This is a genomic window from Streptococcus rupicaprae, assembly GCF_040545225.1.
GTDB lineage: Bacteria > Bacillota > Bacilli > Lactobacillales > Streptococcaceae > Streptococcus > Streptococcus rupicaprae.
In genome coordinates, this window is sequence record NZ_JBEPLO010000022.1 from 1 (window position 1) to 43,380 (window position 43,380).

The following is a 43,380-nucleotide window of genomic DNA, read 5'->3' on the forward strand; positions in this document are numbered from 1 at the left end:
TATGTCCTGTTCTTGTGTTTTCGTCGACTACAAGTATAACATAGAGGTGTTTTTTTCATGCACTTTAAGTGGCTAACTTCATTTTAGAACTTTCAATTCTATCAAATATAGTCATTTCTCTTAAAAATATTCATTCACAGCCTGATAACATAAATTTCTTTATCTAATGCCTTTCGTGCTTCTAAAATCAGTTCTTCGACTGTCCACTGGACGCGCCACGCTTATCGGCTTCTCTCAAGAAAGTTACTCATTTTCCAGAGACTAACTGAACTATCTTTCTGTCTCTTTCGTAATTTTTCTAGACCATTTTTCTATGGCGAATTGGTTCTTCGATTGATTGATGACAAAATCTGCCTCCTGAAGGAGCGGCTCCAGATAGGTTTCATATTGCTGACGGCGGGCTTGGTGGGTATTGGTCACAAAAGCCACCACTCGACCACGGTGAGCCACATCTCGCTCCAGGCGTCTAGCCAACTCTGTCTCTGAATCGGTGTAACAGGCAATGGACAGGTCAAAAAGCGATTTGTCCAGAAAGGCCGCTGACATCCCTTCGACAATCAAAAGCGGTTTTGTCCCAGGCAAGACCTTTTGAGGTGCCCAAGGCAAGCAGTCAATGGTCAGCACATCCATCCCTTTTTGCAGGGCTTGGATATCTCTTTTCAGACTAGCCAATTCATGTGTGACTGGCAGAGAAGCAGTCACTTTCTGGTCAGGAAAAAGGGCGGGCCTCACTTGCTGGCGGAGCTGGCCATCAATGATGTAGGCATCCGTCTCAATCAGGTTGACCAGTTTAGGGTCAAGCATGGCAAGCAAGTCCTGCGCTAGCCTGCTCTTGCCAGAAGCCCCATGTCCAAAGATTCGGATGGTATGAGATTGACCGTCGGTTAAGTAGCTGGTCAGTTGGTTTAAAAATCGGTCTTTCATAAGTCCTCCGTTCTGAGTTGGTAGCGAGCTGCCTGCAAGCTTTTCTCCAGATGGTCAATCTCTTCCAAGGCGACCAACTGGCCACCTAACTGTTCAATCAATCCTCGACTAGCTATGTTAGCCTGATCAGTTACTAGAAGAACAGAAGCCATCCCTTTTTCACGGTAACGGTCTTTAGCGAAGGTTAGAAACCTCCTTCCCAGCCCCTGTCTACGGTAGGCTGGCGCAACAATGTAACCGACATGGCCTAGCTTCTGACAATCTGGGTGGTCTATTTCCCAAAAACAGATAAGAAACCCAACTATATGACCATCTAAAAAGGCGAAGTAGCGTGTATAAGTTGACCAGCTTTGTCCTTCTTGTTTCTGTTCAGATTGGTGATTATCAGTGACGAATTTTGGGAAATCCTCCACATGCCACCACTCAACATAGGGATTAACCTTCTTATCTTCTAACATAGCCTTTTCAAATGCCCTGTAGGCCACTTCATCCGCTAAGGTCAGTTTTCGAAAAACAATCATGGCATCGCCTCCTTTTTTTCATTATATCATACAACAAAAACGAGGTTGCCCCCGTCTTTAGAAATTCCGTCCATTCTTGCCATAACCATAACGCTCCATAAAGTCCTGACGGAACTCAAGCAGATTGTCGTCCATGATAGCCTGGCGGACTTTTTTCATGAGGTTGACCAGGAAGTAAAGGTTGTGGTAACTGGTCAGACGAATGCCGAAAGTCTCGTCAGCCTTGAGCAGGTGACGAAGATAAGCACGAGTGTAGTTCTTACAAGTGTAGCAATCACAGTTGTGGTCAAGTGGCGTAAAGTCTTCTGCGAACTGGGCGTTTTTGACCACCAAGCGACCTTCTGAGGTCATGCAGGTCCCGTTACGGGCGATACGGGTCGGTAAAACACAGTCAAACATATCGACCCCACGAATCACCGCATCAATCAGGCTGTCAGGTGCCCCAACCCCCATCAGGTAACGGGGCTTGTTGTCCGGCAGCATTGGTACGGTGAAGTCCAAAACGGCATTCATCTCCTCGTGGGTCTCGCCTACAGCCAGACCACCGATGGAGTAGCCTGGGAAGTCCATGCTGACTAGATCTTGCGCCGATTGACGACGGAGGTCTTCAAAACCAGCCCCCTGGACAATTCCAAAGAGACCTTGATCATGCGGACGACGGTGGGCCTTTAGTCCACGCTCAGCCCAACGGCTGGTCCGCTCGATGGATTTTTTGACATAGTCATAAGGCTGGTAGAACTGCGGACACTCATCAAAACTCATCATGATATCTGAGCCCAGATTGTTCTGGATGGAGATGGCCTTCTCAGGGGAGAGAAACATCTTAGAGCCATTGAGGTGGTTTTTAAAGGTCACTCCCTCTTCAGTGATGTTGCGGCTATCAGCCAGCGAATAAACCTGGAAACCGCCGCTATCAGTCAAAATGGCTTGGTCCCAGTTCATGAATTTGTGCAAGCCTCCCGCACGGGCAATCAGCTCATCACCAGGCCGCAACCAGAGGTGGTAGGTATTGGATAAGATGATGCCTGAGCCCATTTCCTTGAGCTCCTCAGGAGACTGGGTCTTGACGGTGGCCTGGGTGCCGACTGGCATAAACATAGGGGTTGGGAAGGTCCCGTGGGGGGTGATAATCTCTCCCAGACGGGCACCGGTGTGTTTCTCCGTCTTAATCAGACGGTATTTGATTGGATGATCTGTCATCGCTTCCTCCTCCTAGGAAAAACAGTCCTAGTTGATTTGATACAGACTTGATTATACCATATTTCTAGTCCATAAGGTTTTCCTAGTAGGATTTTTTTGTTATAATAAGCAATAATGAAAGAGAGGTTTTATGGAAAATTATGATATCCGAGCTGAAGCTCGACGCTTACTGGCTAGCTTAAAGGGGAAATACGCCCTATTTAGCTTACCGATTCTCATCTTCATCTTTCAGTTCATGACACGGTTTATACAAGAAATCCGAGAGCTCAACCAAACTGGACTGACTGATCAAGAGGCAGCCAGCCTCCTTGCAGGTAGTGTCTTTTTATTGACCATTAGTATTCTGGGAAGTTTTATCCAGGTCAGCGTCAGTTGGACGATGTTACAAACTTATCGTAAGCAGTCAACTGAGGTCAATTTTAAGGATTCCTTCCTTGCCTTTAAAGAAGGGCTTTTTGGCAAGACCTTTGCTGTCTTGTTTATGAAATGGCTCTTCCTCTTCTTATGGAGCATTCCGTCTTACCTTGCCTTTCTGCTCATTATAGAAATCTTAGCTCAGTTGATCGTTTTGATCTTTTTTAATGGGGTGGCTATCCCTGCTCCATTCTTTATTTTGGTAATCCTCCTTGGAATTCTCTGTTTTTTACCTCTTATTGCCAAAAACTTTAGCTACTCTATGGCACATTTTACGCTTTGGGATCAGATTGAATACGATCATTATAGCGGCGCTACTAACGCAATCACACAGAGCCGAAAGTTGATGAAGGGCTATAAAAAGAAGCTATTCTGGTTAGAATTTAGTTTTGTTGGATGGTGGATTTTAGTTGGAGTGACTTTCGGCCTAGCAGCCATCTATGTTATTCCCTACATCACAACCGCTCGAGCGATTTTTTACCAAAAACTCAAAGAAAATAGCACTCAAACTGTTACTGAAACAGATGGTGTGCCGTTTTCCAACCCATTTTAGAAGCTAACCAGCTCCCATTTCGGGGCTGGTTTTTAGCATCATCTAAGCAAAATAAAACTATCTTCACAGGAAGGCTAAACACACTGCTGACTTCGTCCTCCTTGAATCCTTATGAAAGCAAAAAAGTCCCAAAAGGAATCAAATTCCACAGGGACAGTATTATTATAGTCAATTATAGTTGAAAAACTAGAGGACTGATTAAGCTTTTTGAGAAAATACTATCATTTTTCAAAAAAATGTCACCTGCCTCATCGCCCTTATTAAGGCTTAATCCTGTGTAACATCCGTGGGAATGGAATAGATTCGCGAATGTGCTTGCTGCCAGCAACGAAGGTCACCATGCGCTCAATCCCGATACCAAAGCCACCATGTGGGACTGAACCGTATTTCCGCAAATCAAGGTAGAACTCGTACTCTGACTTGTCCATACCCAGCTCATCCATCTTGGCCACAAGCGCCTCGTAGTCATCCTCACGCATGGACCCACCGATGATTTCCCCGTAACCCTCTGGTGCCAAGAGATCCGCACAGAGCACGCGCTCTGGGTTGCCTGGCACCGGCTTCATGTAAAAGGCCTTGAAGCTGGCTGGGTAATTAACGATAAAGGTCGGTACACCAAAGTAGTTGGAAATCCACGTTTCATGCGGTGAACCGAAGTCATCACCGTGCTGCATTGGCTCGTAATCCGCATCTTCGTCGTTTTGGTGCTCTTGGAGCAGGGTCACAGCATCGTCATAAGAGACACGCTTGAATGGCTGAGCGATGTACTGCTTAAGTAAATCCACATCACGCTCCAGAGTTTCCAAAGCTTGCGGGGCACGGTCGATAACACCTTGGATCAGTGCCTTAACGTAGGCCTCTTGTAAATCCAAAGATTCCTCGTGGGTCACAAAGGAATACTCAGCGTCCATCATCCAGAACTCGGTCAAGTGACGGCGGGTTTTTGATTTTTCCGCACGGAAAACAGGGCCAAAGTCGAAGACACGTCCAAGAGCCATGGCACCCGCCTCTAAGTAGAGCTGACCAGATTGGCTCAAATAAGCTGGTTGACCGAAGTAGTCTGTCTCAAAGAGCTCAGTCGAGTCCTCAGCAGCATTGCCAGACAGGATTGGACTATCAAACTTGATAAAGCCATTTTGATCAAAGAATTCATAGGTCGCATAGATAATGGCGTTACGGACCTGCTGAATAGCCACCTGCTTACGGGAACGAAGCCAAAGATGACGGTTGTCCATAAGGAAGTCTGTCCCGTGCTCTTTTGGTGTGATCGGGTAGTCTTGGGATTCGCCAATGACTTCAATATCAGTGATATCTAGCTCATAACCAAACTTGGAACGCTCGTCTTCCTTGACAATACCCGTCACATAGACGGACGTTTCTTGGCTGAGGCGTTTAACGGTATCAAACTTAGCTGTTCCTTCTTCTTCGCCAAATGTTTCAATGAAGTTTGGCTTGAAGGCTACCGCTTGGAAAAAGGCCGTTCCATCACGGAGTTGGAGGAAGGCTAACTTTCCTTTTCCTGATTTGTTGGCCACCCAGGCACCGATGGTGACTTCTTGGCCCAGATGTTGGGGAACTTGGTTGATGGTAATGAGGTTTCTTGACATAATTTCTCTTTTCTTCTTATTTTTTGTTTTGACAGTTCTCTTAGGTGGTAGGGACGTTGAAAACTAAATCTTTGAACCTCTAGGAACGCTTTGGGTCAACTCCCTTGCCATAAAGTTTCCAAGACACTCATCAGACTGGATTTTCCATACTTACTTCTGAGCCACAGTTCCAGAAGTGCCGGCTAAACCACAGCGAAAACTGTCTTTCGGGGGTTGGTGTGCTCGCAATTTTTAGATTGTAGCTAGATAGTCCTGACTGAAGACAATTTGACAAGACTTAGCTGGTTCTTCTTAGTTTTTTCTATACTATGACTCAATGGCTCTGAAGAGGTCACCACGGCAGAAAAATTCATTGATAGCTCACTTTTCGCTCGCTGATTTTTTCCTGCAAAGTATATCAATATTGTCACAGGTAGAGTCACAGCGAGAAGTGTCGTTTTAGTGGTTCACTTCATTTAGCTTCGCTTTTCCTGCAAACTATTTCAAATCTTACCACAGATGACATCTTAACTTAATGATACGCCCCAAAAAGCTTTAAATGTTTGTGCCAGCAGATAGTACTCAACTATTTTTTTGAACTACCGCTTACTCTTCCATATAGGCTTTCAGTCGTGTCACTACTTCCTTCAAGGTATCAATATCAGTGGCGTAACTGAGGCGGATATTTTTAGAGGCTCCAAAGCCATCTCCTGTCACTACCGCTACACCCGTTTCTTCTAGGATAGCATCGGTAAAGGCTGTGACATCTGTAAAACCTTTTAATTTCATCGCTTCAGACACATCTGGGAAGAGGTAGAAAGCACCTTGAGGCTTGATAACTTTAAAGCCAGGAACTTCTGCTAACAGTGGGTAAATTGTATTGAGCCTCTCCTCAAAGGCCTGGCGCATCTCTTCTACTGAATCTTGATCCCCTGTCAGAGCCTCTATTGCAGCGTATTGGGCTGCAGTTGTTAAGTTGGATGTCGTCTGACTGATGATTTTAGCCATAGCAGAGATAATCTCAGCATCACCCGTTGCCCAACCGACCCGCCAACCTGTCATCGCATAGGTCTTAGACACACCATTGACCACGATGGTCTGCTGACGAATGGCGTCTGACAAGCTAGAAATCGGAATAAATTGATTGCCATTATAAACTAAACGACCATAGATATCGTCAGCAAGGATTACAATATTGTGCTCTACGGCCCAATTTCCAATGGCCTCTAGCTCTTCTTTCTCATAGATCATCCCAGTCGGGTTGGAGGGAGAATTGAGCAAAATCACTTTAGTCTCAGGAGTCCTCGCAGCCTCTAACTGCTCCACGGTCGCCTTAAACTGATTAGCCTCTGTCGTCTCAACGAAGACAGGCTTACCTTCTGCTAACTTGACTTGGTCCGCATAAGACACCCAATAAGGTGTTGGGATAATGACTTCATCACCAGGATTTAAAACAGACATGAAGAAGGCATAGAGCAAAAACTTAGCACCTGTCCCCGCAACAATCTCATTAGCAGGCACAGGGTAGCCATAATAAGTCTCCATATAGCTACTAATAGCTTCTTTCAAAGCAGGCATACCGCTAGCAACCGTGTAAAAACTGGCCGCTCCATTTTGAATGGATTCAATCGCCTTCTCCTGAATATGCTTAGGCGTTACAAAATCTGGCTCCCCCAAGCTGAGACTGAGAATATCGCGCCCCTGAGCGGCTAAAGCCTTAGCCTTTGCTGCTGCTTTTAAGGTCACGCTTTCCTCCATATTTAACACACGTTGTGATAGTTTCATAAGCCCTCCTCAGAGACCAAGTCCCCTTCTTCAAACCCAATATAGTAATAGCCCCCATCCGCATAAACTTCCCAAACAGGAACTTGATTGAAGAGCCCAAAAGTTGTTTTTTGAATCGATTGCGCACCAGAATTCCTTGCTATCTCCTCTGCCTCAGAGGCCTTGATCCCTTCTGTGGCTTGATAAACTAGAATATCTCTTCCATCCTGTGGGACAAGAACCAACAAGGACTCCCCTGTCTGCCCCTTAGCCTCCAAGCTATAGTAGCTCTCTTGATGATGAAAAATGGCAAAGTGATTAATCTCTGAAAGGTCCATGTGCTGCTTGACAAGCGCCTCAACCTCTCTCCTTGCAGATCGATAGGGATAAAGCGCGTGGTAGAAAATCGTAAGCCCTGAGATTACCAGAACCACAAGCACTATTGTCAATCCCAAAATAACTTGTTTCCCAGTCGATAATCGTCTTTTCACAGAAGCCTCTTTCTGATATAATCTGTTGCTTATTATACACTAAAATTCAAAAACTTGCCAGCTTTGAAGTAAAAATATTACCTCCTAAAGCCCTTTATTGTCGCTTAATTGAAGATTCAGGTAGTAAACTTGCTTATTTCCTTCTGCTCTGTTAAAATTGACCTATGAAAAGTATAGATATTCAAGAAATTATTGACCATAATCGCTCTGCCTTAAATTGCCTGATTGCACTCAGACGGACCATGCACACCATCAATCAGCTGGAATTCCCCCTCATTCGAGAAAACAAGCTGACACTGGCCCAGTTTGGTGTCTTAGAAATCTTGTATAACAAAGGCGAGATGCGTATCCAAGACCTGATTGACAAGATGCTAACCACTTCTGGCAATATGACTGTCGTCATCAAAAATTTAGAACGAGACGGCTTGATCATTCGCCAGTGCGATCCCCAAGACAAACGGTCTTACCTGATTGATTTAACCGACGCAGGGAGGCAATTTATCGAGGGAATCCTGCCAGAACACTACCAAAATCTCGGTCAGATTTTCACCGTCTTGGAAGACTCTGAAAAAGAGCAACTGGTTGCCCTTCTGAAAAAATTTAAAGTTCTGAGCTAAATTATTGCTAATTAGTGACAAAAAGATTATACTAGATTTATTCCATGAGCTAAAGCTCATTATTTAAAAGGAGAAATCTTATGTCTAACATCTTATTTATCGTCGGTTCCCTTCGTCAAGGTTCCTTCAACCACCAGTTGGCCCAACTTGCTGAGAAGGCCCTTGAAGGTAAGGCAAATGTGAGCTACTTGGAGTATGCTGATGTGCCTGTCTTTAACCAAGATTTGGAATTGCCTGTCCTAGCTTCTGTTGACAAGGCTCGTCAAGCCGTGCAAGACGCAGATGCTATCTGGATTTTCTCACCAGTTTACAACTTCTCAATCCCTGGACCAGTTAAAAACTTGCTCGATTGGTTGAGCCGTGCCATCGATTTGACCGATCCTACAGGCCCTTCTGCCCTCAATGGCAAAGCTGTAACTGTTTCTTCTGTTGCTAACGGCGGCCATGATCAGGTCTTTGATATCTACCGTAACCTCTTGCCATTTATCCGCACCACTGCTGTAGAACCATTCACAGGTACCCGTGTTAACGACACTGCTTGGGCAGATGGCCAATTGGTCCTAGATGCTGACAAATTGGCAGAACTTCAAGCTCAAGCAGATGCCCTGCTTGCTGCTATTAACTAGGTAATCATTTTATAAAATATCCCCTACAGAACGGCAAGGTCTGTGGGGGGTTATTTTATGCATAAACTATTTTAAGCTTCAAGATTCATTGATGTCTGGAAGCAGCGCTGGTCCGTAGAACCCCTTAAAGGAGAAAGCGACTGCCTCGCTCTCCAATTACCAAGGTATTCATCACTGGACCACACCAATTGAGCTATTAAGTCAAGCCAAATCCCAGTCACTCATCCTTGTACTCAGCCATGATAAAGGGATCTTCCAAAGCACGAATCAGTTTAAAGCTGAACTCAGAAACTACAGAGTCCTGGTAACTGTAGTTTACTTCTTCTACTTTTACCTTATAGACAGCAGTTGCTTCTTGCCCACTTGGAACCGGGAAATCGTAACGCGCCTTAAACCCTTTAACACCTGATCGAAACTGCAACCCCTCAATTTCATAGCTACTGCCACCATGGCTAGCATAGCTCAATGTTTGTTCGGCTGTTCCACGGCGATTATCATAATGAGCTAGAGGCTGTGAGGTCAAGAAAGTTTCTTGACGCGATAACTCCTGAGCTTTCTCTTGTAAATCTGATAGCTTGATACCAGAGAAAGGATTTAACATGCGATCTCTTGTTTCTTGACTGTTAAAGACATAGAGGACATTGCTGTCACGGTCATAAATACCAGTCTCATGGTAGCTGACATAAGGAGCAGTAAACATCAAACTCACAGCTAGCAAAACAAGTAAAAGAAGCCCAAATCCACTAATCAATAATTGACTTTTTTTCATCTGATGCTCTCCTTCTTCAAATCTTCTTGCTAAATTTAGTATAGCACACTTTGTATCCGTTTTCAACGAAATGTATAAAACTCTCTTAGCCTCATGATGAGAAAACGAAAATAAGGTCTGCTGTTTTCATGCCCATATGTGTCATCTTGTGAACTAGCCTTTTAAGGGACTTTATGGTAAACTGGAACTATTGACAAAGAGATTTTAGATAAGGAGTTTATCATGACTTACCCAAATTTATTGGAGCGTTTTTTGACCTATGTTAAGGTCAATACACGTTCTGACGAGACCTCGACTACTACCCCATCGACCCAATCACAGGTTGACTTTGCCAAGAATGTCTTATTACCTGAAATGGAGCGTATTGGGCTTGAAAACGTCCATTACCTCTCCAATGGCTTCTGTGTGGGGACCCTGCCTGCCAACGATCCTGGTTTAACGCGCAAAATCGGTTTTATCGCTCATATGGACACGGCTGACTTCAATGCGGAAAATGTCAATCCTCAAGTCATCACCGACTACGACGGCTCTGCTATTGCCCTAGGAAGTTCTGGCTATGAGCTTAACACCAAGGATTTTCCTCAACTTAAGAATTATATGGAACAAACCTTGATTACAACCGACGGGACAACCCTTCTAGGAGCCGATGACAAGTCTGGCATCGCTGAAATCATGACTGCCGTGGAATTTCTGGTTGCCAACCCTGACATCAAGCACTGTGAAATCCGTGTTGGATTTGGCCCAGATGAGGAAATCGGAATCGGTGCAGACAAGTTCGATGTGGCGGATTTTGATGTTGACTTTGCCTATACGGTTGATGGTGGTCCCTTGGGGGAATTGCAGTACGATACCTTCAGCGCTGCTGCTGCCCAACTTGAATTTATTGGGCGAAATGTCCACCCTGGTACCGCGAAAGGTAGCATGGTCAATGCCCTTCAGCTCGCCATGGATTTCCACCAGCAGTTGCCTGAAAAAGACCGGCCTGAATTGACCGAAGGTTACGAGGGCTTCTACCATCTGATGAAATTAGAAGGTACGGTTGATCAGGCATTTGCCAACTACATTATCCGAGATTTCGAGGATGAGGATTTCCAGGCCCGTAAGGCTTACATGCAGTCTATCGCAGATAAGATGAACGCCAGTCTGGACACAGACCGTATCATCCTTAAGATGCACGACCAGTACTATAACATGAAGAAAATCATCGAAAAAGACATGACCCCAATCACCATCGCTAAAACGGTCATGGAAAACCTAGGCATCACTCCTCTGATTGAGCCCGTTCGGGGCGGCACAGATGGCTCTAAGATTTCCTTTATGGGGATTCCTACTCCCAATCTCTTCGCTGGTGGCGAAAACATGCACGGACGTTTTGAGTTTGTCAGCCTAGAAACTATGGAAAAAGCGGTTGATGTCATCATCGGCATTGTCAGTCACAAAGACTAAGCCAAAAGTTCAGAGAAATCCAAACATGCCTATCAAAGCCTTAGAAGCATGCGCTCAAAAGCCTTGCCTCTAGGGCTTTTTTGATTATCTTCTAATCCATAAATTGTACTACAAATCACAACCCTACCGACTAGCCCCATTAGACTACCTCATTTATCCATAGCAAAAAAACACGGTTAGAAGTCTGTTAACCAGAAATCTTTCCGTGTTTTTTTATGATAATGTTCCTTGCTTATGAGTTTCAAGCCTTGCAGCAAGCAACTGACCGTATTCTCACGTTATTCTGTTCGCCGTTCAAGGCTTATTTTTCAAGAAGATCTTCGACCTTATGGTCGTCAAAGGCTTCTTCTTTTGGCAGGATAAGGTTGAGCAAAATCCCTGCAATGGCTGAGAGTGCTGTTCCTGATAGGGTCACTGCACTTATTTCCAATACAGCACCACCCAGACCAAGCACCAGCATTGAACTAGCGATAATTAGATTGCGTACTTGACGGAAATCAACTCGTTTTTCAATCATAACCTTGAGACCATTGCTAGCAATTACACCGTAGAGCAAAATGGCCATACCGCCCAACACAGCTGTTGGAATCGTTGAAATCAGGGCTGTAAATTTCCCTAAGAAGCTTAGTCCGATAGCAATCACAGCTGCATTTCGAATGATAGAAACCGAAGCAATCCGCGTCATCCCGATGACACCAGTGTTTTCTCCATAAGTCGTATTAGCAGGACCTCCGATAAAAGCAGAGACTGCTGTCGCAACACCATCCCCAATCAAGGTCCGATGCAATCCTGGTGTTTTCAAGAACGGACGGCCACAGATTTCGCTCAAGACCGTATGGTCACCGATATGCTCTGCAATGGTCACAACTGCTACTGGCAAAATGGCCCAGGTCTCAGGACCGAAGTAAAGGTCATAAGTTTTGAAGAGACCACCCGTTTCAAATGGCAGGTAGAAGCCTGGTAATTCCAGCCATTTAGCATCAAGAACAGGCTGAAAATCAACTAAACCGAAGAAGATAGCAACAATGTAACCGCCGATAATCCCAAATAAGAAGGGAATAATTTTCAGGAAACCTTTGGCCTTGGTATTGATAAAAGCTGTAATTAGGAAAGTGACGATAGCAACTGCGATATTTTTGATATCACCATCTGCAACAAAGCCAGCATTGGTTACAGCAGATCCTGCAAGACCTAAACCGATGACCATAATCATCGGACCGATAACAATCGGTGGCAAGAGACGATCAATCCAGGCGGTTCCTAAAACCTTGACTAAAGCCGCTACAAGGACATAAATCAATCCGACGAGTACCACCCCAGTCTGGGCTGCCTTGATATCACCGCCCATCTGCTCAATAGCAAAGGCCATGGCAGAGATGTAGGCAAAGGATGATCCAAGGTAAACAGGTACCTTAAACTGTGTCGCCCCCATATAAATCAAGGTCCCGATCCCTGAAGCAAAAAGGGCAACCGATACGGGCATTCCCAAAATCAAGGGCACTAAGATAGTGGCACCGAACATGGCAAAAACGTGTTGCACACTGAGCAACAATCCTTTTGCGAGCGGTGGATTTTGATCCACATCCAACAATAAATTCACGCGTGAAGCACTCGACTCCATAATTCCTCTTTTCCGGGCAGACAAAAGGCCCTTATTATTCGCAATAGGGCCTAGTAGTTTTCCGGTTCTACGTGCCTTTGCAACCTCTCTGGATCGCATTAAAAGCCCTTCGCTAAAAATAGTTTACCACATTTTTTCAGAAAATGCTAGTTATCCTGACCATTTTTTCATTTAACCATTCAAAGCTAGTCTGTTGTTTCTAATTCTTCAAACAATGGAGCTAATTTTTCGTTAGATTCAGAAGTTGAAACTTGAGCTAAAGCGCCCACCATCTCATCAGTGAGTTGAATCGAACCATCCTTAGCAACATCCAACGCCAGATAAAGATCACTCAAACTCCCCCAGGTCATTCCCGAAAGACGGGCTGCACCTTCTTCACCCCCAACTGCTTTGGTATAGTAAAGAAATTTCGCTATTAGCCATTCTTCCGTAGTCCGATCCTCTTCCATTAAAAGATCTTCCAGTGGTTCAAAAAAATCTTGATAATCGTCACGATAAGTCGCAAAAACAATATACTGGAAGGTATCCACAGTAGGGACAGACAAGTGCAGATAGACTTTTTGAGCCTTCCGATCATAATTGGCGAAGTTAATCTCATAAGCCGCTGATTGCTGCAGAGTATTGACTGTCACTTTTAGAGCTTTCGGTCCCCACTCGTTTGCCTTATATTCCTTATTTTGAAAAGACAGCTTTGCATCTTCTTTAAGTCCAAAAGATTCCATCAGATAGGTGTATTGATTTTGATAGATCTCATCTTCTGACTTAACACCGTAAGCTTTCCGAGTCGCCTGCATGCTATTATTATTAATATAGAATTCGTCTACAATATCAAGCGCATTTAAGATTTCCTTTCGGTCCTCATTGTCTTCCCTAAAGGATTGCAGAGCATCATAGGCAGCCTTGCGCTCATCATCAGGCATAGTAACTTCTTCTTCCGAATATTCTCCGTCAACTAGACTCTGCTGATGAAACTTTTGGACATAAGCCTCGACATTTTCTTGAACAGGAACCTCTGGCACATTAGATTCCTTGACTTTAGTTTGGGAACAAGAAGTCAAAACTAAAACTGAGAGGGTAAGGAGAACACTCTTTTTCATACTAATTCCTTCCTTTTATAGCAAGTATAGCCAAGAGATAAAAAGACTATTTCTTTGCTTGATTGTAAAATGCTTCCAAGGCCTCCTGCCAAGATGGAATTACAAAACCTGTGGCTTTGGCCTTGGCCAGGCTCATAGTGGAGTTAAGCGGACGCTTGGCCTTGGCTGGGAATTGGTCTGAAGATACAGGATTGACCGTGACATTCTTGTCTTTTAAGATTTCCTTGGCAAACTCATACCAGGAAATCCCTTTTTCAGAGTCATTGGACAAGTGATAGTAGCCAAACTCTTGCTTGGTTTCGACCAAGTGCACCATAAATTCAGCTAGAGTGCGGGTCCAGGTTGGACGTCCAAATTGATCGTTGACAACGCCCAGAGTATCACGGGTTTCCGCTAGGTTTTGCATAGTAAACACAAAGTTTTTCCCATAGTTTCCAAAAACCCACGCTGTCCGGACTGTATAATACTTATCCGCATATTTTTCTACCGCTTCTTCACCCAAACGCTTGGTGCGGCCATATTCTGTTTGTGGGTTGGCTGGTTCATCGACTTCCAACTCCAAGCCCACTGGCTTTTGCCCCTCAAAAACGTAGTCTGTCGAGATATAAACCAAGGTTGCACCGTATTTGGCTGCTGCCTTAGCAACATTCTCCGTTCCTGTCACATTGATGGCGTAGTTGAGTTCCTTGCCTTCATCTTCTGCCGCATCTACCGCTGTGTAGGCTGCACAATGGTACACAACCGTTGGCTTCACTTCTGCAAAAAATGCTTCTACCTTACCCGCATCTGTAATGTCCATCTCTGCCACATCTGCCGCAACATATTCTACCCCACGCTCATCCAAAAGATAGCGTAGCTCTGTTCCGAGTTGCCCGTTGGCACCTGTAATTAAAATCATAAGGACTCCTTTGTTCGTTCATTAACCCCATTATACCAAAAAAACAGCCTGATGGCTGTTTTCAATCTTATTTAATCACTTCTTGCGTTTGAGCGTACTTGGCTTCAACCGCTTCTTTTTCTGCTTTCCACCAGTCTTGGTTATCCGTGTACCATTTGATGGTCTCTTCGATACCGGCTTCAAAGTTGGTAAATTCTGGCGTCCAACCCAGCTCATCACGGAGCTTACTGGCGTCAATGGCGTAGCGAAGGTCGTGACCAGCACGGTCCGTCACATGGTCGTAGGCATCTTTAGGCTGCCCCATCTTCTCAAGAATCAGCTCCAGAACTTCCTTGTTGTTCTTCTCACCATCAGCACCAATCAGGTAGGTTTCCCCCATACGGCCTTTGGTCAAGATAGCCCAGACGCCTGTTGAATGATCATTAGTGTGGATCCAGTCACGGACATTCTTGCCTTCCCCGTAGAGTTTTGGCTTGATACCTGCCAAGATATTGGTAATCTGGCGTGGGATGAACTTCTCGATGTGCTGGTAAGGACCGTAGTTATTTGAACAGTTGGAAATGGTCGCCTTCACACCGAAAGAGCGTACCCAGGCCTTCACAATCAAATCAGAGGCTGCCTTGGTTGACGAATAAGGCGATGATGGGTTGTAGTTGGTATCAGCTGTGAATTTCTCGCCTGGCCCCTCACCGTGTCCTGGCAAATCTTCGCGCAATGGCAGATCACCATACACTTCATCCGTTGACACATGGTGGAAACGGATGTCGTACTTACGGGCTGCTTCTAAGAGCGTATAGGTTCCGATAAAGTTGGTGTGGATAAAGGGTGATGGATCGTTGAGCGAGTTGTCGTTGTGGCTTTCCGCCGCATAGTGGACGATAGCGTCCGCTTGGGAAGCCAACTTATCCACTAACTCAGCGTCAGCGATATCGCCAACTACCAACTCCACACGGTCGCCGAGAATGGCTTCCAAGTTGGCACGGTTACCCGCGTAGGTCAGCTTGTCAAGAACGGTCACACGGACCTCTGGATGATTGTTGTAAACGTAGTGCACAAAGTTTGAGCCGATGAAACCAGCTCCACCTGTGACGATGATGTGTTTAAATGTTGACATGTTTTCTCCGATTTTTTTATTTTTGATCGTTTTCTAAAGTCGTGTGGACCGAAGCGACTTCCTACGGAATTCCATTCCTAAAAGTTGAGCCTAAAGTCTCAACTTTTCCGAGACCGCCAATGTACCGTTAGCGGTCTTTTCACCACTGCGGAAACTATCTTTCTAGGCTTGCTTTGCTCGCCTTATTCTCCTCTTAAGATTTTCTCCAGTCCTATGGAAATAACATCATACAAGACTTCAGCATCTGTCTTATAATTATTTTTTTCTTTAGCAGCATCAAACGCGAACTTGATAGGACCATCTAATATAATGGTTAGCCCTGTGACATATTCTCCTGAATCGCCCTTTTCAAAACTATCTGTTAAAATGGTTAAGTTATCAGTACTCATTACAAATCCTCCGCCCGCAAAGGCTTAATATCCTTGAGTAGCGGGTGGTTTTTATCAGCTTCTGACACTTCGGCTTCTGCGAGGTTCTCCCACTCAATGCCGAGACTTGGATCTGCGTAATTGACAAAGGCATACTTAGGCTTGAGCTCTAAGGCCCAGTAGTCGTTGACCAGATAGCTGTAAGACACAGTGTCTGATAGGACTTGGAAGCCATTGGCCACACCGCGGGGAACAAAGATACCTTTGCTGGCGTCAATCACGGTCTGGTAGGTGTTGCCGAAAGTCTCACCTTCCCGCAAGTCAACCCAAGTTCCCAAAACTTTACCGCCATCAGCTACAGAAATATACTTATCCCACGGCTCAGCGTGAAGGCCACGCAAGACATGCTTACGGGAAAAGCTGACATTGTTCTGCAACTTACCTTCAGCAAAGAAGCTCTCTGGAAAGCCCAGTGGCACCATTTTTTCTTTTTGGAAGTTTTCCTTGAACCAGCCTCTGTTATCGCCGCGAACAGGAATGTCAAATTCCAAGAGCCCTGGAATGGCATCGATCTTGCGGCAGGCTAACTCTTTGTCAAAAAATTGTTCAGTCATTAGGCTTCTCCAATCAAACGGAGCAAGTATTGTCCGTATTCATTTTTCTTCAGTGGCTGTGCCAATTCAAGGACCTGCTCTTTAGTGATGTAGCCCATACGGTAGGCAATTTCTTCAAGATTTGCTACTTGCACGTTTTGCAGACGTTGTACGGTTTCGATATACTGGCTTGCTTCCAACAATGATTCATGTGTACCAGTATCTAACCAAGCAAAACCACGCCCCATGAGTTCAACAGACAAATCTCCACGATCCAAGTAAGCCTTGTTGACATCGGTAATTTCCAGCTCACCACGAGGGCTTGGCTTGATGTTTTTAGCAATCTCGACCACATCATTGTCATAGAAATAAAGACCAGTGACTGCAAAGTTTGACTTAGGCACCTCTGGTTTTTCCTCGATGGAAATGGCGTTCATATTCTCATCAAACTCAACCACACCAAAGCGTTCTGGATCTTTTACTTGGTAACCAAAGACAGTTGCACCTTTTTCCTTAGAGGCAGCACGCTGGAGCATCTTGGTCAGGCCGTTGCCGTGGTAGATGTTGTCTCCCAAAATCAAGCAGACACTGTCATCGCCAATGAAATCCGCTCCAATGATAAAAGCTTGTGCGAGACCATCTGGACTTGGTTGTACTGCGTAAGACAGGGAAATTCCCAGCTCAGACCCATCTCCCAACATATCCTCAAAACGAGGTAAATCTTGCGGTGTGGAGATGATCAAGATTTCCTTGATTCCCGCCAACATAAGGGTTGACAAGGGATAGTAAATCATGGGCTTGTCGTAGATTGGCATAAGCTGCTTGGAAGCCGCCCGTGTCAGTGGGTAAAGGCGAGTCCCGGACCCACCTGCTAGAATAATACCTTTCATCGGTAAACTCCTTGTTTGTGTATTCCCCTTATTATAGCATAGCCTGGGGATTTTGTCAGTTTGCGTCTCGCACCACCATCGGCTCGATCGGATGATCTGCTGGATTGAGCTGGCCAGTCGTTCCCATGACCAGATGCACCAACTCACGTCCGATAAGTGGCCCCGTTGTCAAGCCGGACGATCCGAGGCCACTGGCTGCATAAATCCCTGCCATCTCAGGCACTTGACCAAAGAAGGGGGCAAAGTTTGGCGTGTAGGCACGAATCCCCACACGGTACGCCTTTCGGTCTGCGTCAGTTATTTTTCTAAAAAATGGCAGAGCTTTGGCTTCAAGTCCAGCCAAGATTTCCTCATCCAAGGTCAAGTCATATCCCATCTTATCCTCATGGGAGGCGCCAACAGATAAGTTCCCATCACGAAACGGAATAATATCACCTTCCCCATGTGGCATGATGACAGGGTAAGGTCCTGTGTCGAAGTTATCAAACTGATAATCAATAATCTGTCCTTTTTGCGGGCGAACAGCAACCTTATAGCCATGCTCTTCTAAAACAAATGGCAACCAGGCTCCGCAAGCCAGAATGATCTGATCAAAAATCTGTCCTTCAATGATGTAACGGCCATCAGTCCCCCGCTCAAAACCGACCTTTTTCGGTACTACCGTCACTTCGCTGGCCGCCAAGAGAGTGTCAACCAAGCCAGCACCGTTTAATCTAGCCGCACCAGAGGCCCAGAGATAGTTATCAAAGCCAGAAATCCCTTCAAAACGGTCATCTAGCTCCTTTTGACTCATCAACTTGACCTCACCCATGAGGGGAGATTCTTCCCGTCTGGTCAGGGCTAGCTCAAGCGTCTCTTCCAGAAAGTCCTGACGGGATTTGATCACGACAGCCCCCACCTGCTCATAAAAGGAGGTATCGTGACCATCTGCCTGTAAATCCGCTACTAGGGTCTGGTAAAAATCAGCCCCTAAGCGGGCCATCTTGTACCAATTCTTGTTGCGCTTGCGGGCAAACCAGGGACAGATAATGCCTGCTGCCGCCTTGGTCGCCTGACCAACCCCCTCATCAAAAATGGTCACTTCAACATCTGCTTCCTTAGACAGGTAGTAAGCGGCTGTCGCCCCCACAATCCCTGCTCCGATAATCGCTACTTTCATCATATCTCCCTTTCACTTGTTTGAATTTAGAACACTTATAATATAGGTACTTAGTACTTTGATGACATTTATAAATTTAGAACGAGAATGGGACTCAATCGGTCATTCATCAGAATTCGATTTCCTCACTCTTGTATTTTTAGGTTCGAGCTAAAGCAGTTACTTCCCAGACCTTCTTTGGCGCTGATGTCGTCAGCACTATTTCCAACTTGCAAAAGTTCTCCGAACCTTTGGCACTCCTATCCATACGACTTCAACAGGCAGTGCAACAACTGTTGAAGCTTGGAAATAGGGAAACCAAAGCTTCCTTCGTTTGTTAGGGCTATTCAGCTGATAACATCAGAGTATAACATTCAAATCCTTAACCATCCAGACATCCATGAGGTAGTGGCCTGTTTCTTGGGTCAATGGCTGAGCTAAGTGCCTGTACCCCATCTTCTCATAGAGTTTGAGGGCAGCAACCAGCTTGGTCGAGCTTTCTAAGTATATCTGCTGATAGCCAAAACTTCTTGCTCGCTCTTCAATCTCTCTTATGAGCTGGCTGGCGTAACCTTTTCGTCTTGCAGCTGGAGCCACATAGAGCTTTTGCAGTTCACAAACTGTATCTGAAATAGGACCAAAGCCACCGCAAGCAACGACCTGATCATCTTCTTGGATAATCAGGTACTGACTACGTGGCAGGTTGTCATAGTAGCCCGCCAAATCATCCAACTGCGGGTCAAAGTAGGCCGTTCCAGGAAAGGCTAACCCTTCGTCTTCTAGGCATTGGCGGATGAGGGTAGCGATAACGGCGTTGTCCGAGGGGGTGATGGGGGAAATCTTTTTCGCTTCTCCTTTACTAGGGCTGCTTGATGGTACTGCTTCATTAAATCAATCACGTCCTAAATCTGGTCATCTGAATGGTCAGTGGTGGATAGGACAATATCTAGGTCACCATTTCGATATCTTTTTTGATAAGTTTAGAGAAGCAACAAATCCATCGACCAGAAAAGCGAGTGTCTTTCCAAATAATGTCAGGATCAACAAAATCAAATGAGATAAAATGTGTTGTAATTGTCCTATATTTGACACGGCGTTCTATCTTAGTATGAAAAATACGCTCAACTTCTGTCCATTTAACATCGAATGACTTCCTTCCAAGCCCATAGCCATAATAAGACAGACCTTCTTCTGTTAATTTAAGAAAGATAGAACTTCCATAAACGAATTGCCTAAGAAACACAAAACTAGAAAACATAATCGCCAAACTCACCAAGACCAAAATAGTGGCTGCAACCCAGTCTTGCCAACTATCCAGCTCAGCTAGATAAATAAAGTTAAAAACTAACAGAAATAATGAAAATAAGGCCAGAATCAAGGACCAACGACGGAGTTTCTTCTTAATCCCGTTTAATCACATAATCTTCCATCTACCCCGACTCCTCTATCACCTAAAAAAGACAAAAGTAAGTCGCAACTTACTTCTTCGTCTTATAAACCGCTCGACGGTGGGCAATATGCAGGTTGAGAATGACAAAATTGCCCTCATCAATGGTTGCAATAATCCGATAATCCCCACAGCGGAAACGGACATGATTGGCCAAATTCCCCTTGAGCACCTTGCCTGGTACCGTTGGAAAATCCACATCATGCAAATGCTTATGAATCCACCTGGCAATCTGCCGTTGCGTGCCACGGTCAAGCTTGTCCATATCCACCCAAAAACTCGGAGCGTATTGAATATCGTACTTAGCCATAGCGTGTCATAAAGTCCTCATGGCTATGGGTTGACTTGCCATCTGCTAGCCAAGTCGCATAGGCTTCATCAGCCAGCTCAATGGCATAGATGTCCTCTAACTTCTCTGTCACTGCCTGGCGGATAAAGTCTGCCTTAGTCGTGTGACGGTCCTGAGTAACCCGTGTCAAAAGGTCGCTCAAGGTCTCATCAAATCGCACAGAAACTGGTGTTGTCATCATCTTCTCCTTGTAGTTTTATTAACTACATTGTAGCAGATAGGGAAGAGGCTGTCAATGGATAGTTCAACCTCGTTAATCTCATCCTTTGTCTTTAGCATAGTAATGATAGGTCTGCAATAACTTAATACAGTCATCCATGCTAATATCCTTAGCCCAGCGCAAACTCAAGATTTTCTCATGTCCACCGAAGAAAGTCCTGGGTTGAACCAAAGTCAATATGATGACCCTCTCGCGCCCCCCACGGTGGATGTTGATATCTTTACAGCCTATCTCTCTGATATCAGACCACTTCAAACACAAGGGACGATAGCGATTGGCATAGTAGGTTATACCTGTTTCAGTCACTAGCACCCAAGGCCTTTTAGGGTTAATGACTGATAGAAAAAATACAAGCAATAAGACTACCAGTGGAACAAAGAAGGCAATTATCAAGATTGCAGCTTCTATGCCTTTTGAAAAACCCACAAAGCCTACACTAACAAGGATAAATAGGAGATAGAATATCAAAAAGTGAATCAGTCTTGAAGGATTCTTCTCAATCACAACATCTGGCATAATGGTCTCCATTTTTCTACTAAGCGACAGTATGATTAGCTACCGAGCATTGGCAGATACGGTTATCGGATGATGGGGAAGCATCATGACCTATCCGCTTTCAAAAAACTCCAAAGGGTAGCTTGATAGTTTGCAATAATTTCATTCACACAGTTTATTTCAGTTTTGTTATCAAGAAGGACATGAAAAGCTGAGAAATTTTCTTTTCCATTGTAAAACAATCTCAAAAAATCTGCCTTATCAATAGTCTCAAGATCTATGCCAGATGATAATTTTTCATGTAACCATTCTAGCATATCCTGTTGAAGAGTGAAGCCACCATTTCCATGAACTTTCATGATATCTAGTAAACCATCAACAGCTTGAAGTAACTCCTCACTTTTCAAACACTTACCCCTCCAACTCACTGAGATACTCATACCGCTCGTATTTCTCCAAGAGTTGGTCGTTCTTCTCATCCAATTCCCGCTGCAGGTCCGACAACTTGCCAAAGTCCGAGCCGTGCTGGAGCATCTCCTCACCGATGGCCGCAATCCGCTCCTCCAAAGCTTCAATCTCCTGCTCGATGACCGCCCACTCCTGCTTCTCAAAGTAAGACATGCGCTTGCGCTCGGCTTTTTCCTTTTCTGCCTTTGGTTTTTCCGTTTTTGGGGCAATCGCAGAGCTGTCCAGCTCAAAAGCCTTTTCATCCAGATAATCGGTGTAGTTACCGAAGAACTCCCTGACACCGCCAGCCTCAAAAGCTAGAATCTTGGTCGCCACCTTGTCAAGGAAATAGCGGTCGTGACTAACCGTAATCACAGGACCAGCAAAGCCAGCCAAGAAGCTCTCCAGCACCGTCAAGGTAGCAATATCAAGGTCGTTGGTCGGCTCGTCTAGGAGCAGAACATTGGGCTTTTCAATCAAAATTTTCAAGAGATAGAGCCGTTTTTTCTCGCCACCAGACAGCTTGGCAATCTGGGTGCCATGAGTTGAGCGAGGGAAGAGAAACTGCTCCAAAAGCTCGGAAATGCTGGTCGTTCCGACAGTTGTCTTAACCTCGTCTGCCACCTCTTGCAGGTAGTTGATGACCCGCTTGCTCTCGTCCATCCCCTTAAGATTTTGCGAGAAGTAGCCAACCCGCACAGTCTCACCCATGTCAACCGTCCCAGCTGTGGCTTGTAAGTCCCCGCTAATCAGGTTGAGCAGGGTTGACTTGCCGACCCCATTGTCCCCGACAATCCCAATCCTGTCCTTGTTTTGAATGAGCAGATTAAAATTGCTCAAAATCGGCTTGTCGTCATAGGCAAAGCTGACCTGCTCAAAGTTGATAACTTTCTTGCCAATCCGACTGGTTTCAAAGGTGATGTCCAACTCTGTATTGGTAGTCGTGGTCGCCAAATCCCCTTTCAGCTCATGGAAGCGATTGATACGAGCTTGTTGCTTGGTTGCACGCGCCTGCGGCTGGCGACGCATCCACTCCAGCTCCTGCTTGTAGAGTTGCTTTTTCTTGTGTAGACTGGCCGCCTCTCGCTCGTCCTGTTCTGCCCGCAGGCGCACATAGTCTTGGTAGTTGCCCTGATACTCAGTAAGGGAGCTATTAGCCAGCTCAAAGATGCGAGTCGCCACATTGTCCAAGAAATAGCGGTCGTGGGTGATGAAAAGGACGGTCTTCTTGCTGGTCTTGAGGTAGTTGGTCAGCCAAGCGATGGTGTCGATGTCCAGATGGTTAGTCGGCTCGTCAAGGAGCAAGAGGTCACTGTCTGACAGGAGCACCTGAGCCAGTTGGACCCGACGACGCAGCCCCCCTGACAGGGAGCCGACGGTGGCTTGCAAATCTGTAATTCCTAACTTGCTCAGGACCGTTTTGACCTCGCTCTCGATCGACCAGACGTCCAGGGCATCCATCTCTGCCATGACCTTTTCCAGTTCTTTCTGGCTCTCTTCTGAGTAGTCGAGGAGCAGCGCTTCATAGCGTTTCAGCACTGCTATTTCCCGTAACTCCGATGACAGCACCGTGTCTAATACGGACTTGCTGTCGTCAAAATCAGGCTCTTGGGTCAGGTAACTGATGGTGTAGCCCTTGGCAGCGGTCATGGGCGAGCGGTCGCCGTCAAAGCCAGACCGCCCCGACAGAACGTCAAGGAGCGTGGTCTTGCCTGTACCGTTGACCCCAATCAGCCCAATCCGATCCAGCTCATGGACGATAAAACTGATGTCCCGAAAAACCGTCTTGTCCCCGACGGACTTAGTTAAATGTTCGATGATAAAGTTTGACATGAAATTAATCTTTCTTTTAATTGTCTTATGGCAAATATGAAAAGTTTAAGGCATGCTTGTCACTAAGCACACCTTGTTGTTTCTATTATAGCATATTTTACAATCGCCCGCCAACACCCTTAAATTTTTCAACGAGGGCAGAAATTTTCTGAAAAACAGTCTGCTTTTTTCTACGGTAGGCTGGATTGAGTGGGCTCATCTTGGGCAGGGTTTCATTGAGCGCATTACCGTTCTCGCTGGCAAATTCATGTTTCAAAGAGGTTGAAATATAGCGTTTGGCACTATCTTCATTGAGGTTTTCTTCCTCAATCAATTCAGCCACCTCCTTAGCCTGCTCTTTTTGAGCAAATTGGAAGAATTGGTCGATAATATCTGCCTTGCTGACAATGCTATTCAAATCCGTCTGATGGATAAAGGCGACAATTAGACTCTCCTTAGCACGGTTTCCCAGACTAGCCCGAACAGTCCGACGGATTTCCTCAACCAAAACATCTTTATCACTAATCTTTTTATTAGCTTCAAAAATTAGCTCCAAGATATAGTCCAGATTAATTTCTTGAGATTTTAGCAACTCCACTTCAAAGGTGACATCGCTCCAACGGTCATCAAATTCCTTGTCTTGACCCTCCTGCCGTTCACGGCGAATCCATTCCCTAATATCATTATAGGTAGACTTATAATCTTGGACTTCTCTAGCAGTAGGCAAGTCCATCTGAGCCAGATCAGAGACTTGTTCATCTGTCAAATGGTACTGGTCTTGGAAGACTTTGACAGATTCAGCATCTTCAAAATCAACCGTTTGAACTGCTCTCAAGCTAGCAAAATTATCATAGTTCTGCAAGATATTGTCCAGTTTCAAGAATTCTCCAAAGAGCTTGACAAAGTCTTTCTTATCAGATTCTTTCTCAATCTTATCAGGTTCTGGGAAGCGTTCCTTCAATTCCTGAACCACTGCCAGGTACCCTTTCCGATTCTCACCACCATCCAGATAGCCATTGAGGTAATCCTCGTAAGCTCGTTCCAGCAAAACTTCTACTGTCTCTGTCTTGCCAAACAATTTAATGGCATCTGTCGTCGCCTTTTCCAAATCACGGAAGGTTACAATATTTCCAAAAGGCTTAGTAGCATCATAAATTCTATTGGTGCGTGAAAAAGCTTGAATCAAGCCATGATAACGCAAATTCTTGTCGACAAAGAGCGTATTCAAGGTTGGTGCATCAAAACCTGTTAAGAACATGCCCACCACAATCAGCAAGTCTACTTCCTTGTTCTTGACCCGCTTTGCCAAGTCACGATAGTAATTTTGGAAATCATTTCCGTTAATGGTAAAATTGGTGCCAAAAAGCTTATTATAATCAACAATACAAGCAGCCAAAAATTCCTTACTACTCTTATCGGACATATCAGATGGTGAAAAGGTCTCGTCAACAATGTCCCCAATAGCAGATTGTTCTTCGTTAGCTGCATATGAAAAAATAGTCGCGATTTTTAATGGTCTCTCTCGCCCCTCCTGCTGTTCTTTCAATTCAGCATAATAGAGCTTAGCTGCTTCAACACTAGACACAGCAAACATAGCATTGAAGCCACTACCCGCATTTCGATGGGTTTTCTGGTTGAAATTTTCCAGAATATAGCGTGAAATCTCCCGAATCCGTATCGGATGAAGTAGGGCTTTCCGATTTTCGATGGCGGAGAGTTTCTCTACGTCCTGCTCGGTTTCCAAGTCTCGGAACTGAGGGCGAACGTCGTTATAATCCACCATGAACTTCAAGACTTTTTGGTCACGAATAGCATCGGTAATCACATAAGCATGAAGCTCCTCGCCAAAGACAGAAGCAGTTGTTTCACTACCTAAGGCATTTTCAACCTTAATTGGCGTTCCCGTAAAGCCAAACTGGCAAAACTTCTTAAACTTCTTACGCAGGTTTTTCTGAGCCTCGCCAAACTGTGAACGATGGCACTCATCAAAGATAAAGACCACCTGTTGCTGATAAATCGCATGCTGTTCCTCGCTCTTCATCAGATTATTGAGTTTCTGAATGGTCGTCACGATGATTTTGTCATCCATTTTATCGAGGTTACGCTTGAGTCCAGCCGTACTCTCCGACCCATTGACGGAATCCGGCGAAAACTTCTGATATTCCTTCATTGTCTGGTAGTCTAAATCCTTACGGTCAACCACAAAGAAGACTTTATCCACCTCGTCAATCTGAGTCGCCAGTCTCGCTGCCTTAAAGGAAGTCAGCGTCTTACCTGAACCCGTCGTGTGCCATATGTAGCCACCCGTCTCTGGACCACTTTTTATCTTGGAAGCAATCGCAGAGCGGATTTTCCAGATGATCCTCTCCGTTGCCGCAATCTGGTAAGGACGCATGATAAGTAAGGTATTGCTAGTGTCAAAGACAGAGTAGTTAATCAAAACATTGAGCAGGGTCATCTTGTCCAAAAAGGTTGCTGTAAAATCCTTCAGGTCCTTGATGGGGTTATTATTTTTCAGAGCCCAGTCCATAGTAAAATCAAAGGAGTTTTTATCCCGCTTAGTCGTATTGGCAAAGTAACGGCTATCTGTTCCGTTTGAAATGACAAAAATTTGCAGGTACTTGAAGAGGGACTCCTCTTCGTTGAAGGATTCCTTGCTGTACCGATGAATCTGGTTGAACGCCTCACGAATGGAGACCCCACGCTTTTTCAGCTCAATCTGCACTAAGGGCAGACCGTTGACCAGGATGGTCACATCATAACGATTGAAGCTTGTGCCTGTCTGTGCCAGCTGGTTGATAACCTGAACCTTGTTTCTGGAAACAACTTTCTTGTCCCAGAGGTAGATGTTCTGGATATGACCATCGTCAAAGATAAAATCATAGACATGGTCGTCGTGTAGCTTTCTTGTTCGCTCAATGACACCCTCACTGGGCTTGTTGAGGTATTCAGACAAGAGCCTCTGCCACTCAGCATCTGTAAAAGTCACGCTATTGAGTCCCTGCAACTGCTCACGAAGGTTGACCAGCAAGCTATCAGCTGTCCGTAGGTCTGGGCGGTACTCATAACCCTGAGCCTGCAAATCACTAACCAGCTCTCGCTCCAAATCACTTTCTGTCTGGTAGCTACTGGTCTGTTCAATCTTAGTGTATTTTTCTAAAACGATGAAGTTGTTGGTTTCGACAATAACACTCGTCTTTGCTAGATTATTAGTCATTTCCTGCTCCTATATTTTTGAATGAATCTTGTACCCAAGCTCCCTTTCAATAATTTTTTTACGATTTTTAAGCTGTTCCATCATCAAGTTTTTCGTCTTCGGAGAAATATTATCAAAAATTAGTTGAGCTCGTTTGGCATAGTCAATAAAATTGCTCCTATATGTTTCAGAAACTCCGAAATCTGTATAAAGAGAATAAATTTTATGACGATATGGTAACTTTTTCATCTTTTTAGTGATTTTTACCTTATGAGCGTGACGAATCAGCCGTCTAGCTTTTCTATAAAATTTCCCGATACTTTTCTGTCTCATTTTTACAGAATCCCCATCGAAGGTAAATCCTAAATAATCAATATGAGTAGGCTGGTCGCCAGTAATTTCTACCATCTGATTCTGATGATATAATGCGCAATTCAGTTTTGTCTTCTGAATCCGAATACGATTCTCATCTGCTAAATACTCTATTTTATCTACTATCTGACTACTAATTGACTGTACCTGTTTTTTATCACTAAACGTAATCGGTAAAATGAGAATAAAATCATCAGAATAGCGTTGGTAATAGCCCTCATATTGCTGAGCAAGTTCAGCCATTTCCCTATCAAAATCAATAGCATAAACATTAGCCAAAACACCACTAATTGGACTACCTTGAGGAATACCAAAAGAATTTTGATTTGAGCATATCTTATGTTTGCTCTGGTACGCTCTAAATTCACGTAAATGATGAAAATAAGCTCCCTGTACCTCTGTGTCGAGTTCATCTAGTCTTTCCTTAGGCACATAACCAAATTTTGTTAAGGACTTAAAAACATTGTGCCAATCTTTCGATAAGTAATCAGTGTTTAAAACTGTCTTCAATCTATTTTTCAAAAGGGTATGGTCTAATGTATCAAAATAACTTTCAAAATCCCCAATGACAATTAGGCTACTTTCTGTATCAACAATTCTAGCAATCGCATGAGCACTAAAATTAATACTTGACTGAGCAATCTTATTAGTTCGATAAGCCACAGAAAGCTTATCCAGTCCATTTTCTACCACCCACTGATTATATGCTTCGTTTAAGAGATCACTATAATACCGATAAATATAACTGTCTAAATGACCTGCATAATAAATAGCTCGTAATTTCTCTTTGATAGGCGATTGGTTAGGAGAACAGTAACCTATAAATTTCTCCACTGTTAAGATATGATGAATAAATGGCAAAAAACTATGCTTCGAAATCATATCAGGATTCAAAACATAGTCTTTAACTTTTGAAAATGAAATCTTTTTATCAATATGCTTATAAGGTTTAACGGTATATTTTGAAAAATCAATCATTTGTCTAAAAACAAAAGGAGCAATATTGAACACTAGGTCGGTGTTCCTAGATAAAACGTTCAATATTGCACACTTTATTATCAAGCACCGACTATTAAATGCAAGCGTAACTTCATCTCCAATGGGAATATCAAATGTAGTGGTGTCATCTTCATTTCGAGCTGTCCTCCGTGATGAATTATTGCTGGATTTGTATCGAGAGGCCATGGCCTCTGGCGCGCCAGAGAATTGTCCACTAGGCACTGAAACGCTGTGTAGTACAAAAGTACTCCGAAGAGGAGTACGAGTGCTAACAACACAAGCTCTGCTTCTGTCATCATTATAGCACACGTCACGTCTAAATCTCTGTTACTGTAAGCTTTCCTTACAGGCATTATTAGTCTATCAAAAAAACTCTTAAAAATCAAGGCTCAATCAAACTAAAGAGCTGACTTCGCCAGTACTCGTACTGCTTTTTGACGACCATCTATTTCCTTAGGTAAGCCTTGAGATAGATTTCCCGTTATCATGTCAAACTTATCAAGCACACTAACGACTCGTTCCTGTTCCGAAAATGCAGGTAAAACAATTTGTAACGATTTGATAATCTCTGAATTAAGATTGCTCACTGAACCACTATTGATATTATTATCCCAATAATCTTGAACCCTCTGAGATGACAGAGAGTAGTACAAAAAATCTGAATTGATAATTTCCTGAAATTCACTAATCGAAGCCCAGCCATCATGGATAGCCCCGTCAATCGCTAAAATATAGGGACGGCCATAACTCATTGAATTTGACATGATAAAATCACCTTTTTCAACTGTCGTGATTTCTTGGCACCTTCTTCTGTAATTCTCTGCTCAGTATTCACAATGTACTTAGAACCCGGTACCGTATCTCCAATCTTTATCCAAGGAATACCTAATTTATCATCAGTAATAAAACGAGCAATCGGTCGGGGTGAAGCACCTCGTTGAATGGTAGCAATCGCCCTCAACTCCACTCGTATCGGTCCAAAGACCCAAGTTAAGAGCCTAATCAGGTCTTGTCTGTACTGTCAGTATACACGCCTTCGGCGGTGAAGGTCAAGAGTTTATCTCTAAAAAATTCGTACTGCTTTTGACGAAGATTAATCTCCTTGGGCAGTCCAATGTTAAGGTCATTACAAACCGTATCGAAGTTGTCTAAAACTTGGACAATGCGGGATTGGATATCAATAGAAGGTACTGGAATTTCTATTTTATCCAGAATAGCCTGAGTTAAACTTGGTCTTGTTGGATTCGTTGACAAGCTCTCTAAATCAACTGTTGTCAAATAGTGGTAAAAATAGCGAGGAATAATTTGACTATTGTCAATTTCAGTGTAATAAATGGTATCAACATTCCAAAACGGATCTTCAAGATAAAATAAATTTGAAATCGAACCTTTCCTTGGAATTAAAACAGTCGGCTGATTATAAGAATATACTGAAACAAATTCTCCCATAGCTCCACCACTTCCAAAAACTGGAACTAAGCCACTAGCAAGATGTTTCCAGTCTCTACCATTTTTCAACTTAGCTACATCTTTAAGAGTCTTCCACTCCACTTGGTACACGTCATCTTCAAACGACAAGAGTTTATCCCGATAATAAGAATATTGCTTTTCACGTAAGGTCAATTCTGTGGTCAATTCTGTGGTCAATTCTGTAACATAATCAGTGAATTTGTCAAGTATATTAACGATTTCTTTCTGGATTTTGAGAGGAGGGAGAGGAAGGGGGATTTTTAATAATTTTGCCTTTGTTAATTTGGCTCTTCCGGAACCACTTAAATATGGTGCAAAGTCCATTTTCTTCAAGTAGTGGAATAGAAATCGATTTTGTAACTCAAACTTTCCACACACCACATGCACATGATTATTAGCCCAAAATTTACCATTCGCCCATTGAATAGAATAATTTTCAAGACTAGCTGAACCATCTTCTGCAATTAGGACATATTCACCATCATGAGTATAGCCTTGCACATAGTCTTGTATGTTATTTGCACCATAATATGGAATATTACCTGACACTCTTAGATTAGATTTTACAGGTCTACGATTACTGTTAGCGATTTCACAAACGTCCCCCAACTCTTTCCACTCTACCCCATTTGGACAAAGTTCTTTTATCATCTCATCAATTGAGGTCATGGTTTGACACCTCCCTTCTTAGCTAGGTCGTCTAGTTGCTTAATTTGCTCCAGGTAATCCTTTTCAACTTGACTAAGGGTCTTGGTTTGATATTTTCGATATTCCATCGTGACCTTGTCCAACATTTGCTCACGGGACACACTGCCCTTGTCGGTCAGCAACTGCTCTCCAGTGGCTGCCAGAATAGTATCGACATGCTTGACCCAATCAGCCATGGTCATCAGCACTTCACGCTCTGCCTGGCGTTCTGCAAAATCCAGATACCCAGAAACTAATTGATTAAGGCCTCGCAACTCTTTCTCAGAAAGGTAGTTTTTTGCCACCTGAGCCTCTGACAAGGTTGGCAATTCCCCCTTAAACGTTCTTAACCCCATAAAGTTCTTGTCACTATCTACCCGTTTAAAGACCAATTCACTGGCCGTATGTTGGTGAATAGCATAATGGAGCTTATTTTGCACAGTCGCAAAAAAAGCCTGAGCTTCCGCGCTTCTAGGATTGTAATCACTTGCCGTTGCAAACAAGTCCAAAACCTGACGGTAAAACACTTTCTCACTGGAACGAATATCACGAATCCGCTCAAGCAATTCCTTAAAGTAAGAACCGCCACCAAGATTTTTTAAGCGATCGTCATCCATGGCAAAGCCTTTAACCAAATACTCTTTCAAAACAGTTGAAGCATACTGACGAAACTGGACACCACGAGGCGAACGTACCCGATAACCCAGAGCTAAAATCATATCAAGGTTATAAAAAGCTGTTTGACGCGATTGTGTTTTACCAGCTATCGCACCGTGCTGAGTGGTTGTCAACTGATAGTTGACAACCACTTGCTCATCCAACTCACCGTCAGAAAAAATCGCTCTAATGTGCTTACTGATATTCTGTTTGGTGGTCTGAAAGAGTTCCGCCAACTCCTGCTGGTTTAACCAAACCGTTCCATTGTCCAAATGCAATTCAATGGCTGACTGACCATCTTCAGTCCGATAAATAATAACTTCATTCATGGCTCAGCTCCTTGACGATATGGTCAATTTCAGCTCGAAGTCGTTCAATGTTTTTGACTGTTTCTGCAATGTCTTGATTGAGTTGAACGATATCAATTTTTTCCCGTGTGTCTTCTTTTTCGACATAGGTGGACACTGAAAGATTGTAAGCCTCTTCCACAATTTTTGATTGAGGAACTAGGGCTGAAAAATGAGGTTCAACAGACTTCGAGGCAAAACTTTCCAAAATAATTTCAATATGTTCTTCCGTTAGAACATTGTTATTGGTTTCTTTCTTGAATTGCCTACTGGCATCAATAAAGAAAACATCTGTCGTCGGCTTATTTTTAGCCAAAACCAAGATACAAGTAGCAATCGACGTCCCGAAGAAAAGATTGTCTGGCAATTGGATAACCGCTTCAACAACATTGCTATCAATCAAATATTGACGAATCTTTTGCTCTGCACCACCACGATAGAAAATACCAGGAAAAGTGACAATAGCTGCTCTGCCTTTTGCCGACAAGTAAGACAAGCTATGCATGATAAAGGCAAAGTCTGCTTTGGACTTAGGAGCAAGCACCCCAGCTGGCGCAAACCGATCATCGTTAATCAAGGTCGGGTCATCTGAACCAACCCACTTGATGGAATAAGGTGGATTGGAGACGATGGCATCAAAAGGTTTGTCGTTGCCATGTTTGGGGTCAAGAAGCGTGTTGCCTCGCTCAATGCTGAATTTATCATAATTAATGTTGTGCAAAAACATATTCATTCGAGCCAAGTTATAGGTGGTCATATTGATTTCTTGACCATAAAACCCATCCTCAATAATATGCTCATTGAACTGCTTCTTCGCCTGCAATAAGAGAGAGCCCGATCCACAGGCTGGGTCATAGATTTTATTGATGCGGTTAGTTTCATCTTTCCCTAGCATGACAATTTTAGCCAATAACTTGGAAACACTTTGTGGGGTAAAAAACTCACCGCCAGACTTACCAGCGTTTGAGGCATAGTTTGAGATTAAAAACTCATAGGCATCACCAAAAAGATCAATCTGATTGTTCTCAAACTGACCAAAGCTAAGACTAGCAATACCCTCTAAAATATCTGCTAAACGAGCGTTTTTCTCAGCCACAGTATTCCCCAAACGATTGCTTTTTGTGTCCAGATCATCAAAAAGGCCCTTAATATCATTCTCACTAGCATAGCCAACCGCACTGCCTTCGATAGCATCAAAAATATCTTTTAAGTTCGTATTCAGGTTCTCATTTTGCCGAGCTGATTTAACGACATTAGCAAAGAGCTCACTTGGTTTGATAAAGTAGCCCTTGGTTTTGACCGCATCATCAATCACCTCAGGGGTAATCTGGTCATCTGTTACCTCATTGGCATAGTCTAATTCTCCGCCACCGATATAGTGAGCAAAGTTTTCACTGATGAAACGGTAAAATAAGACACCTAAAACATATTGCTTAAAGTCCCAGCCATCAACAGCACCGCGGACATCATCGGCAATTTTCCAGATTTTAGAATGCAATTCTTGACGTTGTTCTTGCTCAGTCTTCATCCTTTGTCTCCTTACTCAAATACGCTACGAGAGCCTCCCGCTCATTCTCCACTTCCCCTGCCACAATTGCTCGTTCCAGTTCGTCCAGAATGTCGCCTAGCTGGGGACCTGGTGTGATGCCGAAGTCTTGGATCAGGGCTCGCCCGGTGATAGCCATGTCTTGCTTGGAATGGATAGGAAGCTCCTCGTCTAATTGCTGGATCAGCGCTGGCTGGCTGGATAAGCCCTTGGCCTGTCTGAGGTCTTCCACCAAAAGTAGGCAGTCCTTGCCATAGCGGTAGACCAGCTGACGACTGGGCTCCGCACTCAAGCGCTCACGGTAGGCAGACACCAGCTGGTCGACAGCTTTCTGAAAATCATTGGAGGTTTTCCATTTTTTCAGGAAGGGTTTGACGTCTCTGATGTTTAGGGCTAATAGCAGAGCAGCCCACGCCTGTTCGGAGCTGGTAAATTGATAGTCCTCAGTGAAGTCATCACGCAAGGTCTCAAGCTCTGCTCCTTTTTCAGCCATATCAGGCAGAAAGTCATAGGCACAACTCGCTATCAGACTGGTTAAACCAGCCTGCCAAAACGGTGCGGTCAAGAGCTTGTCAAACTCGATAAAGACCCGCTCCACGGAAATCTTCGCTAGCAAGGGTGCCAGCTCTGCCATTGCCCCAAAAGTCGCAGGCTCAAGGGTAAAGCCAAGGCTAGCTGCAAAGCGAAAGCCACGCATGATCCGCAGGGCATCCTCCTGAAAGCGCTCGGCAGGCACGCCAACCGCACGGAGCAGGCGATTGTCAAGGTCAGCCAGCCCCTCAAAGAGGTCGATGACCTGACCGCTGCTATCGAGGGCAAAAGCGTTGACCGTGAAATCCCGCCGCAGCAAGTCCTCCTCCAGCGAGCGGACAAAAGTCACACCAGACGGACGGCGATAGTCCACATAGACATCCTCCGTACGAAAGGTCGTCACCTCATAGCCCGCCTCACCGTCCAGAACCAGCACCGTCCCGTGCTCAATACCGATGTCCACTGTTCGGGGGAAAATCTGCTTGGTCTCTTCTGGATAGCTGGAGGTGGCGATGTCCACGTCATGAATGGGTCGTCCCAAAATGGCATCTCGAACCGAACCGCCCACAAAATAAGCCTCGTAGCCCGCCGCCTGTAATTTCTCTAAAATTGGCAAAGCCTTCTGAAATTCAGAAGGCAGATTGGTTAATCTCATAGTAATGTCTCTAATCCATAAACAAGTTGGTCACGCGTGACCACAGCCTTAATCCCGATATTGATCCCGCTCATAAAGGATACACGGTCATAGGAATCATGGCGAAGGGTCAGACCCTCCCCCTGTGCCCCAAAGATGACCTCCTGATGGGCAACGAGACCTGGCAAGCGCACGGAATGAATCCGCATGCCGTCCACTTCCGCCCCACGTGCTCCTGCCAGCAATTCCTCTTCGTCAGCAGCCCCTTGTGACTTGCCTTGACGGGTCTCACGCAGGAGCTCTGCGGTCTTAATGGCCGTGCCTGATGGGGCATCTTTTTTCTTATCGTGATGGAGCTCGATGATCTCCACATCTGGGAAATACTTGGCCGCTTTCTGGGCAAATTCCATCAAGAGGATAGCGCCAATCGCAAAGTTAGGGGCAATCAAGCCGCCTAGCTTTTTCTGATGAGACAAGTCAATCAGCTCGGCGATTTGTGCCTCGGTAAAGCCAGTCGTCCCTACGACAGGGGCAAAACCCTGCTCGAGAGCAAAGCGAGTGTTGTCATAAGCGACCGCAGGGGTCGTGAAGTCCACCCAAACATCGGCAGAGAAGCCCACCAAATCAGCCTTATCCGTAAAGACCGGCACGCCGTCAACCTCTTTTTCAGTCGCAAAGGGGTCCAAGAGACCGACCAACTGTAGCTCAGGGTCAGCCTGTACCATCTGGACAGCTGTCGACCCCATCTTGCCTAAAAAACCTGCAATAATAACCTTAATCATATCATTTCCTTACACAATCGGGGTATAGCCAATAGCGACTGCACCTTCTCCCAAATGGGTCGCAATCACACTATTGAGCGGCGAAATCTGAGTAGTCTTACCTAGCACGGTCAATAATTCTTGCAAGTGCTGCGCTTTTTCAAGGGCATTGGTATGAAGGATATAAACTTCATAGTCACCACCACCCGTATTCTCTTGTAGAATCTCAACCAAGCGCTTCACTGCCTTTTTCTCCGTGCGAACCTTCTCATATACCGTGATGACCCCTTCATCATTAAAATAGAGAATAGGCTTGATGGACAAAAGCGTCCCAAGAATAGCAGAACCATTAGACAGACGCCCCCCCTTAACCAAGTGTTTGAGATCATCTACCATAATAAAGGCCGTCGTCTGCTCGATCATCTGTTGCAACTTATCTAAAATCGTTTCAAAGTCAAGACATGCCTCAACCCAGTTTAATGTATTACGCGCCATGACACCTAAAGGCGTCGCAGTAATCTTAGTATCTGGGAAAGCAATGGTCAGGTCACTGTGTTCTTCTATCAAATATTGGATATTTTGGAAAAAACCCGAAATCCCACTAGAGAGAAACAGACCAATCACATGTGTGTAACCCTGCTCTGGCAAGGCAGATAAGATGCCATCCAATTCTGCGACGCTTGGTTGGCTGGTCGTTGGCAAATCAGGACTAGCCGCCATTTTGGCATAAAAGTCCTCCGTAGTCAGGTTAACCCCTTCTACATAGGTCTCCCCTTGAATAGTAATGGGAATATCTAGGACAAATAATCCCTCACGTTGCCTCAACTCAGCAGGCAAAAAAGCTGAGTTGTCAGTAATTACAGCTACTTTCATAAATACTCTCTCTAAAACTCTAAGTTAATACCTGGTGCGTCAAAGGCAATTTCGGTCACTTCATAAGTCAAACGTCTCAGCATATCCAGCACCGGCGCCGAAATTTCTTGAATTTCTTCCTGACTATAGTCACCCGGCTGGTCTACCACTCGACCAATCACCTCATTTTCCTGTGAAATGCCACCAGAAACCACAAAATCCTTGAAGACCACCATAAAGCGCACAACTGCTACCAAATGCGTCGAGTGGGCCTCATAGTCTTGTTTTAACAAATGAAAATTCACCTCGACTTTGGTCTTTGGAACCCCATTTTTTTGTTCCCATTCAGCATTTCGCGCATCAAAATGGTACTGGTTGACAATTTCCTGCTTGCGTTTGATTTCCATCTTCTCCACCTCTTGTGCATTTAAACTCTTACCATTATACCATACAAGGTCATCATTTTTCTACCGTTAAAATCATCAAAAGCTCTCAAGGCATAAACTTCTATAAATTATCAGGATGATAAAGCAAAAGTAGCAAACTTGCTAGGTTAAGTTCACTACTCTTGTCTGATTATTTAATTTGTTTTACGAAGTGCGCCGTAGAGGACACCTGAGACCACCGCACCGATTAAGATGAAGGCAATGTAGAGGATCGGGTTGCTGGTCAATGCAATCACGAAGATACCGCCGTGTGGCGCCATGAGCTTGATACCAGCCAAACCAACCAAGGCACCCGCAAGAGCAGAGCCTGCGATAAAGCTTGGAATCGCACGACCTGGGTCAGCTGCACCAAACGGAATCGCTCCCTCAGTAATGAAGGATAGACCCATAACGATGTTGGTCAGACCAGAGTTACGCTCTTCTGCTGTAAATTTGTTTTTGTAAAGAAGGGTTGAGACAAAGATGGCAAGTGGTGGTACCATACCGCCAGCCATAACCGCCGCCATAGCGACAGAACCACCGTTAGCCACAGTCGCTGCCAATGTCCCTGTACCAAAGACATAGGCCGCCTTGTTGATTGGACCACCCATGTCAACAGCCATCATGCCACCAAGGACCAGGCCAAGCAGAACTGCAGAACTACCTTCAAGACCAGCAAGGAAGTTGTTCATCCAAGTATTGATGCCTGACATCGGGATATTGATGAAGAGCATGGCAAATCCTGTCAAGAGAATGCCCAAGAGTGGGTAAAGAAGGATAGACTTGATCCCTTCCATAGATTTTGGTAGAACAGACAAGGCTTTTTTGAGGAAGTTTACAATCATACCAGCTGCAAAACCACCAACAAGTGCACCTAAGAAACCTGACGGAGTCCCTTCAAGGTTATTCCACGCCGCACCACTAGAAGCAATGGCACCTGCCACGAAACCAGCAGCCATACCTGGTTTTTCAGCGATAGAGTAAGCGATGTAACCAGCTAAGATTGGCAACATGAAGCCAAAGGCTGCACCACCGATTTTCATAAAGATAGCTGCCAATGGGTTATATGACCCTAAGCTACCAAGGCTGTCTTGTGGCACACCCAGAGCGCCGTCGATCAAGAAGGCCAAGGCGATGATGATACCACCACCGATAACGAATGGTAGCATTTGCGACACACCGCTCATGAGGTGTTTGTAGAAGGCACCACCCAAGCTAGTTGGGCTTGCAGTTGCTTGCGCTTGTGAACCGTTAGCTGCCACATACTTGTCAGCCTTGCCATCAAGGATGATATTGATGAGTTCTTGTGTTTTCTTGATACCGTCAGCGACTGGACGTTGCACCAATGGTTTACCGTTGAAACGATCCATCTCAACAGCCTTGTCTGCTGCGATGATGACACCTTTAGCTTTAGCGATATCTTCAGCGGTCAAACGGCTGCCGACACCTGATGCACCGTTGGTTTCAACCTTGATGCCAACACCCATTTCAGCTGCCGTCTTTTTGAGCGCTTCTTCTGCCATGTAAGTGTGGGCGATCCCTGTTGTACAAGCTGTCACTGCAACAATGAAGTCTTGGTTGGTAGCTGGTGCAGCAACCACTTCTTCCACCTTATCTGCTGCTTCGGCGTCAAAGACCGCAATGACCTCATCAGCTGTTTTTGCACCACGCAGTTTAGCTGCAAAACCATCTTTCAAGAGGTATTGAGACAGTTCAGCAAGAGCTGACAGGTGCGTATCGTTAGCGCCTTCTGGCGCTGCAATCATGAAGAAGAGGTCCGTTGGCTGACCGTCGAGTGAGGCGTAGTCCACACCGTTGGCTGACTTGGCAAAGAGAACTGCTGCATCACGTACCGCAATGTTCTTGCTATGTGGCATAGCGATACCGTCACCCAGACCAGTGGTCATTTGAGCTTCACGGTTCATGATACCAGCTTTGAACGTGTCAAAATCGCTGACAACATCTTTAGCGACCAAGGTCGAAATCATTTCGTCAATAGCTGCTTCTTTCGTGGTTGCTTGCAAGTCAAGCAACATGAGTTCTTTTTTCAGTAAATCCTGGATTTTCATCGGATTTCTACCTCCACTTGTTGATATAATTGGTTGATAAAGTCACTGTCTGCCAAATCGTCTGAGAAGGCAGTTGCGGTGCCGCAGGCCACGCCCCATTTGAGGGCTTCGATTGGGTCACCTGTTCGGACAAGGCTTCCGGTAAAGCCGGCCACCATCGAGTCGCCTGCTCCGACAGAGTTTTTCACCTGACCCTTGATCGGCTTGGCAAAGTAGGTCTCCTCTGGGGTAATGAAGAGGGCTCCGTCACCAGCCATGGACACGATGACATTTTTAGCGCCCTTGTCCAAAATCTGACGGCCGTAGTAGGCCACATCGTCTAAGCTGTTCAACTCGACGCCAAAGATAGCTTCCAACTCATGGTTATTAGGCTTAACCAAGAGCGGCTCATAGGCGAGACTGTCCAGCAAGGTCTGGCCTTCAAAGTCACAGACCACCTCCGCACCCCTTTCCTTAACTAGAGGAATCAGACGATTGTAAATCTGATTGCCCAGGTTAGCAGGCGCTGAGCCAGCAAAAACCACCACATCATCAGCTGTCAACTGTTCCAAGAGGTCCAACAATTCCTGGACCTTGGCCTCTGAAATATAGGGGCCGGTCCCATTGATCTCCGTTTCTTGATCCGCTTTGATCTTGACGTTGATCCGGGTATCCTCTTCCACCCTCACAAAAGTCGTTGCAATCCCTTCTTCACGTAGAACGTCCTCAATAAAGGCTCCTGTAAACCCACCGATGTAGCCCGTGGCTATGTTGGCAATGTTTAAACGCTGTAAAATACGGCTAACATTGATTCCCTTACCACCAGCATATTTGTCATCACTGGTCATTCGATTGACAGCGCCAGCCTCGACATGGTCAAGCCTAACGATAAAATCAATCGAAGGATTCAACGTGACTGTATAAATCATACTTCTATCACCCTCGTTTTCTTTTTTAGTTCTTGGAGAATGGCCTGATCATCCTGATTGGTAATCAGAGTCACCTTACCGACCTCTGCCACTTTGACAAAGGCATATTGGCCAAGCTTGGAAGCATCTATTAACACAAAGGTCTCCTTGGCATTTGCAATAATGGTCTGCTTGATCAGAGCCTCTTCCGGGTCTGGAGTTGTCAGGTAATCCTTGTCCACACCATTCATGCCGATAAAGGCCTTGTCAAAGTTAAGACTCTTTATCTGCTCTAAGGCAAAGCTACCGATACTAGCATCGGTGCGCTCTTTGACTAGCCCACCGATAATGATGGTCCGAAAGCCATTTTCGACCAGAACAGCCGCATGATGAATCGAATTTGTCACGACAGTGACTTCTCTCAACTCCTGCTTGATCAGTTCTTCGATCAAAAGACCTGTCGTGGTCCCAGCATCAATAAAGAAAACATCTGTCGCCTCAATCAAGTTCTCTGCTCTTTGGGCAATTTTCTGCTTTTCTTGAATGTTTTTGACAGATTTCTCTAGATTGCTAAGTTCACGTCCTAGAGGTAGAAGACTCTCTGCTCCACCATGAACACGCCGAAGCTTCCCCGCCTGCTCCAATTCGTCCAAGTCCCTACGAACTGTGGACTCTGAGGTCTCTAGCAAACTGACCAAAGCCTCCAGACTGACGACCTGATCAACTGCAATCTTCTCCAAAATAAGTTGCTTGCGTTCCGATTTGAGAATCTTTACCACCTCCTGAAATCGATTACAAGCACTATTATACCAAAAACACTGGAAATGTCAATCGTTTTTGAGCAAAATCTTTCAAAAAGCATCAAAACCAATCATTGCTTTGACACACTTGCCGAAACCATTTCTCAATATACCTCCAAACAAAAAAGCTGAGAAAACGATCTCAACTTCCTCTTCATATCCTTTTCAGTCTTTCATAGCGAGCCAGAAAGCGACTTGACAGTTTACTGCTTTATAGGTTTCCCTGCCTGCATAGGCCAGTAGCTACTTTAAACGTCACTTCTTAGAAATCTCCCCATAGTGAAACTTTTGATTGGGACGAACATGACGCTTGAAGCCCAAGCACTCAAAAGTCTGATCTCGAAAATGCCCCTTGAAAATAATTTTTTCGCTAGCCACTCGTTTAGCTTCAGCCAGGAGTTCTTCCGTCAGGGGACAAAAATTCGCAAAAGTAGCTAAGGTCTTGAGGTTCTCAGATTCTGGAATGCTCTCAGAGAACATAGGATCAAAGTAAATGACGTCAAAAGCATTGCTTTCCTGTGCCTGCAAATAAGTCAAACTCTCCGTATGAAGAACCTGTAACCGAGACACCGCCTCCGCTAATCGCTCATTAGCATAGCCCCCCTTTTCCAAACCGTACCGCACAAGGGTATAAGTCAACCATTGGGATTCCAAAGCGATGACTTGGTGGCCTCCACCAGCCAAAACCAGACTATCTGTTGCTAGACCCATGGTACAGTCCAGCACTCTCTTGGGAGATTGACCGACCAACTCCAGCAAGGGATCATGTTGGGCCTTCAGTCTCAGAACCGCTGTATCAGGGTGGAAGAAGAACCTCTGCCCCTTCCTATCCTGATAGACCAGGCGATCTTTATAGAGGATCAGCGCCCCATCTTTCTCACCGATCAACTTCTCAAGCCCATATTTTTCTCTAGCAAGATAGGGCAGCACTAGCCGCTCAGCCAAGGCCTGAGCCTCAGCCAGCTTCTCTTCATCCAGCTTAAAACTCGTCGTGACAATAATGTCCTTTTTCACTCGCTTAACCCTTTCTGAAACCTAGAAAAGCAAGCCCACATTGACTTGCTCCAAACGAAATAAATGAGAGGATCCCTTTGCGACCTAGTCTGCCGTCAAGAGGTAAACAGCGTCCTCCCCATCAACTTCAGCTACCTTGACCACAATTTCTTCCGAACGGCTGGTTGGGATATTTTTCCCAACGTAGTCAGGCCGAATCGGCAATTCCCTGTGACCACGATCTACTAAAACTGCCAAACTCACACGTGCCGGGCGACCAAGACTAACCAGATTATCAATGGCTGCACGAATCGTCCGTCCAGTGTAGAGCACGTCATCTATCAAAATCACATCACGATCATTAATGTCAGTCGCTACTTCAGTCGTGTCTTCTTCTACCTTAAAATCATCCCGAAAAGGCTTGGTATCAAGAGCAGCCAAAGGCACCTCAATCCCTTCTAATTCAAACAACCTAGCTTGAATTCTTTGGGCCAAATGCACCCCACGGCTCTTGATCCCAGCCAGAACCAGCTGATTTAAATTTTTATTGCGCTCGATGATCTCATAGGTAATCCGAGTGAGGGCGCGTTGCATGGTCATGTCATCAATAATCTCTTTTTCTTTCATAACTTTCCTCTCTCACAGCCTTTCTCAATAGATAGACCTGTACTTTCTCTGTAAAGACATTATAACAAATCGCCTTCTTTTTGCAAGTTCTAATCTGAAAATCACACGGCATATATGGAAAAGTGTTGCCTGCAAACAAACTTTCTCCTCACAAATATGTCGGGTAAAAAATAGATTAATAATCAATAATAGCCTAGGCAACGAAACTGACGATAGAACTGGAGTTTTCGCAGCGAGTTGATAACAACTGGCTTTGATTTTCAAAGAATATGACCTTGGGATGGCAATACTTCTGTTAAGTTCTAAAACACCATTCTGTTCTTCGTAAGTTCTACCGACTTAAAAACCTTGCCTGATAAATTTCTAGCAAGGTCTTAGATTATTTCCGTTTGATTTGCTTAATCCCATAAAGCAAGTATCCGCTAAGGATATAGACCAAGCAAATGATTGCAATCATGCGGCCAACATAAGGCCAACCGTACTTGGTCACATTGACAAAAAAGTAAGGGAAGGGACTATCCTTGGCATCTGGGATAGGAATCTTGGTGACAAGCCCATTAAATAAGGCAAAAATACAGTAAACCAAGGGTGTCACGGCCCAAAGAATCGGGTCGTAAGCTCTATACTGCCTTTGCCGATCAACCACCAAAGTGTCCAAAAACATGAGCGCAGGCACCAGATAATGGCAGAGAATATTCTCCAACCGCCAAAAGTTATCAGCAATCGGCGCCAATAAAATATGGTAAATCACCAGAGTAATCATGATGGCCATGGTCACTCCAGCCTTCAAGCGCAAAACCTTATTCGAAGCCCAGACTGACTCTGGCTGTGTTAGCATCAAATAGACCAGGTAAAGCATAAACCCCAGAACCAAAGCATTTGAAAGCACTGTATAATACATAAACATATGACCACCATACTTAGCAACCTCTAGGTAAACCCCTAAAAAAGCTAACATGATGAGCAAAATACGATAAAAAAGTAGTCCTTTTTTCATAGCTAGATTTTTTTCACGAATTCTGACTTGAGCTTCATAGCACCAAAACCATCGATCTTGCAGTCGATATTGTGGTCACCTTCAACCAAGCGGATATTCTTAATGCGGGTTCCCTGCTTGATATCCCTGGGCATACCCTTGACCTTCAGATCCTTGATGACTGTCACAGTATCACCATCCTGCAAAAGCGTGCCATTACTATCTTTGACCGTCAAGCCTGCTTCTTCAGTCACTTCCTGAGGATCCCACTCGTAGGCACATTCTGGACAGACCAACAAAGTACCGTCTTCGTAGGTATAGGGCGATTGGCATTGCGGACAATTTGGTAAAGTTTTCATTTTTTCACTCCTTTTCATTAACCTGATTAGTATAGCAAAAAGTTATTATTTTAGCAATGCTCTATGACAACTTTCATTTCTAAAAAACATGGAAAGAGCTCTAAATCATGAAAAAACCTTCTAGCACTCCTCCTGTCTCAAGGTTCATCTGAAACGTTAATTTACGAACGAGTTGCCGTTGATGTCGCTCAACTGCAACAATAACCGTAACTTTTTTGATACAACCACGTCAGCGTTATCACCAACTTCAAATAGTCCGCCTCACGACTACGTGACTTTGCATAGTTAAAAAGTGACTTTTATCGCACTTCTTAAGCTATTTTTGGATTCAAAAGAGAACAAAGATAACATTCAGTTGATGGATTGCCAGTAGAGAAGCTAAGCAATGGTGCACAGAGACGGCAAAACCGATACACTCCGCAGTGTTTACGCTTCATTTCTAGGAAATCAGCTTCGACAGACTAAATCCAAACTGTCTAACACTCCCCCTGAGTCATCGTAAATTTTCTAAAATAGCCGCAAGAGATTGACCTTATGGCAAACCCTTGAAATTTGGATAGTACTTAAGGCGTTTGATACCAGTCCATACGTGCTTCACTTATGGATATGAACGATTATAAAAAGCTATCTCCCTAAGTGCTATTGAAGAAAAAATGGCAATTCCAATACCACAAACCTTTCCAGGAAACTTACTAAAGAGGCTGGGCAAAAACTAGTTTCAGAATAGACAAAAACGAGCATTTCCGCAGTTGGAGATGCTCGTTTTCTCATGTCATGGTTTATAATTATAAT

At 44.6% G+C, this 43,380-nt stretch carries 43 protein-coding genes; 4 read left to right on the plus strand and 39 right to left on the minus strand.

The features are described from left to right. Positions 1 to 270: 270 nt before the first annotated feature. Genes ABID29_RS09115 through tgt form a run of 3 tightly spaced genes read right to left on the minus strand, consistent with a single transcriptional unit; the run spans position 271 to position 2,645 of the window. Positions 271 to 924 carry a uridine kinase family protein gene (locus ABID29_RS09115; RefSeq protein WP_354365845.1) on the minus strand — a complete coding sequence of 218 codons (654 nt, stop codon included), beginning with the start codon at positions 922 to 924 and terminating at the stop codon, positions 271 to 273. Continuing rightward, complete coding sequence (locus ABID29_RS09120) at positions 921 to 1,445, minus strand: GNAT family N-acetyltransferase (protein ID WP_354365846.1); 525 nt, start codon at positions 1,443 to 1,445, stop codon at positions 921 to 923. Before ABID29_RS09120 ends, ABID29_RS09115 begins: the two co-directional genes overlap by 4 nt. Positions 1,446 to 1,502: 57 nt before the next feature. Then, on the minus strand, positions 1,503 to 2,645 hold the full coding sequence (gene tgt, locus ABID29_RS09125; RefSeq protein ID WP_354365847.1) for a tRNA guanosine(34) transglycosylase Tgt: 1,143 nt from the start codon (positions 2,643 to 2,645) through the stop codon (positions 1,503 to 1,505). Between the two features lie 130 nt (positions 2,646 to 2,775). Here tgt and ABID29_RS09130 point away from each other — a divergent pair, with 130 nt between their 5' ends. Continuing rightward, positions 2,776 to 3,612: a DUF975 family protein gene (locus ABID29_RS09130; RefSeq protein ID WP_354365848.1), complete on the plus strand. Its 837-nt coding sequence runs from the start codon at positions 2,776 to 2,778 to the stop codon at positions 3,610 to 3,612. 260 nt (positions 3,613 to 3,872) lie between these two features. Here ABID29_RS09130 and asnS read toward each other — a convergent pair whose 3' ends face one another. The 3 genes from asnS to ABID29_RS09145 form a co-directional block, all read right to left on the minus strand. Beyond that, positions 3,873 to 5,219 carry an asparagine--tRNA ligase gene (gene asnS / locus ABID29_RS09135; protein ID WP_354365849.1) on the minus strand — a complete coding sequence of 449 codons (1,347 nt, stop codon included), beginning with the start codon at positions 5,217 to 5,219 and terminating at the stop codon, positions 3,873 to 3,875. Between the two features lie 585 nt (positions 5,220 to 5,804). After that, the gene (locus ABID29_RS09140; RefSeq protein ID WP_354365850.1) at positions 5,805 to 6,983 is read right to left on the minus strand and encodes a pyridoxal phosphate-dependent aminotransferase; all 1,179 of its coding nucleotides are present in this window, start codon (positions 6,981 to 6,983) and stop codon (positions 5,805 to 5,807) included. Continuing rightward, positions 6,980 to 7,453 carry a cell wall elongation regulator TseB-like domain-containing protein gene (locus tag ABID29_RS09145; protein WP_354365851.1) on the minus strand — a complete coding sequence of 158 codons (474 nt, stop codon included), beginning with the start codon at positions 7,451 to 7,453 and terminating at the stop codon, positions 6,980 to 6,982. The genes ABID29_RS09140 and ABID29_RS09145 overlap by 4 nt, the downstream gene beginning before the upstream one ends. Positions 7,454 to 7,617: 164 nt before the next feature. Between ABID29_RS09145 and ABID29_RS09150 the strand changes: the two genes are divergently transcribed. Both ABID29_RS09150 and ABID29_RS09155 read left to right on the plus strand, forming a co-directional pair. Then, positions 7,618 to 8,070, plus strand: a complete 453-nt coding sequence (locus ABID29_RS09150; RefSeq protein WP_354365852.1) for a MarR family winged helix-turn-helix transcriptional regulator — start codon at positions 7,618 to 7,620, stop codon at positions 8,068 to 8,070. An 80-nt stretch (positions 8,071 to 8,150) separates the two neighbouring features. After that, on the plus strand, positions 8,151 to 8,696 hold the full coding sequence (locus tag ABID29_RS09155; RefSeq protein ID WP_354365853.1) for an NADPH-dependent FMN reductase: 546 nt from the start codon (positions 8,151 to 8,153) through the stop codon (positions 8,694 to 8,696). Between the two features lie 217 nt (positions 8,697 to 8,913). Here ABID29_RS09155 and ABID29_RS09160 read toward each other — a convergent pair whose 3' ends face one another. Continuing rightward, positions 8,914 to 9,465 carry a hypothetical protein gene (locus tag ABID29_RS09160; RefSeq protein WP_354365854.1) on the minus strand — a complete coding sequence of 184 codons (552 nt, stop codon included), beginning with the start codon at positions 9,463 to 9,465 and terminating at the stop codon, positions 8,914 to 8,916. A gap of 222 nt (positions 9,466 to 9,687) precedes the next feature. Between ABID29_RS09160 and pepT the strand changes: the two genes are divergently transcribed. Continuing rightward, entirely contained in the window at positions 9,688 to 10,911 is a 1,224-nt protein-coding gene (gene pepT, locus ABID29_RS09165) for a peptidase T (RefSeq protein ID WP_354365855.1), read from the plus strand. Between the two features lie 301 nt (positions 10,912 to 11,212). Here pepT and ABID29_RS09170 read toward each other — a convergent pair whose 3' ends face one another. The 32 genes from ABID29_RS09170 to ABID29_RS09325 all read right to left on the minus strand — a co-directional run bounded on the left by ABID29_RS09170 (position 11,213) and on the right by ABID29_RS09325 (position 42,588). After that, complete coding sequence (locus ABID29_RS09170; protein ID WP_354365856.1) at positions 11,213 to 12,532, minus strand: uracil-xanthine permease family protein; 1,320 nt, start codon at positions 12,530 to 12,532, stop codon at positions 11,213 to 11,215. A gap of 185 nt (positions 12,533 to 12,717) precedes the next feature. Then, complete coding sequence (locus ABID29_RS09175; RefSeq protein WP_354365857.1) at positions 12,718 to 13,629, minus strand: hypothetical protein; 912 nt, start codon at positions 13,627 to 13,629, stop codon at positions 12,718 to 12,720. A gap of 46 nt (positions 13,630 to 13,675) precedes the next feature. Continuing rightward, positions 13,676 to 14,527, minus strand: a complete 852-nt coding sequence (rfbD, locus tag ABID29_RS09180) for a dTDP-4-dehydrorhamnose reductase (RefSeq protein ID WP_354365858.1) — start codon at positions 14,525 to 14,527, stop codon at positions 13,676 to 13,678. Positions 14,528 to 14,594: 67 nt separating this feature from the next. Then, positions 14,595 to 15,641 (minus strand): dTDP-glucose 4,6-dehydratase, encoded by a 1,047-nt coding sequence (rfbB, locus tag ABID29_RS09185; protein ID WP_354365859.1) that lies wholly within the window; start codon positions 15,639 to 15,641, stop codon positions 14,595 to 14,597. A gap of 182 nt (positions 15,642 to 15,823) precedes the next feature. Continuing rightward, on the minus strand, positions 15,824 to 16,030 hold the full coding sequence (locus ABID29_RS09190; RefSeq protein WP_354365860.1) for a hypothetical protein: 207 nt from the start codon (positions 16,028 to 16,030) through the stop codon (positions 15,824 to 15,826). Next, entirely contained in the window at positions 16,030 to 16,623 is a 594-nt protein-coding gene (locus ABID29_RS09195) for a dTDP-4-dehydrorhamnose 3,5-epimerase family protein (RefSeq protein WP_354365861.1), read from the minus strand. Before ABID29_RS09195 ends, ABID29_RS09190 begins: the two co-directional genes overlap by 1 nt. Continuing rightward, entirely contained in the window at positions 16,623 to 17,492 is an 870-nt protein-coding gene (gene rfbA / locus ABID29_RS09200; RefSeq protein WP_354365862.1) for a glucose-1-phosphate thymidylyltransferase RfbA, read from the minus strand. Before rfbA ends, ABID29_RS09195 begins: the two co-directional genes overlap by 1 nt. 55 nt (positions 17,493 to 17,547) lie before the next feature. Then, positions 17,548 to 18,651 carry an NAD(P)/FAD-dependent oxidoreductase gene (locus ABID29_RS09205; RefSeq protein WP_354365863.1) on the minus strand — a complete coding sequence of 368 codons (1,104 nt, stop codon included), beginning with the start codon at positions 18,649 to 18,651 and terminating at the stop codon, positions 17,548 to 17,550. 339 nt (positions 18,652 to 18,990) lie between these two features. Further along, positions 18,991 to 19,362, minus strand: a complete 372-nt coding sequence (locus tag ABID29_RS09210) for a GNAT family N-acetyltransferase (RefSeq protein WP_354365864.1) — start codon at positions 19,360 to 19,362, stop codon at positions 18,991 to 18,993. Between the two features lie 214 nt (positions 19,363 to 19,576). Continuing rightward, positions 19,577 to 20,008, minus strand: coding sequence for a hypothetical protein (locus ABID29_RS09215; RefSeq protein ID WP_354365865.1), 432 nt, complete (start codon positions 20,006 to 20,008; stop codon positions 19,577 to 19,579). A gap of 100 nt (positions 20,009 to 20,108) precedes the next feature. Then, positions 20,109 to 20,387: a type II toxin-antitoxin system RelE family toxin gene (locus ABID29_RS09220; RefSeq protein WP_354365866.1), complete on the minus strand. Its 279-nt coding sequence runs from the start codon at positions 20,385 to 20,387 to the stop codon at positions 20,109 to 20,111. Continuing rightward, positions 20,380 to 20,604, minus strand: coding sequence for a DUF6290 family protein (locus ABID29_RS09225; protein WP_354365867.1), 225 nt, complete (start codon positions 20,602 to 20,604; stop codon positions 20,380 to 20,382). The genes ABID29_RS09220 and ABID29_RS09225 overlap by 8 nt, the downstream gene beginning before the upstream one ends. Before the next feature lie 81 nt (positions 20,605 to 20,685). Continuing rightward, on the minus strand, positions 20,686 to 21,162 hold the full coding sequence (locus tag ABID29_RS09230) for a hypothetical protein (protein WP_354365868.1): 477 nt from the start codon (positions 21,160 to 21,162) through the stop codon (positions 20,686 to 20,688). 83 nt (positions 21,163 to 21,245) lie between these two features. Further along, on the minus strand, positions 21,246 to 21,548 hold the full coding sequence (locus ABID29_RS09235; RefSeq protein WP_354365869.1) for a hypothetical protein: 303 nt from the start codon (positions 21,546 to 21,548) through the stop codon (positions 21,246 to 21,248). A gap of 4 nt (positions 21,549 to 21,552) precedes the next feature. Beyond that, a complete protein-coding gene (locus ABID29_RS09240; protein WP_354365870.1) occupies positions 21,553 to 23,421 on the minus strand; it encodes an ABC-F family ATP-binding cassette domain-containing protein in 1,869 nt (622 codons plus the stop codon). A 97-nt stretch (positions 23,422 to 23,518) separates the two neighbouring features. Continuing rightward, positions 23,519 to 26,617, minus strand: coding sequence for a type I restriction endonuclease subunit R (locus ABID29_RS09245; protein ID WP_354365871.1), 3,099 nt, complete (start codon positions 26,615 to 26,617; stop codon positions 23,519 to 23,521). Positions 26,618 to 26,626: 9 nt separating this feature from the next. Then, positions 26,627 to 27,979 carry a reverse transcriptase domain-containing protein gene (locus ABID29_RS09250; RefSeq protein ID WP_354365872.1) on the minus strand — a complete coding sequence of 451 codons (1,353 nt, stop codon included), beginning with the start codon at positions 27,977 to 27,979 and terminating at the stop codon, positions 26,627 to 26,629. Between the two features lie 386 nt (positions 27,980 to 28,365). Beyond that, complete coding sequence (locus ABID29_RS09255) at positions 28,366 to 28,731, minus strand: restriction endonuclease subunit S (RefSeq protein WP_354365873.1); 366 nt, start codon at positions 28,729 to 28,731, stop codon at positions 28,366 to 28,368. Positions 28,732 to 28,969: 238 nt separating this feature from the next. Beyond that, positions 28,970 to 30,106, minus strand: coding sequence for a restriction endonuclease subunit S (locus ABID29_RS09260; protein ID WP_354365874.1), 1,137 nt, complete (start codon positions 30,104 to 30,106; stop codon positions 28,970 to 28,972). Further along, positions 30,103 to 31,110 carry a virulence RhuM family protein gene (locus tag ABID29_RS09265; RefSeq protein WP_354365875.1) on the minus strand — a complete coding sequence of 336 codons (1,008 nt, stop codon included), beginning with the start codon at positions 31,108 to 31,110 and terminating at the stop codon, positions 30,103 to 30,105. Before ABID29_RS09265 ends, ABID29_RS09260 begins: the two co-directional genes overlap by 4 nt. Continuing rightward, on the minus strand, positions 31,103 to 32,656 hold the full coding sequence (locus tag ABID29_RS09270) for a type I restriction-modification system subunit M (RefSeq protein ID WP_354365876.1): 1,554 nt from the start codon (positions 32,654 to 32,656) through the stop codon (positions 31,103 to 31,105). Before ABID29_RS09270 ends, ABID29_RS09265 begins: the two co-directional genes overlap by 8 nt. Further along, a complete protein-coding gene (locus tag ABID29_RS09275; protein WP_354365877.1) occupies positions 32,646 to 33,860 on the minus strand; it encodes a CCA tRNA nucleotidyltransferase in 1,215 nt (404 codons plus the stop codon). The genes ABID29_RS09270 and ABID29_RS09275 overlap by 11 nt, the downstream gene beginning before the upstream one ends. Further along, positions 33,857 to 34,621, minus strand: coding sequence for a 4-hydroxy-tetrahydrodipicolinate reductase (dapB, locus tag ABID29_RS09280; RefSeq protein WP_354365878.1), 765 nt, complete (start codon positions 34,619 to 34,621; stop codon positions 33,857 to 33,859). The genes ABID29_RS09275 and dapB overlap by 4 nt, the downstream gene beginning before the upstream one ends. A 9-nt stretch (positions 34,622 to 34,630) precedes the next feature. Further along, complete coding sequence (locus tag ABID29_RS09285) at positions 34,631 to 35,473, minus strand: DegV family protein (protein WP_354365879.1); 843 nt, start codon at positions 35,471 to 35,473, stop codon at positions 34,631 to 34,633. 11 nt (positions 35,474 to 35,484) lie between these two features. Beyond that, complete coding sequence (locus ABID29_RS09290; protein ID WP_354365880.1) at positions 35,485 to 35,859, minus strand: DUF1149 family protein; 375 nt, start codon at positions 35,857 to 35,859, stop codon at positions 35,485 to 35,487. A gap of 173 nt (positions 35,860 to 36,032) precedes the next feature. Next, positions 36,033 to 37,946, minus strand: coding sequence for a PTS fructose transporter subunit IIABC (locus tag ABID29_RS09295; RefSeq protein WP_354365881.1), 1,914 nt, complete (start codon positions 37,944 to 37,946; stop codon positions 36,033 to 36,035). Continuing rightward, positions 37,943 to 38,854 (minus strand): 1-phosphofructokinase, encoded by a 912-nt coding sequence (gene pfkB / locus ABID29_RS09300; protein WP_354365882.1) that lies wholly within the window; start codon positions 38,852 to 38,854, stop codon positions 37,943 to 37,945. The genes ABID29_RS09295 and pfkB overlap by 4 nt, the downstream gene beginning before the upstream one ends. Next, entirely contained in the window at positions 38,851 to 39,612 is a 762-nt protein-coding gene (locus ABID29_RS09305) for a DeoR/GlpR family DNA-binding transcription regulator (protein ID WP_354365883.1), read from the minus strand. Before ABID29_RS09305 ends, pfkB begins: the two co-directional genes overlap by 4 nt. Before the next feature lie 276 nt (positions 39,613 to 39,888). Further along, complete coding sequence (locus ABID29_RS09310) at positions 39,889 to 40,635, minus strand: class I SAM-dependent methyltransferase (RefSeq protein WP_354365887.1); 747 nt, start codon at positions 40,633 to 40,635, stop codon at positions 39,889 to 39,891. 96 nt (positions 40,636 to 40,731) lie between these two features. Then, entirely contained in the window at positions 40,732 to 41,253 is a 522-nt protein-coding gene (gene pyrR / locus ABID29_RS09315) for a bifunctional pyr operon transcriptional regulator/uracil phosphoribosyltransferase PyrR (protein ID WP_354365884.1), read from the minus strand. Between the two features lie 379 nt (positions 41,254 to 41,632). Continuing rightward, the gene (locus tag ABID29_RS09320; protein ID WP_354365885.1) at positions 41,633 to 42,250 is read right to left on the minus strand and encodes a Pr6Pr family membrane protein; all 618 of its coding nucleotides are present in this window, start codon (positions 42,248 to 42,250) and stop codon (positions 41,633 to 41,635) included. A 2-nt stretch (positions 42,251 to 42,252) separates the two neighbouring features. Continuing rightward, the gene (locus ABID29_RS09325; protein ID WP_354365886.1) at positions 42,253 to 42,588 is read right to left on the minus strand and encodes a zinc ribbon domain-containing protein YjdM; all 336 of its coding nucleotides are present in this window, start codon (positions 42,586 to 42,588) and stop codon (positions 42,253 to 42,255) included. Between the last annotated feature and the right edge of the window lie 792 nt (positions 42,589 to 43,380).

Bases quoted from the DNA above. Each gene is read 5' to 3' on its own strand.
- ABID29_RS09115 (WP_354365845.1), bottom strand. From the start codon at position 924: ATGAAAGACCGATTTTTAAACCAACTGACCAGCTACTTAACCGACGGT.
- ABID29_RS09120 (WP_354365846.1), bottom strand. From the start codon at position 1,445: ATGATTGTTTTTCGAAAACTGACCTTAGCGGATGAAGTGGCCTACAGG.
- tgt (WP_354365847.1), bottom strand. From the start codon at position 2,645: ATGACAGATCATCCAATCAAATACCGTCTGATTAAGACGGAGAAACAC.
- ABID29_RS09130 (WP_354365848.1), top strand. From the start codon at position 2,776: ATGGAAAATTATGATATCCGAGCTGAAGCTCGACGCTTACTGGCTAGC.
- asnS (WP_354365849.1), bottom strand. From the start codon at position 5,219: ATGTCAAGAAACCTCATTACCATCAACCAAGTTCCCCAACATCTGGGC.
- ABID29_RS09140 (WP_354365850.1), bottom strand. From the start codon at position 6,983: ATGAAACTATCACAACGTGTGTTAAATATGGAGGAAAGCGTGACCTTA.
- ABID29_RS09150 (WP_354365852.1), top strand. From the start codon at position 7,618: ATGAAAAGTATAGATATTCAAGAAATTATTGACCATAATCGCTCTGCC.
- ABID29_RS09155 (WP_354365853.1), top strand. From the start codon at position 8,151: ATGTCTAACATCTTATTTATCGTCGGTTCCCTTCGTCAAGGTTCCTTC.
- ABID29_RS09160 (WP_354365854.1), bottom strand. From the start codon at position 9,465: ATGAAAAAAAGTCAATTATTGATTAGTGGATTTGGGCTTCTTTTACTT.
- pepT (WP_354365855.1), top strand. From the start codon at position 9,688: ATGACTTACCCAAATTTATTGGAGCGTTTTTTGACCTATGTTAAGGTC.
- ABID29_RS09170 (WP_354365856.1), bottom strand. From the start codon at position 12,532: ATGGAGTCGAGTGCTTCACGCGTGAATTTATTGTTGGATGTGGATCAA.
- ABID29_RS09175 (WP_354365857.1), bottom strand. From the start codon at position 13,629: ATGAAAAAGAGTGTTCTCCTTACCCTCTCAGTTTTAGTTTTGACTTCT.
- rfbD (WP_354365858.1), bottom strand. From the start codon at position 14,527: ATGATTTTAATTACAGGTGCCAACGGGCAACTCGGAACAGAGCTACGC.
- rfbB (WP_354365859.1), bottom strand. From the start codon at position 15,641: ATGTCAACATTTAAACACATCATCGTCACAGGTGGAGCTGGTTTCATC.
- ABID29_RS09190 (WP_354365860.1), bottom strand. From the start codon at position 16,030: ATGAGTACTGATAACTTAACCATTTTAACAGATAGTTTTGAAAAGGGC.
- ABID29_RS09195 (WP_354365861.1), bottom strand. From the start codon at position 16,623: ATGACTGAACAATTTTTTGACAAAGAGTTAGCCTGCCGCAAGATCGAT.
- rfbA (WP_354365862.1), bottom strand. From the start codon at position 17,492: ATGAAAGGTATTATTCTAGCAGGTGGGTCCGGGACTCGCCTTTACCCA.
- ABID29_RS09205 (WP_354365863.1), bottom strand. From the start codon at position 18,651: ATGAAAGTAGCGATTATCGGAGCAGGGATTGTGGGGGCGACAGCCGCT.
- ABID29_RS09220 (WP_354365866.1), bottom strand. From the start codon at position 20,387: ATGGCTAAGTACGATATTCAATACGCTCCGAGTTTTTGGGTGGATATG.
- ABID29_RS09225 (WP_354365867.1), bottom strand. From the start codon at position 20,604: ATGACAACACCAGTTTCTGTGCGATTTGATGAGACCTTGAGCGACCTT.
- ABID29_RS09230 (WP_354365868.1), bottom strand. From the start codon at position 21,162: ATGCCAGATGTTGTGATTGAGAAGAATCCTTCAAGACTGATTCACTTT.
- ABID29_RS09240 (WP_354365870.1), bottom strand. From the start codon at position 23,421: ATGTCAAACTTTATCATCGAACATTTAACTAAGTCCGTCGGGGACAAG.
- ABID29_RS09245 (WP_354365871.1), bottom strand. From the start codon at position 26,617: ATGACTAATAATCTAGCAAAGACGAGTGTTATTGTCGAAACCAACAAC.
- ABID29_RS09255 (WP_354365873.1), bottom strand. From the start codon at position 28,731: ATGTCAAATTCAATGAGTTATGGCCGTCCCTATATTTTAGCGATTGAC.
- ABID29_RS09260 (WP_354365874.1), bottom strand. From the start codon at position 30,106: ATGACCTCAATTGATGAGATGATAAAAGAACTTTGTCCAAATGGGGTA.
- ABID29_RS09265 (WP_354365875.1), bottom strand. From the start codon at position 31,110: ATGAATGAAGTTATTATTTATCGGACTGAAGATGGTCAGTCAGCCATT.
- ABID29_RS09270 (WP_354365876.1), bottom strand. From the start codon at position 32,656: ATGAAGACTGAGCAAGAACAACGTCAAGAATTGCATTCTAAAATCTGG.
- ABID29_RS09275 (WP_354365877.1), bottom strand. From the start codon at position 33,860: ATGAGATTAACCAATCTGCCTTCTGAATTTCAGAAGGCTTTGCCAATT.
- dapB (WP_354365878.1), bottom strand. From the start codon at position 34,621: ATGATTAAGGTTATTATTGCAGGTTTTTTAGGCAAGATGGGGTCGACA.
- ABID29_RS09285 (WP_354365879.1), bottom strand. From the start codon at position 35,473: ATGAAAGTAGCTGTAATTACTGACAACTCAGCTTTTTTGCCTGCTGAG.
- ABID29_RS09290 (WP_354365880.1), bottom strand. From the start codon at position 35,859: ATGGAAATCAAACGCAAGCAGGAAATTGTCAACCAGTACCATTTTGAT.
- ABID29_RS09295 (WP_354365881.1), bottom strand. From the start codon at position 37,946: ATGAAAATCCAGGATTTACTGAAAAAAGAACTCATGTTGCTTGACTTG.
- pfkB (WP_354365882.1), bottom strand. From the start codon at position 38,854: ATGATTTATACAGTCACGTTGAATCCTTCGATTGATTTTATCGTTAGG.
- pyrR (WP_354365884.1), bottom strand. From the start codon at position 41,253: ATGAAAGAAAAAGAGATTATTGATGACATGACCATGCAACGCGCCCTC.
- ABID29_RS09320 (WP_354365885.1), bottom strand. From the start codon at position 42,250: ATGAAAAAAGGACTACTTTTTTATCGTATTTTGCTCATCATGTTAGCT.
- ABID29_RS09325 (WP_354365886.1), bottom strand. From the start codon at position 42,588: ATGAAAACTTTACCAAATTGTCCGCAATGCCAATCGCCCTATACCTAC.